Here is a 56,574-nt window from a genome sequence, read left to right on the forward strand (position 1 = left end):
CATGTGGATCGTCAATCTCGCCCTCAGGCGCCCGTACACGTTCATCGTGATGGCCATCATGATCGTGCTGGCCACCCCGCTTGCGCTGATGCGCACGCCCGTCGACGTGCTGCCGGCGGTCAACATCCCCGTCATCAGCGTGATCTGGAGTTACAGCGGGTTCTCGGCGACGGACATGACCAACCGGATCACGGCCGTTCATGAACGGAGCCTGACCACGACCGTCAACAACATCGAGCACATCGAGTCGACGTCGCTGCCCGGCATCGCGGTCGTGAAGGTGTTCCTGCAGCCCGGCGCGAACGTGCAGACGGCCATCGCGCAGACGGTGGCGTCCGCGCAGTCGATCGTCCGCCAGATGCCGCAGGGCGCGACGCCGCCGCTCGTGATCACCTATTCGGCGTCGAGCATCCCGGTGATCCAGCTCGGGCTGTCGAGCAAGACGCTCAGCGAACAGTCGCTCGCCGACATCGCGCTCAACTTCCTGCGCCCGCAACTGATCACGGTTCGCGGCGCCCAGATTCCGTTCCCGTACGGCGGCCGCACGCGCGTGGTCGCGATCGACCTCGATCCGCAGGCGCTGCTCGCGAAAGGCCTCACGCCCGCCGACATCGTCAATGCGATCAACGCGCAGAACCTCGTGCTGCCGACCGGCACCGCGAAGATGGGCCAGACCGAATACCGGATCGACACGAACGCGTCGGCCGACACGATCGCCGACATCAACGGCCTGCCGATCCAGACCGTCAACGGCGCGACGACCTACCTGCGCGAAGTCGCGTCGGTGCGCGACGGCTTCGCGCCGCAGACCAACGTCGTGCGCCAGAACGGCCAGCGCGGCGTGCTGATGTCGATCCTGAAGACCGGCGACGCGTCGACGCTGAAAGTCGTGTCGGACCTGAAGGCGCTGCTGCCGAAGGTGATCCCGACGCTGCCCGAAGGGCTCACGGTCACGCCGCTGTTCGACCAGTCGGTGTTCGTCGACGCCGCCGTGCAGGGGGTGATTCACGAAGCGCTGATCGCCGCCGTGCTGACCGCGATGATGATCCTGCTGTTCCTCGGCAACTGGCGCAGCACGCTGATCATCGCCATCTCGATTCCGCTGTCGATCTTCACGTCGCTGATCGCGCTGTCCGCGCTCGGCGAGACCATCAACATCATGACGCTCGGCGGGCTGGCGCTCGCGGTGGGGATTCTGGTCGACGATGCCACCGTCACGATCGAGAACATCGAGCGGCACCTGCATCTCGGCACCAACCTGCACGAGGCGATCCTCGAAGGCGCCGGCGAAATCGCGGTGCCCGCGTTCGTGTCGACGCTGTGCATCTGTATCGTGTTCGTGCCGATGTTCTTCCTGACCGGCGTCGCGCGCTACCTGTTCGTGCCGCTCGCCGAGGCGGTGGTATTCGCGATGCTCGCGTCGTACGTGCTGTCGCGCACGCTGGTGCCGACGCTCGCGATGCTGCTGTTCCGCCCGCAACAGGCGAGCACCGGCCCCGATCATTCGACGTCGCGTTTCGCACGCATCCATCATGCGTTCAACGACGCGTTCGAGCGGCTGCGCGCATGGTACATCGTGCTGCTGAGCATCCTGCTGGTGCGCCGCCGCTTCTACGCGATGTGCTTCCTCGGCTTCTGCGTGCTGTCGACCGGCCTCGTGTTCGTGCTCGGTCGCGACTTCTTCCCGAACGCCGATTCCGGCAACATCCGGATGCACATGCGCGCGCCGACCGGCTACCGGATCGAGGAAACCGCGCGCCTCGCCGACCAGGTCGAGCGCGTGATCCGCGAGGCCGTGCCGCCCGACGAGCTCGGCGCGATCGTCGACAACCTCGGGCTGCCGGTGAGCGGCATCAACCTGTCGTACAGCAACAGCGGCACGATCGGCACGCTCGACGGCGAACTGATGATCGCGCTGAAGCCCGGTCACCGCTCGACCCAGCACTACGTGCGGCTGCTGCGCACGCTGCTGCCGCAACGCTTCCCGGGCGTCGAATTCTTCTTCCAGCCGTCGGACATCATCACGCAGATCCTCAACTTCGGGCAACCGGCCGCGATCGACGTGCAGGTGCTCGGCAACGATCTCGCGAGTAACATGGCTATCGCGAGCAGCCTGATGAAGAAGATCAGGCAAATCCCCGGCGCCGTCGACGTGCACGTCCTGCAGCGCAACGACGAACCGACCCTGGTGGCCGACATGGACCGTACGCGCATGCAGCAACTCAGCCTCTCCGCGCAGAACGTCGCGCAGAACATGCTGATCTCGCTGTCCGGTAGTTCCCAGACGACCCCGTCGTTCTGGATCAACCCGCGCACGGGCGTCCAGTACCCGCTGCAGATCCAGACCCCGCAATACGACATCTCGTCGATCAACGACCTGCTCGCCACGCCGGTTTCCGCGAGCGGCCGCACGGGCACGCCGCTGCAACTGCTCGGCAATCTCGTGCGAATCCGTCCCTTCATCGGCCCTGCCGTGATCACGCACTACAACATCCGTCCGGCGATCGACCTCTACGTGAGCGTCGAGGGCCGCGATCTCGGCTCGGTCGCCGGCGAGATCGACCGGGTCGTGTCCGACGCACGCGCGACGCTGCCGCGCGGCACCGACCTGTCGGTGCGCGGCCAGGTCGAGACGATGCGCACGTCGTACCTCGGCCTCGGCGCGGGCGTCGCGATGGCGATCGTGCTCGTCTACCTGCTGATCGTCGTGAACTTCCAGTCGTGGCTCGACCCGCTGATCATCGTCAGCGCGATGCCGGCCGCGCTCGCCGGCATCGCGTGGATGCTGTTCATCACCGGCACGCATCTGAGCGTGCCGGCGCTGACCGGCGCGATCATGACGGTGGGCGTCGCGACCGCCAACAGTATTCTGGTGGTGTCGTTCGCGCGGCAGCGCCTCGCGGCCGGCGCGCCGCCGCTCACGGCCGCGCTGGAAGCCGGCGCGACGCGGATCCGGCCGGTGATGATGACGGCGCTCGCGATGATCATCGGGATGGTGCCGATGGCGCTCGGTCTCGGCGAAGGCGCCGAGCAGAACGCGCCGCTCGGCCGCGCGGTGATCGGCGGCCTGCTGTTCGCAACCGTTTCGACGCTGCTGTTCGTGCCGCTCGTGTTCGGCGGCGTGCATTCGCGGCTGGCCCGCCGGCGCGCGCGCCAGGCCGGACACTGACTTTCGCCTATAGACCGGTTAATTCATGGAAGAGAAACATCACAGCGCCGTCGGCATCCAGGTCGATGAACACGGCATGCACCTGCCGAGCCGCACGTCGGTATCGCGGCGCGGGCGGATCGTGCTGATCGTGATCGGCGCGCTGCTGGCCGCCGGCGCGGCGCGCACGATCGTCGTCAACGTCCTGAACCGCAACCAGCTCGACGCCGTTGCCGAGCAGAACACGCACCAGTACGTCAACGTCGTGCATCCGGTCGACGCGGCCACCGGCGGCAAGCTGACGCTGCCCGGCACGCTGCGCGGCTTCATCGAGGCGCCGATCTACGCGCGCGCGAGCGGCTACGTGCTGCGCTGGCAGGCCGATATCGGCGCGCACGTGAAGCAGGGGCAACTGCTCGCCGAACTCGACACGCCCGAGCTGAACCAGGAACTCGCGCAGGCCACCGCGCAGCGCCAGCAGGCGCAGGCCACGCTCGCGCTCGCGAAGACGTCGTTCGACCGCGCACAGCAGCTGCGGCAGCGCGATGCGGTGTCGCAGCAGGAACTCGACGACCGGCAAGGCGCATTCAACCAGGGCACCGCCAACCTCGCCGCGGCCGACGCGAACATGCGCCGGCTCACCGAGCTGAAGGGCTTCCAGCGCATCGTCGCGCCGATCGACGGGATCGTCACGCAGCGCAACGTCGACGTCGGCGATCTCGTGAATTCAGGCAACGCGGGCCGCTCGCTGTTCACCGTCGTGCAGGCCGACCGGCTGCGCCTGTACGTGCAGGTGCCGCAGGCGTATGCGCAGCAGGTGAAGGTCGGCCAGCACGTGAGCGTCGCGCAGGCCGAACTGGCCGGCCAGACCTTCGACGGCACGATCACGCGCACGTCGCAGGCGATCGACGTCGCGACGCGTTCGCTGCAGATCGAGATCACGCTGCCGAACCCGGACGGCCGGCTGCTGCCCGGCGCATACGTGCAGGCGACGCTGCCGATGACGCCGGTCGGCCGCCTGCAGATTCCGGCCAGCACGCTGCTGTTCCGCGCCGAAGGGCCGACGGTCGCGACCGTCGGCGCGAACGGCCACGTGCACCTGAAGGCCGTGTCGGTCGTGCGCACGATCGGCCAGACGCTCGAAGTCGACGGGCCGCTCACGCCGAACGACCGCCTCGTCGCGAACCCGAGCGACGCGCTCGCGGACGGCGACACGGTCGTCGTGCAGGCGCCGGCCGCGCAGCCGGCATCCGCGGCTGCGGGAGCGAAGTCGTGATCGCGATGCGCGCCCGCCTGCGCCCGACGGCGGTTGCGGCCGCGGCGACGGTCGCGCTCGCGGCCCTCGCCGGCTGCACCGTCGGCCCCGATTACCACCGCCCGGCCGTCGATACGCCGACCGCGTGGCGGCTCGACCCGGCCGATGCGTACTGGCACCCGGCCTCGCCGGCCCGCGCGCCGCTCGATCCGGCATGGTGGACCGCGTTCGGCGATGCGCAGCTCGATGCGCTGGAAGCCGACGCGCTGCGCAACAACCAGAACCTGAAGGCCGTCGCCGCACGCTACGACCAGGCGAAGGCCACACTCGCGTCGGTCGCGTCCGCGCAATATCCGGCCGTCGGTCTGAATGCGAGCGGCCAGCGCTTCAAGATCTCCGCCGACCGGCCGCAGACCAACTACGCGACGGTCAGCACGTCGACCGTGCAGAACGACATCCAGGTCGGCGCGAGCGTCAGCTACGAGCTCGACCTGTTCGGCCGCGTGCGGCGCAGCGTCGAATCCGCGCAGGCCAGCTCGGAGCAGGCACGCGACGATTTCGCGAACGCGCGCCTCGTGCTGACCGCCGATCTCGCGTCGAGCTACTTCGCGCTGCGCGAACTCGATACCGAGATCGACGTGGTCAAGCGCTCGATCGACCTGCAGCAGAAGGCGCTCGACTACGTGAGCGCGCGCCACGACCTCGGCGCGGTCTCGGGCCTCGACCTGCTGCAGCAACGCTCGCAGCTCGATGCGACGCGCACGCAGGCGCAGTTGCTGATCCAGCAGCGCGCGCAGGTGGAAACCGCGATCGCGACACTGGTCGGCACGCCGGCCCCCGCGTTCTCGCTGCCGCCGCGCGTGGTGCCGATCCATGCGCCCGAATTGCCGACCGGCATGCCGAGCGACCTGCTGCAGCGGCGGCCGGACGTCGCGTCCGCTGAACGCGCGATGGCCGCCGCGAACGCGCAGATCGGCGTCGCGCGCGCCGCGTATTTCCCGCGCATCGCGCTGTCGCCCGACATCGGCTGGGATGCGACGCGCTTCGCCGGCCTGTTCACCGTGCCGGCGCTGCTGTGGTCGGTGGGCGCGTCGGTCAGCCAGCCGCTGTTCGAAGGCGGCAAGCTGAAGGCCGGCGTCGACTTCGCGCAGGCCGGCTACGTGGCCGCGCAGGCCGATTACCGGCAGACCGTGCTCACCGCGTTCCAGGAGGTGCAGAATGCCGTAACGGGCCTGTCGGTGCTCGCGCAGGCCGCGCAGCAGGCGTCGGCCGCCGTCGACGATGCGCGCAAGCTCGTGTCGCTCGCGCAGGACCGCTACGCGGGTGGCCTGACGCCGTTCATCGACGTGCTGACCGCCGAGCAGCAGTTGCTGACGAGCGAACGCCAGGCCGTGCAGATCCAGGGCCAGCGCGCGGCGCTCGTCGTGTTTCTCGCGAAGGCGCTCGGCGGCGGCTGGGACGGCACCACCGCGCCAACCGCCGTCGCGGGAGCGTCCCCGCAGCACGACGCGGGCGCGGCCCCCTAACCCGGTTACGCGGACAAGCCTATGAAAGTCCTGATCGTCGAAGACGAACCGAAAGTCGTCGAATACCTGAAAAGCGGCCTGACCGAGGAAGGCTGGGTCGTCGATACCGCGCTCGACGGCGAGGACGGCGCGTGGAAGGCCGTCGAGTTCGACTACGACGTGGTCGTGCTCGACGTGATGCTGCCGAAGCTCGACGGCTTCGGCGTGCTGCGCGCGTTGCGCGCGCAGAAACAGACGCCCGTCATCATGCTGACCGCGCGCGACCGCGTCGACGACCGCGTGCGCGGGCTGCGCGGCGGCGCCGACGACTACCTGACCAAGCCGTTCTCGTTCCTCGAGCTGATCGAGCGGCTGCGCGCGCTGACGCGCCGCGCGCGCGTGCAGGAATCGACGCTGATCTCGATCGGCGACCTGCGCGTTGACCTGATCGGCCGCCGCGCGACCCGCGACGGCACGCGCCTCGACCTGACCGCGCAGGAATTCCAGCTGCTCGGCGTGCTCGCGCGGCGCAGCGGCGAGGTGCTGTCGAAGACGACGATCGCCGAACTCGTGTGGGACGTGAACTTCGACAGCAACGCGAACGTCGTCGAGACGGCGATCAAGCGGCTGCGCGCGAAGCTCGACGGCCCGTTCGCGGAAAAACTGCTGCACACGATCCGCGGCATGGGCTACGTGCTCGAGGCGCGCGAGGACGGCGACGGCGAGAGGCACCCATGAAACGCTCGATCACCCTGCGCCTTTCGGCGATGTTCGGCATCGTGTCGCTGCTCGTGTTCACGCTGGTCGGTTGCGGGTTGTTCGTGATGATGGAGCGCCAGTTGTTCGCCGAACTGCGCGCGACGATCGACACGCGCGCGAAGGTCGCGCAGATGATCGTGTCGCACGCGACGACGGCCGCGCGCGGCCGGCTGATGCAGGAAAAGCTCGCCGACCTCGAACCGCCCGACGGCTCGACGCGCTACCAGATCGAGAGCCCGGACGCCGACTTCCGCTTCGGTCGTCCGATCGACGGCGCGCCCGTCGGCAAACCGTTCGGCGCATTCCGGCAATACGCGCTCAACCACAGCAGCTACGACGTGATGACGAAGACCATCCCGATCGCGGGCAGCGGCGAGCGCCCCGATCTGAAGCTGATCGTCGCATCGTCGTGCGAGCGCACGCAGCGGATGCTGCGCCGTTTCGTGTGGACGCTCGCCGCGCTGATCGCGACGGCCACCGTCATCACGCTGCTGCTGAGCCGCGCGGTCGCGCGCTTCGGGCTCGCGCCGCTCGAACGGCTGTCGCAGGACGCGGCGGCCGTCAGCGCCACCAACCGCCGCCAGCGGCTGCAGACCGACGCGCTGCCGACCGAGCTGCGCGATCTCGCCGCCTCGTTCAACGGCGCGCTCGAACGCATCCAGCAGACCTACGCGCGGCTCGAAGCCTTCAACGCGGACGTTGCGCACGAACTGCGCACGCCGATCAGCATCCTGATCGGCCAGACCCAGGTCGCGCTGACGAGCCGCGACCGCTCGGTCGACCGGATGCGCCAGACGCTGCAGTCGAACCTCGAGGAGTTCGAACGGTTGCGCGTGATCATCAACGACATGCTGTTCCTGTCGCGCAGCGATCGCGGCGAGCGCGCGACCGACCTGAAGCACGTGTCGCTCGCCGACGAGGTGCGGCGCATGCTCGATTTTCTCGAAATTCCGCTCGACGAAGCGCAGTTGCGCGCCGAACTGCACGGCGACGCGCGCGCGGCCGTCGATCCGTCGCTGTTCCGCCGCGCGATGACCAACCTGCTGATCAACGCGATCCAGCATTCGGCGCCCGGCGCGACGCTGAACGTGACGATCACGCGCCGCGACACGCTCGTCGACGTGTCGGTCGCGAACCCCGGCGAGCCGATCGATCCCGTGCAGCGTTCGCACGTGTTCGAGCGCTTCTACCGGCTCGAGGAAGCGCGCGCGAACAGCAAGGAGAATCACGGGCTCGGGCTGTCGATCGTCAAGGCCGTCGCGGAAATGCATGGCGGCAGCGTGTTCGTCGCGTGCTCGGGCGGCACCAATACGTTCGGCTTCTCGGTGTCGGCGCAGCCGTTCACCGGCGCCCCGCTGCGCGCGGCCGACGCGACCGACCCGCATGCGCCGCACCCGGCGCGCCCGGCGCACGCATCGCGCGCGATGCACTGACGACGGCCGCGCCGCCGAGGGCAGTTTTCTTCAATACGGGCCCGCTCGGCTTCTTTAGTCTCGATGCGACTTTCACATTCGCATGGAGACTTCCGATGAGCATGCTGGTTTCGATGGCCGCGTTCGCGCTGGCGTCGTCGATCACCCCCGGTCCCGTCAACATCGTCGCGCTCAGTGCGGGCGCGCGCCACGGTCTCGGCGCAAGCCTGCGCTATGCGGCCGGCGCGACGCTCGGCTTCGTCGCCCTGTTCCTGCTGATCGGCCTCGGGCTGCACGCGGCGCTCGCGCGCTGGCCGATGCTGACCACGGCCACCCAATGGTCGGGAATCGCGTTCCTGCTCTACCTCGCATTGCGGCTCGCGCTCGACGACGGCCGGCTGTCGGCCGACCCCGCCGATCCGGACGCGCCGAGCGTCGCCGGCCCGTCGGCAGCGGCCGGCGCGGCGATGCAGTGGCTCAATCCGAAAGCGTGGCTTGCGTGCGTGGCCGCGATGGGCGCGTATGCGGCCGACGGCGACCGCACGCAGGTCTGGCAATTCGCCGCGCTGTATCTGGTGATCTGTTTTGCGTCGATCGCGTGCTGGGCGTATGCGGGCGCATCGCTGCGGCACCGGCTCGCGAACGCGCGGCGGATGCGGCTGTTCAACCGCGCGATGGCGTTGTTGCTCGCGGGCAGCGCGCTCTATCTGCTCGACCTCTAGCGCGGTCGTTCCGCGATACGCGCGTTACGCCGAATGGCGTATTCGACCGGCGTCGCGAGCCGATGGCGGCCTGCCGCCGTACGGCGCCGCAGCGATCCGGCGTTGCCCGCTCCGCCGCTCAGCTCGCGGCGCTTCGATATTGTCCCGGCGTCGCGGCTGCGATGCGGCGGAACGCGCGCTGGAAATGCGCCTGGTCGGCGAAGCCCGCATCGAGCGCGACGTCGGCGATCGGCCGGCCGCGGCGCAGCTCGGTGCGGCCGTACTGCACGCGACGATCGATCAGGAACGCATGCGGCGTCATGCCGTAACGGGCGTTGAACGCGCGGATCAGATAGGACGGCGACAGATCGGCGGCCGCGCAGATCGCATCGAGCGTGACGGCCTGCCGGCAATGCGCGGCGATGTAGTCGGCCGCGCGCGCGAGCTTCGCGTTGTCGGTGCCGCGCGCGGCATGCGCAGGCAGGTCGCGATCGAGCGCGCCGTGCAGTTGCGTGAAGAATTCGACCGCCGCGCTTTCCTTGCCGAGCGGATCGACGCCGGGCGACACGAGCGTGCGGTAGAACCCGCCGAATTGCGCGAACAGGTCGCGCCGTTGCGTCAACTTCGGCGAAAAACCATGAAAATCGCCATTCGGATCGCGCCCCAGCGAATGCTGCAGACGCGTGAGCCACGGCACGTCGACGTAGACCATCCGGTATGCCCACGCGTCGGGGCCGTACGGGTTGCATGCATGCACCTGTTCCGGATCGATGATCACGAGCACGCCGCGCCCGACGTGCTCTTTCGTCGGGCCGTTCAGGTAGGTGCTCGTGCCGCCGACGATCGCGCCGAGCGAAAACGTGTCGTGCGTGTGTTTCGCGTAGCAGATCGTCCGCCCGTCGTCGACGGTGCGCGCCTCGATGAACGGCAGCGCGGCGTCGCGCCAGAATGGCGACGGCACGGCGAGGGGGGTGGCGGAACGGCTCACGCGACAGGCTCCCGGATCGGATGGCGAACGCACACCGTACAAGACTGCGCGACGCGACGCAACCGCAAGCCGACGCGTCGCGGCCGGATCGCCTAAGCTTTGAATTCCGGCCGCCGCGGCGCACGCGGCGGGTTCCGTTCCCTCTTCAAACCGGTACGTTCATGCACATCGATCTGAAAGGCAAGACCGCGGTCGTCACCGCCTCCACCGCCGGCATCGGGCTGGCAATCGCCGAAGGGCTCGCGCACGCCGGCGCGCGCGTCGTGGTCAACGGCCGCAGCGACAAGTCGGTCGACGCCGCGCTCGCGCTGCTGCGCACCGCGGTGCCCGGCGCGGACGTCGACGGCGTCGCCGCCGACCTGTCCGGTGCCGACGGCGTCGCGCGCATCACGCAGCACACGCCGGAGGCCGACATCCTCGTCAACAATGCGGGCATCTACGGGCTGAAGGCGTTCTTCGACATCGACGACGGCGAATGGGAGCATTACTTCCAGACCAACGTGATGTCCGGCGTGCGTCTCGCGCGGCATTACCTGAAGGGGATGCTCGCGCGCAACACCGGCCGCATCGTGTTCATCTCGTCGGAATCGGGCCTGAACATCCCGGTCGACATGATTCACTACGGATTCACGAAAACCGCGCAACTGGCGATCTCGCGCGGCCTCGCGAAACTCGCGGCCGGCACGAACGTGACGGTCAATTCGGTGCTGCCGGGGCCGACGATGTCCGAAGGCGTGCGGGCGATGCTGAAGGCGACGGCCGACGAAACGGGCCGCAGCATCGACGATGTTGCCGTGGATTTCGTGCGCAGCGAGCGGGCAAGCTCGATCATCCAGCGGCCGGCGACGACGGAGGAAGTCGCGAACCTTGTCGTGTACGTGTGCTCGCCACAGGCATCGGCAACCACAGGCGCGGCGTTGCGCGTCGACGGCGGCGTGGTCGACACGATCGCGTAACGGCAAACCCGGCCGGCAAAACCGGGACGGCAGGCGCGGCGGACGGCCGCCGCGCTATCGGAAAGCGGCCTTGCCCGGCTGCAGCGCGCCCTTGCGGTCGGCGTCCATGCAGGTATCGAAGCCGCGTTGCGTGACGGCGCCGGCTTTGTCGAACACGACGAAGTAAGGCCGATGATCGTTGCCGTGCTCGATGACGTAGTTGTAGCAGACGCCGTTGCCGTTGCGGACCATCCACACGCTGCGCGGATTGCCGCCCGCGCGGACGACGTCGGTGCGCATCGCGCCATGCCGCGACGCGGCCCTCGCCAGCGGGGTACGCGAATACGAGAACGGCAGCCACGAATCGAACCACGCACAGCCGTGCAACATCAGGCAACTGGCCGCCAGGGACAGCGTCGCTGCGGGACGGGACATCGGAATCAATCGCATGCTTGGAGGAATCTGCTGCGCCGTGCCGGCGCGATCGAAAGCCCCATGCTACTAGACCTTGGGGTTCGGATCGAAAAGAAATGTTGAAATCGGTGTCCGGCGGCGCGGATCATGCACGCCGCGCGCAAACCGGATCGCGGTGACGCGCAGCGGCGCCGGACGGGCCGTCACCCGCCCTTGCCGGTGCGCCGTTCACCGTTCACCGTTCACCGTTCACCGTTCACCGTTCACCGTTACGCCGATGCGACGGACCGGCGCCGCGGCCGGCACCGTCATGCGACCCATTCGGCCCACAGCATCGTCAGCACCGTCATCAGCGCGGGGCCGACGAACAGCCCGATCAGGCCGAACGTCTCGGCGCCGCCGAGAATGCCGAACAGCACGAGCAGGAACGGCAGGCGCGTCGAGCTGCCGATCAGCACCGGCCGCACGAAATGCTCGGCGACGAACACGACCACGAAGCCGACCGCCAGCACCACGATCGCCCACACGGTCGCCCCCTGCACGAACAGCCACAGCGCCGCGCCGCAGAACACGATCGGCGCGCAGAACGGCAGCATCGCGGCAATGGCCGTCACGAGGCCGAGCAGCGCCGAGTGCGGGACGCCCGCGAGCGCATACGCAACGCCGAGAATGGCGCCCTCGCCCAGCCCGACGACGACCAGCCCCGTCACCGTGCCGTACACGGCCGCGACCATCCGTTCGATCAGATCCGCGCCGCCGCGCCCGAACGCACGCCGCGCGCCCTGCAGCAGCGCACCCGACAACTTGTGGCCGGCACGCAGGATCACGAACAGCGTAACCAGCATGAAGCCGAATTCGAACAACCCGTGCGCGAGCTTCGTGCCGAACTGCCGCCCGAAAGCGATGAATTTCGCGCCGCTCGCACCGTGCATCGCCGAGTCGGCATGCAGCGGATGACCGAGATTGGCCTGCCACCATTGGGTGATCTGCGCGGACCCGTAAGGCAGCCGCCCGACCACGTCCGGCAGCGGAATGCCGTTGTCCTGGATCGAGTGCAGCCACATGCGCAAGTCGTGCTCCTGCGCGAACGCCTGCCCCAGCGCGAGCGCCACCGGCAGCACGACGAGCAGCGAAATCCCGGCGGTGATCACCGTCGCGGTCAGGGTCGGCCGGTCGCGAAACCACCGGTCCGACTCGAAGCGTTTCAGCAACGGCCACAGCGCGATCGCGATCACGCATGCCCATGCAATGGCGGGAATGAAATCGCGGATCACCCACAGCGCGAGCATCAGCAACACCGCATACAGCACGGCGCGGGCAATCTGCTGCACGCGCGGGCGCACGGCGGCATCCTGGGAGGGCGGGACATGTGCGCGCATGGCACCTCTGTCGAAATGAAAAAATGGCGGTTCGCCCGGGCCGAAAACCCGGGCGAACCGCCATTCTATCCATCGTTGCCGCGACGGCACGCCGACGTCGCGCGCCACGTCGTCAACCGCGGGCCGCGGCGAACGCCGCGCCGTCGCGCGACCGGACGCGTGCTCAGGCCACCTTGTCGGCGACGCGATAGCGCTCCAGCCAGTGCGCATACGGCGCGGGCAGCGTCCACGACGGACGCTCGACGCCGAGCTGCTTGGCCGCGTAGTACGGCCAGTGCGGATCGGCAAGATGCGCGCGGCCGATCATCACGAGGTCGAGCTGCTGCTCGGCGACGACACGGTTCGCCAGTTGCGGCGTGTCGATGCCCCACGCCGACGACACCGGCAGGCCGGCTTCGCGGCGCACGCGTTCGGCGATCGGCGCGAGGAACGCCGGGCCCCACGGAATCTGCGCGTCGGGCGTCGAGAAGCCGACCGACACGCTCAGCATGTCGAGCCCTTCCTGCTTCATCCGCTGCGTGAGCGCGATCGATTCGGCGAGCGTCTCTTCGTCGCGGCCGTCGTATTCGATCACGCCGAGGCGCGCGGTCAGCGGCAGGTGCTCCGGCCATACCTGGCGCACCGCCTTCAGCGTATCGACGAGGAAGCGGCTGCGGTTTTCCGCCGAACCGCCGTATTCGTCGTCGCGCCGGTTCGAATGCACCGAGAAGAAGCTCTGGCCGAGATAGCCGTGCGCGAAGTGCAGTTCGAGCCATTCGAAGCCGAGGTCGCGTGCGCGCTTCGCGGATGCAACGAAATCGGCCTGCACGCGCGCGATGTCGTCGTGCGTCATCGCGCGCGGCGTCTTCGGCAGATGCGCGCCGAACGGAACGGCCGACGGGGCGATGGTCTGCCAGCCGCGCGGATCGCCGTCGGCGATGTGATCGTCGCCTTCCCACGGACGGTTCGCGCTCGCCTTGCGGCCCGCATGCGCGATCTGGATGCCGGGCACCGCGCCCGCCGCCTTGATTGCCGCGACCGACGGCGCGAACGCCTCGGCCTGCGCATCGGTCCACAGCCCGGCACAGCCCGGCGTGATACGGCCTTCCGGCGACACGGCCGTCGCCTCCGCGATCACGAGGCCCGCGCCGCCGCGTGCGATGCCGGCCAGATGCACGTGATGCCAGTCGTTGACGACGCCGTCTTCGGCGACGTACTGGCACATCGGCGGCACCGCGATGCGGTTGCGCAGCGTGACATCCTTGAGTTTGAACGGTTCGAACAGGGCAGACATCCACCACTCCTTTGCTTGGTTCTGCGAAACGGCTGGACGATCCACCGCACGGGGTGCGCGGCAGAACGATTCGGGCCGTCGTCGGGCCGGCTGTGCCCGGCGACGGAAACGGCGCGGCACCGGTCATGCCGGCGCCGGGCAAACTTTCATCGACGGCCGAGTTGCGCGAGCAGCGCCTCGGCCGCAGGCGCCGACGACGCGGGGTTCTGCCCCGTGATCAGCAGCCCGTCGGTGACGACGTGCGGCGCCCAGTCGGCGCTGCGCTCGAACTGCGCGCCGTTGGTCTTCAGCATGTCCTCGACGAGGAACGGCACCACTTCCGTCAGCTCGACGGCCGCCTCCTCGCTGTTGGTGAAGCCCGTCGCACGCTTGCCGCGCACGACCGACTCGCCGGTGTTCGGATCCTTCACGTGGCGCAGCACGCCCGGCGCGTGGCACACGGCCGCGACCGGCTTGCCGGCCGACAACGCGCGCTCGATCAGGCCGATCGAATGCAGATCCTCGGCGAGATCCCACAGCGGGCCGTGGCCGCCCGGATAGAACACCGCGTCGTAATCGTCGATCGACACGTCGGCCAGCTTGCGCGTCGCCGCGAGTTCGGCCCTGGCCGCCGTATCCGCGTCGAAACGGCGCGTGGCGTCGGTTTGCGCGGCCGGATCGCTGCTTTTCGGGTCGAGCGGCGGCTGGCCGCCCTTCGGCGACGCGAGCGTCAGTTCGACGCCGGCATCCTTGAACGCGTAATACGGCGCGGCCAGTTCCTCGAGCCAGAAGCCGGTCTTCTTGCCGGTGTCGCCGAGCGTGTCGTGCGAGGTCAGGACAACCAGAATCTTCATGATCGGACACTCCTTCGAAATGGGGGAACGGGGCCGCGTCGCGCGGCGGCCAGCATGGCGCACGCCGCGTGCCGCGAACGACGCGCGCCTGCCGGTTAGTCCGCTGGCGGGCGCCGACGTGCCGGTCGCGCATCGAAAATGTTCGTTGCCCGATGCTATTAGACCAGTCGTCTAGTCATAGCATCGAAAAAAACGACGACCTCTCCTGCACGAGCAGCATCGCAGCGCGATATGGCATTTTCGCGTCTGCGCGATGCGTCAGGAACGGCGTCGCATTCAGCAGGCTGGATGATAGCCCTGGATTAGACCGGTCGTCTAGCGATCCGGGCTTCGGCCCTGCCACCGTCATGGCTTTTGCAACGGAGCGCATCCGGCAACAGCCGTTGCCGATCGCGCCCCCTTTCCGCTCCGGTGCTGCGGCATTCGCGGGCTCGTTCAGCCGCGAACATATCGCCGATCTGCCGCGCGAGCACGGCTGCCCGCAGGGCTGGAAATCGTCATCGAGCGCGGTTCGGTCGACGGGTTCGCGAATGGCGGCCGCGTGGCGGTAACGGGCCTGATATTTCCGCCGTGCGATGCGGATCGTGGCGCCGTATTCGCCGAGCAGGGCCGCGTGACGTTTCCGGGGCCGACGGTGATGCAACTCGACGCGCGCCACACGGCGCCCGACGACTTCGCGCCAGCGATTCGACCGGCCGGCCGGGCTGCGCCGCTCGACGTCGCATCAAGCGGTGCAGCCCGGCCGGTTTCACGCTCAGAGCAAGCCCATCCCGCCCGACGCGATGATTTCCGCGCCGACGATGAACGCTGACTCGGGTGCGCTCAGGTGCAGCACCGTCGACGCGATTTCGTCCGGCGTGCCGAACCGGCCGATCGGCACGAGCCCCTTGATCTTTTCCGCGGTCTCGTCGAGCGTCGCCGCATCGAGCCCGAGCTTGCCGTACAACGGCGTCTCGACCGGCCCGGGGCTCACCACGTTCACGCGCGCGCCGTGCGGCAGCAATTCCGTCGACAGCGTCTTCGCGAACGAATTGACCGCCGCCTTGCTTGCCGCGTACACGGACGAACCCGGCATCCCGATGTGCGCGTTGATCGACCCGTTGATCACGATCGACGCGCCGCGGTTCAGCAGCGGGACGAGCGCCTGGATCTGGAAATACGCGCCCTTCACGTTCGTGTTGAACACGAGGTCCCACAACGCTTCGTCGATATCCGCGAACGGCGCGAGTTTCGCGACGCCCGCGTTGATGAACACGGCGTCGAGCCGCGCGCCGGATGCCGCGATCGCATCCGCCAGCGCCCGCGCCGACGCGACGCTGCCGGCCTCGTTGCGGATCGCGAGCGCGCCGTCGCCGAGCGTCTCGCGCGCGGCGGCGAGCGTCTGCTCGTCGCGACCGGTGATGATGACCTGCGCGCCTTCGGCCGCGAATGCCCGTGCGGCCGCCAGGCCGATGCCGCTGTTGCCGCCCGTGACGAGTACCGTTTTTCCTTCGAAGCGTTGCATGATGTTCTCCTGTGAACCGGTGAGTTGACCGTGAACACAGGATGCGCGCGGCGCCCGGGGTTGCCGTACGACGGGCGCGGCGGACACGTTCGAAATCTTCGAACATGTTTGCGGAGGCTCGCCCGGACGGCGCGCTCAACCCGCCACGTCGATCCCGTCGAGCAGCCGCTGCGCGAGCCGCGGTTCCCGCAATTGCTCGAGCCACCATTGCAGCGCGCGGCCGTCGCGATCGCCGCGCCACGCGACATACAACACGTTCGGTTCGCGCGGATCGGCCGTTTCCTTCTCCACCAGCTCGCCGCGCGCCAGCAGCGACGCGACCCGCCGGCGCGGCACCCAGCCGACGCCGAGCGCGTCGCGCTGCGCAAGGATCTTCGCGCGCATCGACGGCACCGCGAGCACCGCCTGCCCGCCGAGCAGCCCGTATGCCCGGCCGACCGAGCGCCGCGACGAATCGGCGACGACGACCGCGCGGTGCGCGCCGATCGCATCCCGCGTGAGCCGCTCGCTCGACGCCGCAAGCGGATGGCGCGGCGATACCGCGAACACCCACTCCATCGCGCCGAGCTCGAACCACTTGAAACCCGGGATTGCCGGCGGCTCGTTGGTCGCGCCGACGACCAGATCGGCGCGACCGTCGCGCAGCGCCTCCCAGGTGCCGCCGAGGACTTCGTGCGTGAAGCGCAGCGACACGCCCGAATCGAGCGTGTCGAACGCACGCACGACCGGCAGCAGCGTATCGAACTCCAGCACCTCGTCGCTGACGATCCACAGCCGGTCCTCCCAGCCGCTCGCGACCTGCCGCACGCGCTGCGTGAGCCGCGCGACGTGCAGCGCGAGGCGCGATGCCTCGTCGGTCAGCAACTGGCCGGCCGGCGTGAGCTGCAGCCGGTAGCCGCGCCGGTCGAACAACAGCGCGTCGAAGCGCGTTTCGAGCTGCCGCGCGGCGTGCGACACCGTCGACGGCGCCTTGCCGAGCCGCGCGGCCGCCCGCGACAGGCTGCCGGTTGCGCGGATCGCATCGAGCAGCGCGAGTTCGTCTTCGGACAACATGAGCGGCACTCCGGTCGGGGGGTGTCGTGGATCGTAAGGCAGCGGCGGGCGGCGGTCCAATCGAATGGCGCTGCGCCCGGTGTGCGGCGGATGCAGGCCAACCCTCCCGACGGGGGGCGATCCCTTCGGGCATCCGGACAGCCACGACCACAAGCACGCTCATTCCCCCGGACGCACGAAGCCGCACATGCCGCCCTTCCGAGCGCCAGTCCGGCCATGAACTTCCGGTATGCTGACAAACACCGAATTCCAGTATCCGAGGTAACCACTGCGATGGACATCGCGATCCGCATCGAAGGCCGCCACGACCTGACCGGGCAGATCTTCCGCCAACTGCGCACAGCGATCGTCGACGGGCGGCTCGAAGGCGGCACCCGCCTGCCGTCGACGCGCGACCTCGCGAAGCAGCTCGGCGTATCGCGCAAGACGACGCTCGATGCATTCGAGCGCCTCGTCGCCGAGGGCTACCTGAACACGCGCGCCGGCGACGGCACGTTCGTCACCGACGGCCTCGCGCGGGTGCCGCATGCGGCCGCCGCGGCAACGCCGTCGCTCGTCGAAGCCACGCCGCCGGTTCATGCCGTCGATGCGCGCGAACTGTGGGACGACCTGCCCGACGCGCTCGCGATGCCCACGCCGCAGGACTCGCCCGCCTTCGACTTTCGCGGCGGCGTGACCGACAAGACGCTGTTCCCGTTCGACGCGTGGCGCCGCTGCCTGCACCACGCGCTGCGCCAGCAGGCGCGCGGCCCCGGCCAGTATCACGACCCGGCCGGCGATCCGCAGTTGCGCGGCGCGATCGCGCGCTACGTCGGGTTCAGCCGCGCGGTCGCGTGCGGCTGGGACGACGTGCTCGTCACGCAGGGCGCGCAACAGGCGCTCGACCTGATCGCGCGCGTGGTCGTGCGGCCGGGCGACGTCGTCGCGGTCGAGAATCCCGGCTATCCGCCGGCACGCGCGGCGTTCGCGTCGCTCGGCGCGACGGTGATCGGCGTGCCGGTCGATGCGCACGGCATCGTCACCGAGCGGCTGCCCGACGACGCGCGCCTCGTCTACGTGACGCCGTCGCACCAGTTTCCGCTCGGCATGCCGATGACGCTGGACCGGCGCGTCGCGCTGCTCGAATGGGCGCAGCGCCGCCGCGCGGTGATCATCGAGGACGACTACGACGGCGAGTTCCGCTTCGAAGGCCGCCCGGTGGAATCGCTGAAAAGCCTCGACCGCACCGGCCTCGTCGCCTACGTCGGCACGTTCTCGAAAACGATCTTCCCGGAACTGCGGATCGGCTACGCGATACCGCCGCGCGCGCTGCGCGGCGCGCTGTCCAAGGCCAAGCAGATCGTCGACTGGCATACCTGCTCGCTGACGCAGGCCGCGCTCGCGCGCTTCATGCTCGAAGGCGACTTCGCCCGGCACCTGCGGCGCGTGCAGAAGCACTACGACGCGCGCCGCACGATGCTGATCGCGCACCTGCGCGGCGGCCTCGCGCCGTGGTTCGACGCGATCGCGCCGACCGCCGGCATTCACCTGGCCGCGCTGCTGAAACCCGGGCTCGACGAAACCGCGCTGGTGCGGGCCGCCCGCGCCGACGGCATCGGCCTGTACGGGATCTCGGCATTCCATGTCGGCGCGCCGGTCCGCGCGGGCTTGCTGTTCGGCTATGGCGGGATCGACGCGCTGCGTATCGACACGGCGCTCGCGAAGCTGGCCGCGCTGCTGGATTCGGGCGGCACCGGCCACACGCCACTGGTTACCTGAATTTTCCGGAAATTGGACATTCAAGCAAGCCAGTGAGCGGCATACAGTGGGTCCTGTCGCGCCGCCGTGCGCATCAACCACCCAGGACCCACCATGCAACCGCGCCTGAACTTCTACGCCGCCAGCCCGAACGCCATCAAGGTGATGCGCAACGCCGAGGAATTCCTCGCGAAGAGCACCATCGAAAAACCGCTCGCCGAACTCGTCCGGCTGCGCGCCTCGCAAATCAACGGCTGCGCGTTCTGCGTCGACATGCACACGACGGACGCGCGCAAGGGCGGCGAAACCGAGCGCCGCCTGGCGACCGTCGTCGTGTGGCGCGAAACGCCGTTCTTCACCGAGCGCGAACGCGCGGCGCTCGAATGGACCGAAGCGCTGACGCTGGTCGCCGACAACCACGTGCCCGATTCCGTCTGGGAAGCCGTGAAACCGCATTTCAGCGACGCGGAACTGTTCGAACTGTCGCTGCTGATCACGACGATCAACGCGTGGAACCGCTTCGCGATCGCGTTCCGCAAGATGCCCGAATAAGGAGACGACGATGATGCGTTCGACTCTCCGTCATACGTTTCTGTGCGCGTCGCTCGTGCTCGGCGCCGCGCTGCCGGCCGCCGTCCATGCGCACGACGCAGGCGACAACGTGCACGCGATCATGCGCCAGGCCGTGCCCGAAGCGCCCGGCAAGCTCGCGGTCGTCGCGACCGTCGACTATGCGCCCGGCCAGGCGTCGGAACCGCACCGGCACCTCGGCTCGGTGTTCGCCGTCGTGTCGAAAGGCGAAGTGCTGTCGCAGGTGAACGGCGGCCCGGTGCGCCGCTATCGCGCCGGCGAAGGCTGGTACGAGCCGCCCGGTTCGCGCCATCAGGTATCGCGCAATGCGAGCGCCACCGAACCCGCTCAACTCGTCGTGTTCGGGCTGACCGGCGAGCACGATCCGCTGACGTCGCCGATCGATCAGTGACGACGTTTCAGGCGCGCGTGCCGCAGCGCACGCGCGCCTGCTTCACGACCGGCCGCCCTGCCAGCGCCATGCCGGATCCGCGCCGATGCCTCACTGGTTTCGGCCATCTCCCCTCCGCCGCTTCCTCATTAACCGCTCCCTACACGCCGCCACCCGCGCACGGCCCTCCGTCGAGCCACCTCCGCGCACGTCCGCACCGCCATTCGGCGCACGCCTGATCTCGATCAACGCGGGCGAAAACCCTTCCTTGAAATTAACTAACTCATCAATTAGCGTCGATTTCATGAACGCGAAATCCACCGTCGCCAAGCCGCGCGGGCGCCGCCCGTCGGTGGAGGACTTCGACCTGCGCGGCCACATGCTCGACGTTGCGATCCAGCTGTTCGCCGAGCGCGGCATCGCCGCGACGACGGTAGCGCAGATCGCCGCGGCCGCCGGCGTCACGTCGGCGATGGTCCACTACTACTTCACGAGTCGCGAGCACCTGCTCGACGCGATCGTCGAGGAGCGGCTCGCGCAGGTCATCGCGTTCGTGTGGCGACCGACCGCGCCGGAGATCGACAACGATCCGTTCGCGCTCGTCGCCGAACTCGTCGACCGCTTCTTCGACGTCACGCATCGCATGCCGTGGCTGCCGTCGATCTGGCTGCGCGAGATCGTCCACGAAGGCGGCCTGCTGCGCGAGCGGATGGTCCGCCGCATTCCGCTCGAGCATGTCGGGCGTTTTGCCGAACGCATCCGCGCCGCGCAGCAGGCCGGCACGCTGAACCCGTCGCTCGAACCCGCATTCCTGTTCCATTCGATCATCGCGCTCGTGATGCTGCCGCTCGCGACCGCGAAGCTGTGGCAAAGCGCGCGCGGCCTGCCGCCGATCGATCGCGACGTACTGCATCGCCATGTCCACGCGCTGCTCGACTCCGGCATGCAGGCGCCCGCCACCGCGCCGGATGCGCGCTCGCGCACGCCACGGAGGCCGTCGTGAGCACCGCCCGCGCGCTGCCGCTCGCGCTGGCCGCTACCGCGCTGCTCGCCGGTTGCGGACGGCCGGCAGACACCGGCACGACCTACCAGGGCTATGTCGAAGGCGAATTCGTGTACCTGTCGTCGTCGCAAGCGGGCACGCTGACCCAGTTGTCGGTCGAGCGCGGCCAGGCCGTCGCGGCCGGTACGCCGGTGTTCGCGCTCGAAGCCGTCAGCGAAACGGCCGCGCTGCGGCAGGCGCAACATCAGCTCGCGGCCGCGCGCGCGCAGCTTGCCGATCTGCAGACCGGCAAGCGTCCTCCGGAGATCGCGGTCACGCGTGCCCAGCTCGCGCAGGCCACCGCACAAGCGGCGCGGGCCGCCGCGCAACGCGTGCGCGACGAACGCCAGTACGCGGCCGGCGGCCTGTCGCAGCAGCAGCTCGACGATACGCGCACCGCCGCGCAGACCACTGCCGCGCAGATGCGCGAGTTGCAGAACCAGGTCGAAGTCGCGCGGTTGCCGGGCCGCGAGCAGCAGGTCGCCGCCCAGGCCGCGCAGGTCGACGCCGCGCAGGCGGCCGTGACCGAAGCGCAATGGAAGCTCGATCAGAAGCGCGTCGCCGCGCCCGCCGCCGGGCGCGTGTACGACACGCTGTACCGCGTCGGCGAATGGGTGCAGGCCGGCAATCCGGTCGTGCAGATGCTGCCGCCGCAGAACCTGAAGGTGCGCTTCTTCGTGCCGGAGGCGGCCATTGCGTCGCTCGCCCCGGGGAAGACAGTCTCGGTCCACTGCGACGGCTGCCCGGCCGACTTGCCCGCGCGCATCACCTACGTGTCGAGCGAGGCCGAGTACACGCCGCCCGTGATCTACAGCAACGCGAGCCGGACCAAGCTCGTGTTCATGGTCGAGGCGCGCCCGGCGCTCGCCGACGCGCCGAAGCTGCATCCGGGCCAGCCCGTCGCCGTGAGGGTGCGATGAACGTGCCTTCCGCTCCGTACGCGATCGACGTCGACCGCCTGAACAAGCGATTTGGCGACAAGCACGTCGTGAAGGACGTATCGCTGCGCGTCGCGCGCGGCGAGATCTTCGGCTTTCTCGGACCGAACGGCAGCGGCAAGACCACGTCGATCCGGATGATGTGCGGCCTGCTCACGCCCGACTCGGGCAGCGGCACCTGCCTCGGCTACGACATCGTGCGCGACAGCGCGCAGATCAAGCGGCGCGTCGGCTACATGACGCAGCGCTTCTCGTACTGGGAAGACCTGTCGATTCGCGAGAACCTCGATTTCGTCGCACGCGTGTACGGGATGCCCGATCGCCGCGCGGCCGTCGCGCGCGCGCTCGACGGGCTCGGCCTCGCAAGCCGGGCGGACCAGCTCACGGGCGCGCTGTCCGGCGGCTGGAAACAGCGCCTCGCGCTCGCCGCGTGCATGCTGCACGAACCGGAACTGCTGCTGCTCGACGAACCGACCGCCGGCGTCGATCCCGCCGCGCGCCGCGACTTCTGGGAAGAACTGCACCGGCTGGCCGCACAAGGGATCTCGGTGCTCGTCAGCACGCACTACATGGACGAAGCCGAGCGCTGCCACAAGCTCGCGTACATCGCGTCCGGCGAACTGCTCGCGCAAGGCACGTCGACGGAAATCGTCGCGTCGCAGCACCTGTCGACCCGCACGATCACGGGCGGGCACCTGGCCGAACTGTCCGCGCAGCTGCGCACGATGCCGGGGGTCGACCAGACCGTCGTGTTCGGCTCCGCGCTGCACGTGAGCGGCCGCGATGGTGCGCTGCTCGACGCCACGCTCGCGCAGGTCGCGGCACAGGCCGCCGCGCAGGCGAACGGCCGCGCATCGCTGCAGGTCGCGCCGATCGACACCGGGCTCGAAGATGTCTTCATCTACATGATGGGCCGTGCATCCGGGCCGCCCGGCGGAGCATCGTCATGAACGCATGGACGGGCCTGCGCGAGTCGTTCTCGGTCGCGCGCTGGTGGAGCATCGTGATGAAGGAATTCCTGCAGCTGCGCCGCGATCGCGTGACGTTCGCGATGATCGTCGGCGTGCCGATCATCCAGCTCGCGCTGTTCGGCTTCGCGATCAACACCGATCCGAAGCATCTGCCGACCGCGGTGATCGTCGCCGATCCGGGCCCCTTCGCACGCAGCTTCATCGCCGCGATGCGCAATTCCGCGTATTTCGACATCGTCGCGGCGCTGCCCGACGAAGCGGCCGGCCGGCATGCGCTCGCGCGCGGCGACGTGCAGTTCGTGCTGAGCGTGCCGGCCGATTTCTCGAAACGGCTGCTGCGCGGCGAGCATCCGTCGCTGCTCGTCGAGGCGGACGCGACCGATCCCGTCGCGACCGCGTCGGCGATCAGCGCGCTGCCGGGCCTCGTGCAGCCCGTCGCGGACAAGGACCTGACGGGCCCCCTCGCGCGCCTGAACGGCCGCCCGCCCGCGTTCGACGTTGTGCTGCATCGCCTGTACAACCCCGAAGGCATCACGCAGTACAACGTCGTGCCCGGCCTGATGGGCGTGATCCTGACGATGACGATGGTGATGATGACGGGCCTCGCGATCACCCGCGAACGCGAGCGCGGCACGATGGAAAACCTGCTCGCGACACCCGTACGGCCGATCGAGGTGATGACGGGCAAGATCGTCCCGTACGTGTTCATCGGGCTGATCCAGGTGTCGATCATTCTCGCCGCCGCGCGGTACGTGTTCGAGGTGCCGTTCGTCGGCGGCGTATTCGCGATCTACCTGGCCGCGCTGCTCTTCATTGCCGCGAACCTGACGGTCGGCATCACGCTGTCGTCGCTCGCGCAGAACCAGTTGCAGGCGATGCAGCTCGCGGTGTTCTACTTCCTGCCGAACATCCTGCTGTCGGGCTTCATGTTCCCGTTCGCCGGGATGCCGAAGTGGGCGCAGTTCATCGGCAACCTGCTGCCGCTCACCTACTTCAACCGCCTGGTGCGCGGCATCCTGCTGAAAGGCAACGACTGGACCGACCTGTGGCCGTCCGTGTGGCCCGTCGCACTGTTCACCGTCGTCGTGATGGGTGTCGCGCTGCGCTTCTACCGGCGCACGCTCGATTAGGGGCCGCGCGATGAAACCGCCTTCGCGTCGCGCCTCCCTCGCTGCCCACGGCAGCGTGCTGGCCGCCGTCGCACTGCTCGCCGGATGCGCGGTCGGGCCGGATTTCCGCGCGCCGGACCCGCCGGCCACGCCACGGTACACGCACGATGCGGCGCCCACGACCACGGCCGCCGCCGGCGGCCCGGCCGGCGGCGCGCAGACGTTCGAGCCGTCCGCACACACGCTGCAACGCTGGTGGACGACGTTCGGCTCCGATCCGCTCGACCGCCTCGTCGATACCGCATGGCACAACAGCCCGACGCTCGCCGAGGCCCGCGCGCGGCTCGACGAAGCACGGCAGAACCATGCGGCCCAGGCCGGCGCGACGATGCTGCCGCGCGTCGACGCAAACCTGTCCGCCACGCGCGAGCAGGTCGACATCGCCTCGTTCGGGCTGCCCGCCAGCGTGCCGAATCCCGGGCCGTTCACGCTGTATGACGCGTCGGTGAACGTGTCGTACACACTCGACGTGTTCGGCGGCGACCGACGCGCGCTCGAAGCGCTGCGTGCCCAGGTCGACTATCAGGCGTACACGCTCGATGCCGCCCGCCTGACACTCGCGGGCAACGTCGTCGCGACCGCGATCCTGCGCGCATCGCTCGCGCAGCAGGTCGCGCTCACGCGGCAGCTCGTCGACGCGCAGGCGCGGCAATTGCGCATCGTCGAAGCGCGCTTCGCGGCGGGTGGCGTGTCGCGGGCCGACGTGCATGCCCAGCGTGCGCTGCTCGCGCAGACACAGGCATCGTTGCCGCCGCTCGCGGCGCGCTACGCGCAGGCCGGCCACCGCCTCGCGATCCTGCTGGGCGCGCCGCCGTCCGGCGCCGTGCTGCCCGACCTCGCGCTCGACGCACTCGCGCTGCCGCGCACGCTGCCGGTCGCGCTGCCGTCGACGCTCGCGCGCGAACGGCCCGACATCCGCGCGGCGGAGGCCGTGCTGCACCAGGCGAGCGCGAACGTCGGCGTGGCCACGGCGAACCTGTATCCGCGTTTTTCGATTTCGGCAGGGGTCGGGTCGGAGCGCACGCGCATCGTGGATATCGTGAGCGGGCTCAATGTGTGGAACGTCGGCCTGGGCCTGACGCAGCCGCTCTTTCACGGCGGCGAGCTGCGCGCGAGAAAACGCGCGGCCGAAGCGGCGTACGACGCCGCATTCGCGAGCTATCGGGAAACCGTGCTGCTGGCGCTTCAGCAGGTCGCCGACGCGATGCGCGCGGTCGAACACGATGCCGCCGAATTGCAGGCGAGGAACACCGCTGCGCAACAGGCAGCGGCGAGCAATGCGATTGCCGGCGACCGCTACGCGGCGGGCGGAATCAGCCGGGTCGACCTGCTCGACACGCAGCGGCAGGCACTGCAGACCGCGCTCGACCGGACACGCGCGCAAGCCGACCGGCTTGCCGATACGGCGGCGCTGTTCCAGGCGCTGGCGGGAACGTGGACGGATGATTCGCATCACTGATCGCCGGATGGCGCGAGCACGCGTCGTCGAACGCGCGTGACCGGCAACCGCACCCGTGCTACGCGGCCCGCACGACCGTACCCACGAAAAAACCGGCCCGAAGGCCGGTTTTTTCATACCGCATGCCGTGAGCGGCGCTCGCGCGCCGCGCGACATCAGAAGCGGTGGATCATGCCGACGCCGGCAGCGATCTGGTTCTGCTTCGAACCTGCGCCCACGCCGTCGCCGATCGACGTCGTCGCCGCAACGACGCCGAGCGTCGGGTTCCACGTGTTGCCGCTCGAGTGCTGGTAAGCCTCAAGCGCGTACAGACCCGTACGCTTGGACAGGCTGTAGTACTGCGACAGCGTGACCTGATGGTACTTGGCTGCGCTCGTGATGCCGTTCGACTGCGTTGCCGCCGTGTACGAGTAGCCTGCCGCGAAGTCCCACTGAGCCGACGCCTTCCAGTGCAGCACGGCGCCTGCCGTGTTGAAGATCGCGGTGTTGCGGAACGACGAACCGGTGCCCGGGGTGTACTTGACGTTCGAGTACGACGCCGAAATGTCCCATGCCGGCGTGAACTGATAGCCAGCCGTCACGGCAATGCGTTGCTGCGATTGCGCCGTCGCGTAGCCGTTGTTGATCGACGAGACAGCCGGTTGCGCGCCGTTGCCGCTGCTGTCGAGGCCGTTCTGGGTCGTCGAGTTCGCGCCCCACGCGCCGCCGCCGAGCGTCGAGTTGTTGATCTTCTGGTAGCCGACCGCGATGCCTGCCGGGCCGTTCAGGTACTGGATCGCCGCACTCCACGTCGAGCCGCGGTTCGTGCTGCCTGCAACGCCGCCGAACGAGTACGAACCGCCGACCGTGAAGCCGTAGAACTTCGGCGACATGTAGACGAGCGAGTTGTTCGCGCGGTAGCTGGTATCCAGCGAGTCGATATCGCCCGGGTGCGCGCCGTAGTAGCCGGTCAGCCAGGTCGTCGGGCTGTACGGCGACAGCAGCGTGTAGTACGCGGTGTACTGGCGGCCTGCCGTCAGCGTACCGTACGTCGGGTTGGTCATGCCGACCCATGCCTGACGCGTGAAGATGCCGCCCGACCATTGCGACGCGCCGTTATTCCCGTTGAAGCCGGCTTCCAGCTGGAAAATCGCCTTCGTGCCGCCGCCGAGGTCTTCGCTGCCCTTCAGGCCGAAGCGGCTGCCGGCCCAAATGCCGGTGGCCATCTGCACCTTCGAGTGACCGCCGGAGGTCGCGCCGGTTGCCGACGAGTTGTTCTGGTAAGCGATAGCGTTATCGACGATACCGTACAGGGTCACGCTGCTCTGGGCGTGGGCTGCGGTAGCGGCTGCGAGACCCACTGCCGTCATGGCGAAAGCGACGCGCTTTTTCATTGATTCTCCGTCCTCAAAGAATGATTTCTTTTCTGGTGTGGTTTTATGCACATGTGCGAGTACATGCCGGCGCAATTCTGACGGATTACCAATCGTTTCCCAATACGCACAGTCGGTCATCGTATGATCGACGCAACGCGCGGGTTCACCAAACAGTTACACAACACCTTGAAACGCTTATGCGGCGGGCCTCTCCGGCATTTGACGGTGAAAACCCTAGCTTTACATTTTGACGGGTGCCACGCGACCGTCCGATGTCGTCAGACGCCTTCCGGTGAAAACCATCTTACAAATGCGCAACTGCGGCTGACGCCGCGATTCACGCCGGCGGGCAGGATCGCTGACGTTCATGACACCCACATTTCGGAACGTGAAATCATGAAAACGTTTCAGCCGGCGCGGGAGATCGGGCGGGAGCGGCCCGGCGAACGCGGGCCGAAAGAGGATGCCGGCGCGGCGCGCCGGCGGCATTCAACGTGACGCGGATTGCGCGATCCGTGCGTCGACCGCATCGATCAGCGCGTTCATCCGCGCGCGGATCGCCGTGTTCGAACCGACGAGCGCGAGCGACGACGCCATGATCCGGTAGATCCGCTTTCTCGGCACCTTCGCCGGGCTGGCCGGATCGAGCCACGCATCGTGCGCGGCCAGCAGTTCGAGCGTTTCGAGGCCGATCATGATCGGCCACAGGCAGGCAAGCCGCAGCCGCACGAAGCGGCGCGGAATCGCGAGCGTATACAGGCACGCATCGCGATACTGCGCGAGCGTCACGCGCAGCAGGTCGAACAGCACGCCGCGCGCGCGCGCCGACGCGGCGGGCGACATCAGGCCGGCGACGCTCAACCCGTGCGCGGCCAGCACGTCGTCCGGCAGGTAGCAGCGGCCGATGCGCAAGTCCTTCGCGCAGTCGCGCAGGATGTTGGTCATCTGCAGCGCCTTGCCGAAACGGATGCCCTTCTCGCGCATGTCCGGCAAGTCCCAGCCGCGCGCGGCCTGCGTGTGCGCGCCGGTCATGTCGGTCCAGAATTCGCCGACGCAGCCGGCGACCAGATACGTGTAGCGGTCGAGCAGGTCGCGGGTGGGCAGCGACGCGACCTGCCCCGACTGCTCGTCGGGGAACGTGCGCAGATCGAACTCCATCCCCGACGTCAGCGTCGCGACGACCTTGCGGATCGAAGCGCTGTCCGCGGCCGGCTGCGCGCGCAGCAATCCGAGCATCGGCTGCATCGACCCGAGCAGCACGTGCTCGTGCGAATCCGTCTGCATCCGCGTCACGTCCTCGAGCGAGCGCGACAGCGCCACGCCGTCGCCGAGCCGCTCGACCTCGTCGCGCAACTCGGTGAGCAGCGCCGCGCGGCGATCGGGCGCGACGAGCGCCGTGTCGGCGATCGTGTCGGCCGCGCGCGCCAGCAGATAGGCCAGGCCGACCGGGTCGCGCATGCCGTCCGGCAGCACGCGCAGTGTCAGGTAGAAGGAGCGGGAAACGTTCTTCAGCAGGTCGCCGAGCAGGTAGGCGGGATCGGTATGAGTCGTCATGGATCGGTAAAAATCGGCCGGCGCGGGCCCCGAACGCCCGTGGGCGCCGGGCGCCCGCGCCGGCCCGCGAGTCGCCGCATCGTCGTGCGCGGGCGGAGGTCGGCCCGGCGCGGCGATGCAAAAGTCCCGCAAGTTTAGTGCATCCGGCCCGCCGCCTGCCCTGAGGCGGGCGGGAATGCGCCCGATTCGCCCGCCGTCGTCCGTCCATGCGATGCAGCACGCTGCGATGCGCTGCCGGATATGCGGCGACCGGGCGCGGCGAACGTCATGTCGCGCGCCGGTTGCCGCTCCGCACTCAGATCACGCCGAAGTGATGCGTGCCGTCCCGCTTCAACTGATCGACGAGCCCGTATTCCCAGTCGAGATACGCCTGCATCGCGGCCGCCGCGCTGTCGGTGCCTTCGTACGGGCGCCGGTAGCGGTCGACGCGCGGCGATGCCAGGCGCGTCTCGCCGTGTTCGAGCGGCAGCCCCGCGTCGATCCACGCGGCCGTGCCGCCCGTCAGCACCGCGATTTCAGCGGAAGCCGGCAGCAGCGCGCGCGCGTCGTCCGCCGCGAACCGCGCGAGCAGGCTCGAGCCGCACGTGAACACGTAGCGCTGCGCCGGCGGAATCGCGGCGAGCGCGTCGCGCAACTGCGCGCGCACGACGAACCATGCGCCGGGGATATGGCGCTTCACGTAGTTCGCGCTGGTCGTCACGTCGACGATCGCGATCTCGCCTTCGGCCCCCTCCTTCAGCCAGCCCGCGAGCGTCGCGGGCGACACCTCGGTGGCCCGCGGCGTCGCCGGCACGTCGCGCGGCGGCTGGCCGCGCTCGACGAACGCCGCCGTGCCGGCCGGTTCGACGACGCGCACGTCCCAGCCCATCTGCGCGAGCCACGATGCGCTCATGTCCGCGCGCACGCCGTCGTCGTCGGCAAGCACGATCCGCGCGCCGCGCACCGCCGCGTGGTGGTCGGTCTCCTGCACGAGCTGGCCGCCCGGCGTGCCGAGAAAGCCCGGCAGATGACCTGCCTCGTATTCCTCCGGCGTGCGCACGTCGAAGCGGTACAGCGTGCGGCCCGGCTCGTCGAGCGCGGCGACGTCCGCGAGCGCGATGCGCGGCACGCCGGCGCGTTCGGCCACCGCGCGCGCGGCGCGGCGGGCTTCGTCGCGCTGGGTGGCATCGATGTCGTCCGGAAAGCGTCGCGCGGCGCCGCGTTCGAGCGTCTGGCCGGCCAGCGTCCAGCCGATCGTGCCGTTGCGCAGCGCCGCGATCGAGTTCGGCAATCCCGCGTTGATCAGCGACTGCGTGCCGATGATGCTGCGCGTGCGGCCCGCGCAGTTCACCACGACCTGCGTCCGCGGGTCCGGCGCGAGCGCGCGCACGCGCAGCACCAGTTCCGCGCCCGGCACGCTCGTCGACGTCGGAATGTTCATCGTCTGGTATTCGTCGAAGCGGCGCGCATCGACGATCACGACGTCGGCCTTCGCGTCGATCAGCGCCTGCACTTCCTGCGCCGACAGCGACGGCGTGTGGCGCTCGGCCTCGACCCATTCGCCGAACGACTTGCTCGGCACGTTCACGTCGATGAACAGTTCGCCGCCCGCGGCGAGCCAGCCCGCGAGGCCGCCCTCGAGCACGCGCACGTCGGTATAGCCGAGCTGTACCAGCTTCGCGGCCGCGCGCGGCGCGAGATCCTCGCCGTCGGCTTCGCCGTAGACGACGATCGGCGTGTCGCGGCGCGGAATGCGCGTCCACGCGTCGAGTTCGAGCTTCGACAGTGGAAAGTTCGCGGCCCACAGCGGATGGCCCTGCGCGTACGGGTCTTCCTCGCGCACGTCGATCAGCGCGATCTCGTCGCGAGCCAGCAGGCGCGCGCGTACGTCCTGGTACGACGCGGCGAGAAAACGGAAAGTGGAATCAGCGGATTGCGTCACGATGTCTCTGTTGAATGCTGTTGAAGTCGGTGAAGAAAACGCACGAAAACGCACGAAAACGAACGAAAACGAACGAAAACGAACGAAAACGGATGAATCTTGCGGCTGCCGGCGCGCGCGTGCAACGGGCCGCTCACGCGCATCCGGCAGCACGCATGCGCGTCAGGCATTCGAATAGCCGGACACGAACGGCTTCACGGTGCCGTCGTCGAGGAACACCGCACGCTCGACCTTGCCGATGTTCGCACCGTACACATGGATGCTGATCGACACCTGGTCGGCGAACGCGTTGGTCACGCGATGCACGTCGCCGATGCGCGGCGACACGGCCTCGACCTCGCCGGGCCGGAGCCGCACCGCATCGCCCGCCGGCACCGGCTTGCCGGTCGCGTCGAACCGGTACGGCTGCGAAAACTCGCCGCCGCGCAGCATCCCGATCAGCCCCCACACCGTGTGGTTGTGGATCGGCGTCGTCTGGCCGGGCCCCCACACGAAGCTGACGACGGAGAACCGCTCGTCGGGATCGAGATGCAGCAGGTACTGGCGGTAGCGTTCAGGGTCCGGTTGCGCGAACGCGTCGGGCAGCCAGTCATCGTGCGCGACGAGCGCGCCGAGCAGCGCACCGCCCTCGTCGAGGATGCGCGCCTCGTTCGCGCCGGACGCGAGCAACGCGCCCAGCCCGTCGACGAACGGACGCAGCGGCGTCTGATGCAACGAAAGCGTACTCATCGGCTGCCTCCTCGAATATGATGCCGAATATGATGGATCGTCATGATGCACCTGAAAGACCATGCAGAACAAACATGAAAATTAGCGATATCGATGCTTTTGCAGCGGTCGTGCGCTGTCAGACCCTGAGCCAGGCCGCGGCCGAACTCGGCATGACGCAGCCCGCGATCACGCGGCGCGTGCAGAATCTCGAGGAAGCGCTCGGCGTGACGCTGCTCGACCGCAACACGAAGCCGCCGCGCCCGACCGACATCGGGCTGCAGGTGTTCGCGCAGTGCCGCACGATCCTGCGCGAAGTCGATGCGCTGCGCGAACTGACGGCCGGCCAGCGGCCGCCCGCCGGCGAGTTCCGCGTCGGCCTCACGCAGGGGCTCGGCGAGCTGATGCTGCCCGGCCTGATCGCGCAGCTCGCCGAGCCCTGGCCCGCGCTCGCGACGCAGGTCACGACCGCGTGGGGCGGCATGCTCGTCGAGCGCGTCGCGCGCCGCGAACTCGACGCGGCGCTGGTATTCCTCGCGCGCGAGATGGTGCTGCCGCCGCAGGTCGAAGGCGTTCGGCTGCTGGCCACGCGGCTCGTCGCGGTCGGCCGCAAGGGCGACTGGCCGCGCCGCAGCTACCGGCTCGCGGATTGCCATGCGCGCGGCTGGGTGCTCAATCCCGACGGCTGCGGCTTTCGTGCCGGCCTGCGCCGCGCGCTCGACGCGCAGGGGCTGCCGATGCCGGTCACGCTCGATACCTATGGCCGCGACCTGCAACTGCAGAGCGTCGCGAACGGGTTCGGCATCGGGCTGATGCCGCTGCCGCTCGTCGAAGGCAGCCCGCTGCGCGATGCGCTCGACATCGTGCCGCTCGCCGATTTCAAACCGCAGATCGACCTGTGGCTGCTGCACCGGCAGGACGCCGCGCGCTTCGCGGCGCCGCTCGCGGCCGTGGCCGCACATGCGCGCACGGCGTTCGCACTGCCCGCGGATGCGGCCGAACACGACGAAGCCGCCTGAGCCGAACCGGCGGTGCCGGCACGGCGTCGTCCGGGTTCCGCCGACTGCAACACCGCCCCGCTCACGCATCGTTTCGACCGGACGCAGGCGCGTGGCGGGACGACGCTTCGGCCTTAGCGTTCGTCGCTGCACGCCGCGCCGCCGCATCGAGCGCGGCGCGCCCCGCGGCAACCGCGATCGCATCATCCTGCGGCGTATGCACGCGGCTGCACAGCACGTCGCGATAGTGGCGTTCGAGCGGATTGTGGCGGCTCAGCCCGTGATTGCCCGACAGCTTCAACGCGTGCTCGACGACGCGGATCGCCTGTTCCGTCACGGTCCGCTTGACGAGTCCGCTCGTCGTCACCGACGGCGCGTCGCCCGCATCGGTGCGCGCGATGTGATCGTCGAGCAGCACGCGGTTCGCATGCAGCCAGCCTTCGATCTCGCCGACGGCTTCCTGCACGCGCGGCAGCGTCGCGAGCGGCGCACCGAGCCCGCTCGGCGCGCGGGTCGTCGCGAAATCGAGCAGCCAGTCGCGCGCCGCGCGCGCCACCGCGTCGTAAAGACTGCCGAGCAGCGCGACCATCCACGCCTGCTGGTCGGTCTGCGCGTCGGCATCCGCGTGACTCGCGGCCGACACGGCCCAGGCATCCGGCGCGCGCACGTCCACCGCATGATCGGCGGGGAGCGGCACGTCGTCGAACACCGCCTCGTGGCTGCCCGATGCGCGCAGGCCGAGGTGATCCCAGCTTTCGATCACGCGGATCCGCGCGTCGTCCGCGCCGCGCTCGCGCGGCACGAGGAACACGCCGACGCGCGGCTCGGGTTCGTCGGTGCGCGCCCACACGGCCAGCCAGCGCAGCGCCGGAATGCCGGTGCTGTACAGCTTGTGGCCGGACAACCGCCAGCCGTCGCCGTCGCGGCGCGCGATCGTTTCCGGCAAGCCGCCGCGCGATGGCGAGCCGAGCGCCGGCTCGACGCGCAATGCGTTGATCAGCGCGCCTTCGTCGACCGCGCTATCGAACACCGCCGCTCGCAGGCGCGCGGGCCAGCGGTTATCGGCCCGGCCGAGCGCGCGATGCTGCAGATACGTCATCGTCAGCACCAATGCGGTGGCGGGATCGGCACGCCCGACGGCAGCCACGATCCGGCTCGCCTGCGCGAGCGTCGCGCCGGCGCCGCCATGCTCGCGCGGCACGACCTGGGCGATCAGCCCGGCGCGATGCAGCCGCGCGAAGTTCTCGTGCGGGAAACGCCGTTCGGTGTCGTTGCGGGCCGCGTCCGCGGCGAGTTCGGACGAAAGACGTTCGAGCAGTGCGGCGACGCGCGCATCGTCGGCAGGCAGGTGGCGCAGCGACGACTGCTGCGAAGGTGGCGAGGAGGCAGCAAGGCTGGCGGACATCGGTACGGATTCCCTCGGTAACGGCGTAAGGCGTAATCGACTGGATTACGCAACGGCGGAGATCGACAGGCAGGTGGCGCGGCGGCGCTCGGCCGCGGGTTCTCTTCGACCCGGCGTCGCCGATGCCCCGGCGTTCGGAGGCGGATCGCGACGGACCGCGCACCTCGCGCGGCATGCCGATCCCGCGCCTACCCGCGCCGCGGCCTTCCGCGACACGCAGCCGCCACCCTCCCGATTCGATCGCGAACCCACAGCGTATGCGCAACGCGCAAGCGCCCAAACCATGCAAATCTGATATTCAAATCGGGATTGATTATTTCCATTTCGCATGATCGCGGCGGTAATCTGCGCTCCATTCCCGCCCCGGACAGCCGCCGCTGGCCGTGCCGGGCCGTCCCAGCACCGGAGACCCAGATGAGCGTCGAATTCATCGGCATGATCCAGAGCCAGAAGCAGTCGGAAATCCATCCGCCGTCCGGCCCTGTCGTCGACCCCGACTATGTCCGCACGTTCGCCCGCGCCCACGAAACGGCCGGTTTCGACCGGATCCTCGTTCCGCACCACTCGACCGGCCCGTCGGCCACGCTGACGATCGCGTTCGCGGCCGCCGCGACCGAGCGCATCCATTTCATGCTCGCGCATCGTCCGGGCTTCACCGCGCCGACGCTCGCCGCGCGGCAGATCGCGACGCTCGACCAGTTCAGCCGCGGCCGGCTCGCCGTGCACTTCATTTCCGGCGGCTCGGACAGCGAACAGCAGCGCGACGGCGATTTCCTCGATCACGACGCGCGCTATGCGCGCACCGACGAATATCTCGGCATCCTGCGGCGCATCTGGACCGAAACGAAGCCGTTCGATCACGACGGCGCGCATTACCGCTTCACGCAGGGCTTTTCGGACGTGAAGCCGTTCCAGCAACCGCACGTGCCGATCTACTTCGGCGGCGCGTCGGAAGCGGCGCTCGACGTGGCCGGCAAGCACGCGGACGTCTATGCGCTGTGGGGCGAATCGCTCGACCAGGTGCGCGACCTGACGACCCGCGTGCGCGCCGAAGCCGCGAAGCACGGCCGACAGGTGCGCTTCTCCGTGTCGTTCCGCCCGATTCTCGCGGCGACCGAAGACGAAGCGTGGGCGCGCGCGCATCGCATCCTCGACGAAACGCGCCGGCTGCGCGAAGCGGCCGGGCTCGGCGCGGGCGGCCCGCAGCAGAGCGAAGGCGCGCGCCGCCTGCTCGCCGCGGCCGATCGCGGCGCGCGCGTCGACAAGCGGCTGTGGACCGAGATCGCGAAGCTCACCGGCGCGCGCTCGAATTCGACCGCGCTGGTCGGCACGCCCGAACAGGTCGCCGATGCGCTGCTCGACTACTACGACCTCGGCGTGACGACGTTCCTGATCCGCGGCTTCGACCCGCTCGACGATGCGATCGACTTCGGCCGCGAGCTGATTCCGCGCGTGCGCAGCGCCGTCGCCGCACGCGACGCCGCGCGTCGCGCCGCCTGACGCAACCGGAGACGCCCGCCATGTCCGCCGTCCTGTCCTCTTCCCCGCCCGTGCGCACCGCGTCGGGCCTCGTGCTCGCCGACACGCCGCGCCAGCATTTCTGGTTCGAACCGTCCGCGCCGCGCGTCGACGTCGCCGCCGAGCGCCGCCATCGGCAGGAGCGGCTCGCGGCCGCATTCCGCCTGTTCGCACGCTTCGGCTTCGCATCGGGGCTCGCCGGCCACATCACCGCGCGCGATCCGGAATTGCCCGACCACTTCTGGGTGAATCCGCTCGGCGTGCATTTCTCGCAGATCAAGGTGTCGGACCTCCTGCTCGTCAATGCGCGCGGCGAAACCGCGATCGGCAACCGGCCGCTGAACAAGGCCGCGTTCGCGATCCATGCGGCGATCCACGACGCGCACCCGCACATCGTCGCGGCCGCGCACACGCATTCGACCTACGGCAAGGCGTGGTCGACGCTCGGCCGCACGCTCGACCCGCTGACGCAGGACGCATGCGTGTTCTACGAGGACCACGCGCTGTTCGACGACTTCACGGGGATGGTGGTCGATACGAGCGAAGGCGCGCGGATCGCCGACGCACTCGCAAAACCCGACGGCACGACGCACAAGGGCGCGATCCTGAAAAACCACGGCATCCTGACGGCCGGCCCGACCGTGGAAGCCGCCGCGTGGTGGTACATCGCGCTCGACAACGCCGCGCATACGCAGCTGCTCGCCGAAGCGGCCGGCACGCCGCAACCGATCGACCACGCCACCGCGCGGCACACGCATGGCCAGATCGGCGGCCCCGACGGCGCGCTGCATGCGTTCGACAGCCTGTTCGCGCGCGTCGTCGCCGACGAACCCGACCTGCTCGACTGACCACCCTCGCACGAAACCGGAACCGCAACCGGAGACCACACCATGACCGATACCCCCGCATCCGCGCCGCCCGGCGCGCACGACGACAAACGCCGCCGGCTGCTGCGCGCGGCTGGCGCGGCCGCGCTCGCCGCGCCGGCGATCACGCTCGGCCGCAAGGCGTGGTCCGCGCCGCCGCTGAAGAAGCTCACGTTCGCGTGGAACCAGAACGCGTTCTGCCTGACGCCGATCGTCGTCGCGCAAGAGAACGGCTTCTTCGAGAAGAACGGGCTGAAGGTCGAGCTGATCAACTACAGCGGGTCGACCGACCAGCTGCTCGAATCGATCGCAACCGGCAAGGCCGACGCGGCGGTCGGGATGATCCACCGCTGGCTCAAGCCGCTCGAAGCCGGTTTCGACGTGAAGATCATCGGCAGCTCGCACGGCGGCTGCGTGCGGCTGCTCGGTTCGAAGACGGCCGGCGTCACGACACTGCAGGCGCTGAAGGGCAAGACCGTCGGCGTCAGCGATCTCGCCGCGCCCGGCAAGCACTTCTTCTCGATCCTGCTCGCGAAGAACGGCATCGATCCCGAGCGCGACATCACGTGGCGGCAGTATCCGGCCGACCTGCTCGGCGTGGCGGTCGACAAGGGCGAGATCCAGGCGATCGCCGACGGCGACCCGAACCTCTATCTGCTCGAGAAACGCAGCAACGGCGCGTATGCGGAACTCGCGACGAACCTGTCCGGCGAATACGCGCGCAAGGTGTGCTGCGTGATCGGCGCGCGCGGCGACCTCGTGCGCAACGACCGGCCAGCCGCTGCCGCGCTCGCGCGCTCGATCGTGCAGGCCACCGAATACACGCACGACAACCCGAACGAAGCCGCGAAGGCGTTCGCGAAGTATTCGCCGAAGATCAACCCGGACGACCTGCGCAAGCTGTACGCGACGCTGACCTATACGCACCACCCGACCAACGTCGACCTGCAGCAGGAAATCGCGTTCTATGCGGACGATTTCCGCCGCATCAACGTGCTGAAGAAGAGTACGGACCCGCAGCGCTTCGCGCAGCAGGTCTATGCGAACGTGCTGGGGTGACGCGATGTCGACGATCGAACACGCCTCCACCACACGCTCCGCGTCGGCACCGGCCGGCGCCGCCACCGCTGCGCCGCCCCGTGCCGCGTGCACGGCCTGCGACGCGACGCTCGCGGCCGAAGCCCGCCGGGCGCGCACCTGGCCGACCGGCATCGTCGCGGCGCTCGCGTGGGCCGTGCTCGGCGCGCTCACGCGGCTGTGGCCGAACCGCGTCGTCGGCTTCACCGACTGGGCGTACACCGGCACGTTCGGCACCGCCGCGTGGGTGATCGCCGCGCTGCTGCTCGTCGCCGCGACGCTCGGCCATCGCGTGCCGGCCACGCGCGCACGGCTCGCCCGCGTGCGGCCGGCCGGCCCGTGGCTCGTCGCGCTGCCGCTCGTGCTCGCCGCGTGGGAAATCGTCACCGCGAAAACCGGCTGGCTGCCGACGCCGTTCTTCGCGCCGCCGCAGGCGCTGATCGAGGTGTACGTCGACGACTGGCCGCGCCTCGCCGGCAGCGCCGGCAATACGCTGAAGCTGCTCGCGCTCGGCTTTGCATATGGCGTCGCGGTCGGGTTCGCCGTCGGCGTGTCGATCGGCTGGTCGCGCCGCATCGGCTACTGGGTGCATCCGGTGCTGCGCGTGCTCGGCCCCGTGCCGGCCACCGCGCTGCTGCCGCTCACGTTCTACTTCTTCCCGACCAGCTATTCGGCCGCCGCGTTCCTGATCGCGCTGGCGACCGGCTTCCCGGTCGCGGTGCTGACGTGGTCGGGCGTCGCGAGCGTGAACCGGCAGTACTACGACGTCGCGCGCACGCTCGGTGCGAACGCGCGCTTCCTGGTGCTGCGCGTCGCGATTCCGGCCGCGCTGCCGCACGTGTTCGTCGGCATCTTCATGGGGCTGAGCGCGTCGTTCACGGTGCTGGTCGTCGCCGAGATGATGGGCGTCAAGTCGGGGCTCGGCTGGTACCTGAGCTGGGCGCAGGGCTGGGCATCGTACGTGAACATGTATGCGGCGCTGATCGTGATGGCGCTGCTGTTTTCCGGGTTGATCGCGCTGCTGTTCGCGGTGCGCGACCGTGTGCTCGCGTGGCAGAAAGGAACCGTCAAATGGTAAGCGCCGCCGTTCTCGAATCGTCCGTTTCAGCGTCGCCCGATGCGGCAGCGCCGCGCGGCGCGCGGATCGACATCCGTCACGTGAGCCACGCATTCGACGGCCCCGGCGGCCCGCTGCCGGTGCTCGACGACGTCACGCTGTCGGTCGCGGCCGGCGAATTCGTCGCGCTGCTCGGCCCGAGCGGCTGCGGGAAATCGACGCTGCTGCGGCTCGTCGCGGGCCTCGATGCCGCACGGCAAGGCACGATCGCGCAGGACGGCGCGCCGATCGAGCAGCCCGATCCGTCGCGCATCGTCGTGTTCCAGGATCCGACGCTGTACCCGTGGCGCCGCGTGCGCGCGAACGTCGCACTCGGCCTCGAAGCGCGCGGCGTGGCGCGCACCGCGCAGCATCGCGTCGACGATGCGCTCGCGCGCGTCGGGCTGCAGGAATTCTCGAACGTGTTTCCGCATCAGCTGTCGGGCGGGATGGCGCAGCGTGTCGCGCTCGCGCGTGCGCTCGTCAACGATCCGCGGCTGCTGATTCTCGACGAGCCGCTCGGCAAGCTGGATTCGCTGACGCGGCTCACGATGCAGGCCGAGCTGACCGCGCTGTGGCAACGCGACGGGTTCTCCGCGCTGCTCGTCACGCACGATGTCGAGGAAGCGCTGTTTCTCGCGCAACGCGTGATCGTGTTCGGGCCGCGTCCCGCACGGATCGTCGCGGAACTGCGCGTCGACCTGCCCTATCCGCGCCATCGCGGCGACTCGCGTCTTGCCGAACTGCGCCACGAAGCGCTGCGGCATCTCGGACTCGATGCGAGCTGGTAGATGCGCGGTGTCGTTCGCCGGCTGGCCGGTTCGCGGCGGCAAAGGCCGTGCCGATGAGCGCGCCGCCATTCGCCGACTGGGCGCTCGTCTTCCTGCAACTGCTGTATCGCGTGCAGACCGTGCTATCTCAGGCGCTGCATGCGGCCGGGCTGACCGGCGACGCCGACGGGCAAGCCGCGTGGCCGTGGGCGCACCGGATCGCGCTGGAAACGCTGCGCATCGACACGGGGCTCACGCGGCAGCTCGCGTTCGCCGTTGCGGCGACCGCGCTCGCCGTCGCGCTTGGGGGCGTCGCGATCGCGTCGCGCAGGTGGCGTGTGGCGTCGGCCATCGCCGCGCTGGCCGTCGCGTGGTTCGCGCCGTGGCCGCCGTCGTCGCTGTGGCTCGCACCCGCCGTGCCCACGAGCTTCCAGCGCAATCCCGCGCCCTTTTCCGTGGAACACGTGATGCACGGCGCACATCTGTATGCGCAACACTGCGCGGCCTGCCACGGCGCGGACGGCCGCGGCGAAGGACCGCTCGCGGCAACGCTCGCGCACTGGCCGCCGACCTTCGCCGGCACGCTGCTCGCGCGCCGGCTCGACGGCGAACTGTACTGGCGCGTGCGGCATGGCACGCACGACGGACACGGCGCGCCGTCGATGCCCGGCTTTGCCGCGACGCTCGACCCCGCCGACACCTGGGCCGTGCTCGATTACCTGAAAGCGCTGTCGGCCGGCAGCGGCGCGCAGGCCGAAGGTGCGTGGCCCGTGCCCGTCCCGCTGCCGGTGCTCGACGTGCGCTGCGGCAACGCCGCGCCGCAACCGCTCGACCGCTGGCGCGAAGGCCAGCGTGTGCGCATCGTCGCGCTCGCGCCGGGCGGCACGCCGCCGGCGGAAGACCCGCGCTGGCAGACGTTGCTCGTCACCGACGGCGCGACGCCCGCGCCATTGGCCGGCGGCTCGCGTGCGAGCTGCGTCGCGTCGACGCCCGGCGCATGGCAAGCGTTCGCGACGATCGCGGGCGTGGCGCCCGATACGCTAGGCGGCACGCAGTTGCTCGCCGACCGGCGCGGCTGGCTGCGCGCGCGTGCGTTGCCGGGCAGCGCGGGCTGGTCGGCCGACGACCTGCTGTGCCGCTCGGATGCGACCGCACGGCCGTCGACCGTCGCCACGAACGCCGATCCGCTGACTGCACTGCTGCTGCGCGTGGATGCCGAACCGGTGCGCGACGTGCAGGCCGGCCTTCCGCATTGAATCCCTGAACCGCTTCCGAATCATTTCCCTCACCGAACTTCACGATGAATCCGACCCGACGCCAGTTCCTCGCGCAAGCCAGCGCCCTCGCCACCGTCGCCCTGGCTCCGGCCGCCCTGCACGCGCAATCGGGCGCCCGGCCGCTGCTGCGCGCCGGCGACCAGAAAGGTGGACTGCGCGCGCTGCTCGAAGCGGCCGGCGAACTGAACGGTCTCGCCTACGACATCGCGTGGACCGAATTCCCGGCCGCCGCGCCGCTGGCCGAAGCGCTGAACGCGGCGGCCGTCGACTGCGGGCCGATCGGCGACGCGCCGGTGATCTTCGCGCTCGCATCCGGCGCACGCATCAAGGTAATCGGCGCGAACCGCTCCGACCCGTACGGCACCGCCGTGCTCGTGCGACCGGACGCAACGCTCAAAGGCGCGGCCGACCTCAAAGGCAAGCGCATCGGCACCACGCGCGGCTCGATCGGCCATTTCGTCACGCTGAAGGCGCTCGACGCGGCCGGGCTGCCGCCTGACGCGGTGTCGTTCCGCTTCCTGTCGCCGGCCGACACGATGCTTGCGCTCGCCACCGGATCGATCGACGCGTGGGCAACGTGGGAGCCGTACACCGCGCTCGCCGAAACGAGCGGCCGCGCGCGCGTGCTGGTCAACGGCCGCGGGCTGTGGTCGGGCCTCAGCTATGTCGCGGCAACCGACGCGGCGATCGCGTCGAAGCGCGACGTGCTGCGCGATTTCGTGCAACGCGTCGTGCGCGCGCAGGTGTGGTCGTACCGGCACGTCGACGCGTATTCCGCTGCGCTTGCCCGCATCATCGGCATTCCGCCGGCCGCCGCGAAGCTGCAGTTCGAGCGCCGCAACACGCGCTGGCAGGCGATCGACGCGACGGTGATCGCCGAGCAGCAGCGCACGGCAGACTTCTACCTGAAGGCCGGGCTGCTGCGCCAGCCGCTCGACGTGCGCGCGACGTTCGACCTCGGTTTTCCGCTGGCGTGAGCGGCCGCGCGGCGGTGCGCAACCGCCCGAACGGCTTTCGCCCGATCTGGCACAATCGCGATTCGACCCACCTCGCCTGTCCGCCAGCGTCATGCCAGCCATCTCCGAACTCTTCGTCTATCCGATCAAATCCTGCGCCGGCATCGCGCTGTCGCGCTCGCAGCTGCTCGAAACGGGCCTCGCCTACGATCGCCACTGGCTGATCACGACCCCGGACGGGATGATGATCACGCAACGCACGCACCCGCGCCTCGCGCTGATCCGCACCGCGCTCGAAAGCGATGCGCTGGTGCTGAACGCGCCGGGCATGCCGGAGATCCGCACGCCGCTCGACGGCGATGCGACGCCCGCGACGCCGAAGATGGCCGCGACCGTCTGGCGCGACACCGTCGACGCGATCGACACCGGCGCCGAAACGGCCGCGTGGCTCACCGAATTCCTCGGCGTGCCGCTGAAGCTCGCGCGCTTCGGCGCCGACGCACGCCGCGGCTGCAACCGCAAATGGACCGGCGACATCGATACGCACACGCAGTTCGCGGACGGCTATCCGCTGCTCGTGATCGGCCAGTCGTCGCTCGACGACCTGAACGCGAAGCTCGCCGCGAAAGGCGCGCCGGCGATTCCGATGAACCGTTTCCGTCCGAACATCGTCGTGTCGGATCTCGATGCATACGAAGAGGATTTCGTCGAACATCTCGACGCCGACGGCGCGACGCCCGTGCGGCTGCGCCTCGTGAAGCTGTGCACGCGCTGCCCGATGCCGACGATCGACCAGGCAACCGGCGCACCGAACCCGGCGTGGCCGCACGAGCCGACCGACACGATGCAGACCTATCGCGCGAACCCGAACTACGAAGACGCGCTGACGTTCGGCATCAACGCGATCGTCGTCGAAGGCGCGGGCGCATGGCTCGAGGTCGGGCAGGCAGTCGAGGCGGAGATCGGCTTCGGCGATTGAGCGGCGCTCATGGAACCGTATCGCCGTCGCCCGAATAGCCGGTAGACCGGTCGAACCTCGCGCCGACGATCACGTCCCGTTCCCCGCCCGCTCGCTGCGGCACGCGCGGCCGCAATGCGCGCCCCGTCGTAGCCGCTGAACGGATCGCCGAGGTCGACGCGCGCATCGGCGCGCGCGCCGGGCCGTCCGTCACGCGCCCTCCTGCGGCACACGCCCGTCGGCTTGCGCCAGCGGCAGCAAGATCGTCACGACCAGCCCGCCGCCCATCGCATCCGCCAGCGTCACGCTGCCCTGATGCACGCGCGCGATCTCCCGCACGATCGACAGCCCGAGGCCCGTGCCTTCGACCGTCTGCGTCTTGCTGCCTCGATGGAAGCGCTCGAACACCGCGTCGCGCTCGCCGGCCGGAATACCCGGCCCGTTGTCGATCACGTCGAGCCGCGCGTGCTCGCCGTCGCGCGACACACGCACCGTGATCACCGCGCGATCGCCCGAGTAGCGGATCGCGTTGTCGATCAGGTTGCCGATCATTTCACCGAGCAGGTCCGGCTGCCCGAGCACGTCGACATCGGCCTCGTGCTCGAACCCGAGATCGATGTCGCGCGCGCGGGCAACCGGCGACCAGTCGAGCGTCACGCTGCGTGCGAGCCGGTGCAGCGCGAGCCGCTGGTGCGCGACGGCCTGGCCGCTGTCCGACTCGAGCCGCGACAGCGACAGCAACTGCTGGACGATCTTCGCGGCCTGCCGCACCGCGCCGTTCACGCGCCGCAGATGCACGTTCACGCGCGGCTGCTCGTCGGGCCGCAACGCCAACTCGACGCCGGCCTGCACGGCCGCGAGCGGCGTTTTCAGCTGATGGGCCGCATCGGCGAAGAAACGCCGGCGCGCGACCTGCATCCGCTGCGTGCGGCCGATGTACTGGTTGATCGACTCGACGAGCGGCGCGAGCTCGCTCGGCATGCCGCCGGTGTCGAGCGGCGTCGGATCGGCGTCGCTGCGCGCGGCGACCGTCGCCGACAGCCGGTTCAGCGGCCGCAACCCGCGCCCGACGCCGAGCCACACGATCCCGAGCGCGAGCACGACGAGCAGCCCCTCCTGCAGCAGCGAGCCCATCAGGATCTCGCGCGCGAGCGCCTGGCGCGCCTCGATCGTCTCGCCGACCATCACCCAGACGATGCGCGTCTGCGCGGTCGGCACGTCGTGCACCGGCACGCGCAGCGCGGCCATGCGCAACTGCTCTCCGCGATAGACGACGTCGTAGTAGCGCGTCGCGAACAGCGCGCCGTCGCCCTGCGGCAGCGGCAGGTCCGGATAGCCGGTGATCGTGCGGCCGTTGTCTTCGCGGATCAGGTAGTAGATCTTGCCGCCGTCGCCCGACTCGAACATCTCGAGCGCGAGATACGGCAGGTCGACCTCGATCTCGCCCTCGTTGAGCCGCACGCCTTCGCGAATCGACTTCAGCGACGACGACAGCGTGCGGTCGAACGCGACGTGCGCGGCGCTCATCGCGCGCTGGTACGTGAGCCACGAGTCGAGCGCGAGCAGCCCGAGCAGCGGCAGCAGCAGCCACAGCGCGACCTGCGTGCGCAGGTTCGGACGACGCATCATGCGTGCCGCCGGGCCGCAGCGGCGACGGGCCGAGCGCGGGCGCGGAGGTGGTTCATTCCGCCGCCTTCGCTTCGAGCAGATACCCGAGCCCGCGCAGCGTGACGATCGCGATGCCGGTGTTCTCGAGCTTCTTGCGCAGCCGGTACACGTAGATCTCGATCGCATCCGCGTTGACCGACTCGTCGAGCCCGAAGATCTTTTCCGACAGCGTTTCCTTGTTGATCGCGCGGCCGTTGCGCAGGATCAGCACCTCCAGCACCGAGCGCTCGCGCGGCGTGAGCGACAAGGGTTCGCCGGCGAGGCGGAAACTGCGATCGACGCTGTCGTACGACAGCGTCCCGCATTCGACCTGCGAATGCTCGTGGCCGAGGCTGCGCCGGATCAGCGCGCGGGCGCGCGCCTCCAGCTCGGTCAATTCGAACGGTTTCGCGAGATAATCGTCGGCCCCGAGGTCGAGCCCCTTCACGCGGTCCTCGACCGAGCCGTGCGCGGTGAGGATCAGCACCGGCACCGGATTGCGGCGCGCGCGCAGCCGCCGCAGCACCTCGAGCCCGTCGAGCTTCGGCAGCCCGAGATCGAGGATCACCAGCGCGTAATCCTGCGTGCGCAGCACGTGATCCGCCGCCTCCCCGTCCGCCATGTGATCGACCGCGAAACGCGCGGCGCTCAGCGCGTCGTTCAGCGATTGCGCCAGGTTCGGGTTGTCTTCGACGAGCAGCACACGCATGGGAACCTCGGGAAATCCATGACTCAAAGGCCGCTATTGTGAACCGAAATGAAAGCGGGCTGAAAGTGCGTCGCAATTAACATCCGCAGCACTCGAACAACACACAGGTAACTGGAGGAAGACATGCCGTTTGCACCGAAGCACCTCGCCGCCGCGCTGGCGATCGTCCTGGGCACCGCCGCCGGTGGCGCCGCCGCGCAGGTTCCGGCCGGGTATCCGGGTAACTACCAGGGTGTGGTCGACGCCGCGAAGAAGGAAGGCAAGCTGATCGTCTACTCGACGACCGACACGGGCCTCGTCCGCCCGCTGATCAAGGACTTCGAAAGCCTGTACGGCGTGAAGGTCGAGTACAACGACATGAACAGCACCGAGCTGTACAACCGCTACATCAGCGAGAACGCGGCGAGCAGCACCAGCGCCGACGTGCTGTGGAGCTCGGCGATGGACCTGCAGGTCAAGCTCGTCAACGACGGGCTGATGGCGTCGTACGATTCGCCCGAAAGCCCGAACGTGCCGCAATGGGCGCAGTACCAGAAGCAGGCGTACGGCACGACGTTCGAGCCGCTCGCGATCGTCTACAACAAGCGCCTGATCCCCGAGAACGAAGTGCCGAAAACCCGCGCCGATCTCATCAAGCTGCTCGCCACGCAGGCCGACAAGTTCAAGGGCAAGGTCACGACCTACGACATCGAGAAGTCGGGCGTCGGCTTCAACTACCTGACGCAGGACGCGCACGTGAACGAGAAGGTCACGTGGGAGCTCGTGAAGGCGATCGGCGCGACCGGCCCGAAGCTGCAGTCGAGCACCGGCGCGATGATGGAGCGGATCTCGTCGGGCGAGAACCTGATCGGCTACAACATCATCGGCTCGTATGCCTATGCGAAGGCGAAGAAGGACAAGTCGATCGGCTACGTGTTTCCGAAGGACTACACGCAGGTCGTGAGCCGCCTCGCGACGATCTCGAAGAAGGCGAAGAACCCGAACGCCGCGAAGCTGTGGGTCGACTACCTGCTGTCGAAGCGCGGCCAGACGCTGATCGCGAACCAGGCGAACCTGTACGCGATCCGCACGGACGTGAGCGGCGAAACGTCGGCCGCGAGCCTCACGAAGGAACTCGGCGACTCGCTGAAGCCGATCCAGATCGGCACCGGCCTGCTCGTCTATCTCGACCAGTCGAAGCGCCTCGCGTTCCTGAAGCAATGGCAGCAGGCGATCAAGCGCTGACCGGTTGACCGGCTTCGGCCGGCCACGCGCCGCCGCCGCACTTCGCGCGCGGCGGCCTCTTCCCCTTACCGACTTCCTAGAGGCGGCCATCCGGATGGCCGCAGGGGTGAACTCATGCTTTCAACCAGCACACGGGCAACGGCGCCGGCCGCACCGCCCTCCACCGGCCACGGCGGCGCGATCCCCGCGCTGCCGGCCAACAGCCTGCAGCCGCTCGCCGGCATGCTGCGCTGGATCGTCGTCGCGGTGCTCACCATCGCGGTCGCGCTGCCGCTCGGCTTCATCCTGTTCCAGAGCTTCCTGTCCGCGCCGTTCTTCGACGCGAACAAGACGCTCGGCATCGAAGGCTTCCGCTTCATCTTCACCGACCCCGACTTCTGGTCGGCCGTGAAGAACTCGTTCATCATCGCCGGCGGGATGCTGTTCATCTCGATCCCGCTCGGCGGCATTCTCGCGTTCCTGATGGTGCGCACCGACCTGCCCGGCCGCCGCTGGCTCGAACCGCTGCTGCTCACGCCCGTGTTCGTGTCGCCGATGGTGCTCGCGTTCGGCTACGTGGTCGCGGCCGGCCCGGTCGGCTTCTACTCGGTGTGGTTCAAGGAACTGTTCGGGGTGCAGAACGTGCCCTGGAACGTGTATTCGATTTTCGCGATCACGGTGATCGTCGGCCTCACGCACGTGCCGCACGTGTATCTGTATTCGTCGGCCGCGCTGCGCAACCTCGGCTCGGACGTCGAGGAAGCCGCGCGCGTGACGGGCGCCCGCCCGTTCCGCGTCGCGCTCGACGTGAGCCTGCCGATGACGATGCCCGCGCTGCTGTTCGCCGGCGTGCTCGTGTTCTTCCTCGGCTTCGAGGTGTTCGGGCTGCCGCTCGTGCTCGGCGATCCGGAAGGCCACCTCGTGCTCGCGACCTACCTGTACAAGCTGACCAACAAGCTCGGCGTGCCGTCGTATCACCTGATGGCCGCGGTCGCGGTGTGCATCGTCGCGATCACGTTCCCGCTCGTGCTGCTGCAGCGCCGCCTGCTGAAGACGGCCAACCGCTTCGTCACCGTCAAGGGCAAGGCCGGCCGCGCGACGGTGCTGCCGCTCGGCGTCTGGCGCTGGGTCGCGCTCGCGATCGTCGCACTGTGGCTGATGCTGACCGTGATCGTGCCGATCTCCGGCATCGTGCTGCGCGCGTTCGTGACCAACTGGGGCGAAGGCGTCGCGCTCGCCGAAGTGCTGACGCTGTCGAACTTCACCGAGCTGTTCGAGCAGGACAACCTGGTGCGCGCGATCGTCAACACGCTCGGCATCGGCGTGATCGGCGGCGCGCTCGCGGTCGGCTTCTACTCGCTCGTCGCGTTCGCCGGCCACCGCCGCCACGACTGGGCGACCAAGCTGCTCGACTACCTCGTGCTGCTGCCGCGCGCGGTGCCGGGCCTGCTCGCCGGTCTCGCGTTCCTGTGGATCTTCCTGTTCGTCCCCGGCCTGCGCGAGCTGAAGAACTCGATGTGGAGCATCTGGATCGCGTACACGGTCGTGTGGCTCGCATACGGGATGCGGCTCATCCAGAGCGCGCTGCTGCAGGTCGGCCCCGAGCTCGAGGAAGCCGGCCGCAGCGTCGGCGCGACGCGCAGCCGCGTGTCGCTCGACGTCACGCTGCCGCTCGTGCGGTTCGGCCTGCTCGCCGCGTGGCTGCTGATCTTCATGATCTTCGAGCGCGAATACTCGACCGCCGTCTATCTGCTGTCGCCCGGCACCGAAGTGATCGGCGCGCTGCTCGTGTCGCTGTGGGCGACCGGCGCCGTCGACCAGGTCGCCGCGCTCTCTGTCATCAACATCGCGATGGTCGGCGCCGGTCTCGGCGTGGCCCTGCGTTTCGGAGTGAAACTTCATGGATAAGCTCATCGTCGACGACCTGCACCTCAGCTACGGCGCCAACCCGATCCTCAAGGGCGTGTCGTTCGAACTGAAGGCCGGCGAAGTCGTGTGCCTGCTCGGCGCGTCGGGCAGCGGCAAGACCACGCTGCTGCGCGCGGTGGCCGGCCTCGAACAGCCGTCTGACGGGCGCATCCAGCTCGACGAGCGCGTGTTCTTCGACGGCGCGCAGCGCGTCGACCTGCCCGTCGAACAGCGCTCGCTCGGCCTCGTGTTCCAGTCGTACGCGCTGTGGCCGCACCGCACCGTCGCCGACAACGTCGGTTACGGACTCAAGCTGCGCCGCGTCGCGCCGGCCGAACAGAAGCGCCGCGTGCAGACCGCGCTCGACCAGCTCGGCCTCGGCCATCTCGCCGAACGCTTTCCGCACCAGTTGTCGGGCGGCCAGCAGCAGCGCGTCGCGATCGCGCGCGCGCTCGTCTACAACCCGCCGGTGATCCTGCTCGACGAGCCGCTGTCGAACCTCGATGCGAAGCTGCGCGAGGAAGCGCGTGCGTGGCTGCGCGAGCTGATCGTGTCGCTCGGGCTGTCGGCGCTCTGCGTGACGCACGACCAGACCGAAGCGATGGCGATGTCCGATCGCATCCTGCTGCTGCGCAACGGCCGCATCGAACAGGAAGGCACGCCGGCCGAGCTGTACGGCGCGCCGCGCTCGCTGTACACCGCCGAATTCATGGGCAGCAACAACCGGATCGACGCGCGCGTCGCAGCCGTCGCCGGCGAGCGCGTGACCCTCGCCGGCGACGGCTGGGAGCTGCAGGCGCTCGCCCGCGACACCTTTGCGCCGGGCCAGGACGCGCAGGCCGTGATCCGTCTCGAGCGCGTGCAGGTCGCCGACGGCCCGGGCGCGAACCGGCTGCAGGCCGATCTCGTCACGTCGATGTATCTCGGCGACCGCTGGGAATACCTGTTCCATTGCGGCGAGATGCGCCTGCGCGCATTCGGCCACGTGCCGCGCGCGGCCGGCAAGCACTGGATCGAATTCCCGGCCAACGACTGCTGGGCGTTCGCGAAAGCGGGCTGACCCCGGCGCGGTGGCGCGCGCGCCGCCGCGCATGCATTCCAGCGCGCATCCCGTCCCGACACACGCGATCGGCGGACGCTTCCCTGCGTCCGCCGCGGACGGCTGCGCGCGGCGTACCCGTTTTACCCCGACCCACAAGAAACCAAGGAGACACCGTCAATGAAGTCACGCGCAGAACGTTCCCTTCGCACCGCCGTCCTGACCGGCTCGGCCGTCGCCGCCGGCCTCGCGGCAAGCGCCGCGCATGCGCAGTCGTCGGTCACGCTGTACGGGATCATGGATGCCGGCATCGAATACGCGAATCACGCGGCGCCCGACGGCGGCAATTCGTTCAAGCTGAAATCCGGCAACAAGAACACGTCGCGCTGGGGCCTGCGCGGCGTCGAGGATCTCGGCGGCGGGCTGAAGGCCGTGTTCCGCCTCGAAAGCGGGATCGACCTCGCGAACGGCACGTTCGACGACGGCGCCGATTCGATCTTCGCGCGCCGCGCGACGGTCGGCCTGAAAGGCAAATGGGGCGAGCTGTCGCTCGGCCGCAACTTCACCGTCACCTACGACTACATGCTGCCGTTCGACCCGATGGGTTATGCGCAGAACTACTCGTGGGCGACGTCGTCGATGGCGACCGGCGGCCGCAAGGACGGCCTCTTCACGCGCTCGTCGAACGCCGTGCGCTACGACGGCGAATTCGGCGGCTTCAAGTTCGGCGCGCTGTACGGCTTCGGCAACGTGCCCGGCAGCGTGAAGACCAGCTCGAAGTACGACTTCGCGCTCGGCTACGAGACGGGCCCGTTCGCCGCGGTCGTCACGTTCGACCGGCAGAACGGCGCGGCCGACAGCGTCACGCCGGCCGATACCGTCAACACTATCCAGGGCATCCATGCGGGCCTGAGCTACGACTTCGGCAACCTGAAGACAATGGCCGGCTATCGCAACTATCGGCGCACGTATCACACGAGCGCGGCGAATCAGTTGAGCGACATGTATTGGCTGGGCGGGTCGTACCGGTTCACGCCGACGTTCTCGCTGATCGCGGCCGTCTATCACCAGAACATCAAGGGCGGCAGCGATGCGGACCCGACGCTGGTGTCGGTGCGCGCGCAATATGCGTTGTCGAAGCGCACGGTGCTGTATGCGGCCGGCGCGTTCGCGATCGCGCAGCATGGGGAGAAGGTCGGCGTGTCGCGCGACTTTGACGGATACGGGACGACGCAGGTCGGCGTGACGGCCGGGATTCAGCAGCGGTTCTGAGTTTGACGCAACGGGCGGCGACGTGCGATTGCCGCCCTTCCGCCCTCCGCCGGCGGGCGGGGCGGCGCGGTCGAGGGCCGGTGAACGTTCACCACGCTCCCCCGCCGCGCATCGTAAACACCGGCCGCACCTGACTGTCTGCATCCGCCCAGTGCTCGTCGACAGCCGACAGCGGCACCGCACGCGTGTCGATCGCGAGGCCCGCCGCGTCGGCCGCGCCGAACACGCCGCGCACGGCGACCAGCAACCGCGGCAGCGACACGCTGCCGAGGCCGCTGCCCATCAGTTCGATCGCCGTCGCACGCAGGACGGCGCCCGGCAGCAGCACGTCCGCGCCGCCGATCGATCCGATCTGCACGAAACGCAACCGGCGGCCGGCGGGCGTCGCCTTTGCCGCGGCAATCAGCAACGCCTGTGCGCTGGCGCCCCACAGATAGTCGAGCACGACGTCGACGCCCGCACGAAAATGCGGTTCGAGCGCACGCGCCAGATGCGCGTCGTCCTGCCGCAGCGAAACGACCGCATCCGCGCCCGCGTGCTGCAATGCCTCCAGGGCGCCCGCATTGCGGCCTGTCGCGACGACCTTCGCGGCGCCGAGGTGCTTCGCGATCCGCACGGCGAGCCGTCCCGACGCGCCCGTCGCGCCGTTGACCAGCACCGTCTCGCCGGGAGCCAGGCGCGCACGCTCGGTCAGCGCCGCCCACGATGACATCGCGGGAATCGCGATCGCCGCGGCCGTGACGTCGTCGAGCGCGTCCGGCAGCGGCACGCAATGCGCGTCGGGTGCGATCGTACGCTCGGCCATCGCGCCGAACGGTGCGGGCGGGCCGAAAAAATAGACGCGTTGGCCGTCGCCGCGGCGGCCGACACCGTCGACACCCACGACGAACGGATAACGCCCGCCCGACGAATAATGGGTGCCCGACGCACGCGCCTGTGCGAGCCGGCTCAGCGCGGATGCCGTCACGTCGATCAGGCAATGATCCGGCATCGCGCGCGGCGATTCGAATTCCATATGGACGGGACGCTCGCCGGCCCCCTTCACGACTGCAGCTTTCATGGTGGCTCCTTCGACTCGGACGGTCGGCCTTTAGCGGGCATCGAGCCACGCGCGCAGCGCGGGATCGCGTACTTCCAGCACGTCGAACAGGCCGAGCGCCCGCAACGCGGGCAGCGCAGCGGCCGCATCGGCCTCGGCGCGCGCCCGTTCGGCGGACGCCGCGTTCGGATCGGTCAGCACGCGCGCGTTGACCAGGAACGCACCGACGGTACCTTTGCGGATCGTCGTTCCACCGACTTCGATCCGGTCGGCATGGTCGGGAAGCATCTGTTCGGCTCGCATGGTGTCGCACTCCGGTTGTCATCGATGGACGCAGTGTAGGCGCGCATCACCGGCCGATCTCCGGTATAACAGCCATTCGATACCGATATCCGGCCATGTCAGATCCCCTCCTGCCCGCCCGCTTCGTCGCATCCGACGACGGCCCGTTCGTCGTCGCGGCCGTCCTGTCGCAACGCGACCCGCGCGTGACCGCGCCGCACGCGCATGCGCGCGGCCAGTTGGTCGGCGCCTTGAGCGGGTTGCTCACGATCGGTCTCGACGATCAGGACTGGGTCGTGCCGGCGATCCACGCAATCTGGATTCCGCCGCATTGCCGGCATTCGCTGCGCTCGTTCGGGCCGATTTCAGGCTGGTCGGCGTTCGTCGCCGAGGCACGCTGCGCGACGCTGCCGGACACGCCGCGAGCGATCCGCACGACGCCGCTGCTGCACGCGGCCGTACAGCGCGCGGCAAGCTGGGGCGGTTCGGAACTCGATGCGGCTCGAACGCGGATCGCCGAGGTGATCCTCGATGAAATCGCCGTCGCGGAAGTCGAGTCGCTGGGGCTGGTGCGGCCGCGGGACCCGCGGCTCATGCGTATTGCCGACGCGCTGGCCACGAACCTCGCGGACAACCGGCGGCTGGAAGAATGGGCCGAATGGGCGGGCATCGGCGCACGGACGATGAGCCGCCGCTTCGTCGCCGAGACGGGGCTGACGTTCGCGCAGTGGCGTCAGCAGGCGAGGCTGCTGCGCGCGCTCGAGAGAATCGCGGACGGCGTGCCGGTCACGACGATCGCCCTCGATCTCGGCTACGACAACGTCAGTGCGTTCATCGACATGTTCCGGCGCGCGATGGGCACCACGCCGGGGAAATATCTGGCGCCTGCGAGAGGCGAAGCCGGGAATGGCGAAAGCCGGTCATAACCCGTTCGCGGCGGTCGCCTGTGGTTAATATATGAAGTAAACAATCGCACGCCAGCAACCTCGATTACCCTGAGACATGAAATTCATCACCGCCGGCTGTTAAGATTGATGCGTCCCCCGCCTACTTCCGACCCGATGAACCGTACGCTCGACCATCGTAATCTGGCCATGCTGCTGCTCGAGGCCCGCGAAACGCTGATGGGCCTGTTCCGCCCCATTCTCAAGGAATTTGCGCTGACCGAACAGCAATGGCGGATCATCCGCGTGCTCGACGGCGAACCGGCGCACGCGCTCGAAGCCGGCCAGATCGCGCGCCGCTGCTGCATCCTCAGCCCGAGCCTCACCGGCGTGCTGGAACGCATGGAACGGGACGGGCTGATTACCCGCACGCGCGCGCAGGAAGATCAGCGCCGGCTGCTGGTGAGCCTGACGCCGCAAAGCAGGAATCTGGTGACCGAAATCGGTCCGCGCATCGACGAGCAGTATCGGCAGCTCGAAGCGCGCTTCGGCTCGGACGGCCTCGACGACATCTATCGCGCGCTCGACCGGCTGATCGAGCTCGGCAACGCGCCCTAGGCGGCGCCGGACGGCGGCCAACCGGAACCGGCGGCGCCGGTTCGGGGCGCATGCCGGCCGTGCGCGTGACCTGACTCGCCCCGGCTCATTGCAGCGCGCCGCGCATCAGCTCGGTCACCGCGACGCCGCGTGACGTCCGCATGCACTCCTCGACGTAATCGATGAACGGCAACGGTTCGAAATCGATTTCGTCGCGCACGCGACGGTTGTCGAACACGCGATCGACCGTCGCGAATTCCGCGCAACGCTGCAGCGCCCGGCCGATCACGCGCTCGAGCGCCGGATCGGGCCGCCCCAGCACGTCACGCACCACGAGCGGCAACTCGGCCGGCGCACAGGCCGCGTAGCGCGGCGCGCCCGTCATGCCCGCCGCGTCGTCCATCGCGCGAACGATCTGCGCGACCTGCGGCGCCTCGTCGCCCGCCGACACGTGATACACGTCGTGCATCAGCGTCGGCTTCACGGCGAGCAGCATCGTCGCGCGCGCGACGTCGTCGACCGACACGATGTCGATGCGCGTCATCGGCCGGGCCGTGAAGCGGCGCGCCGCATGCGCGACACGGAACATCCAGAACGAATTCGGCGCGGGCCGCGTGCCGAGCACCGTGTGTCCGACGACGTGCGACGGACGCACGACGACGAGCGGCAGCCCGAGCTCGCGCAGGCGTTGCTCGGTTTGCGCCTTCGCATGCAGGTAGTCGGCCGCCAATACCGCGCCGGGCAGCGCTTCGTCGTCGGGCGCCGCGTCGGTCGCGACGTCCTCCTGCACGATCCCGCCACGGCCCGCATGCGCATAGGCCGTGCCGACGTACACGAAACGCCGCAGCCGCGGCGCGCGCGCGAAACGGGCGGCGAAGGACAGCGAATCGGCGATGTCCGTCTGCAGGTGCGCGCCGTCGGCCGGCGATGCATGGCCCGCGCAGTGAATCACGTGCGTCGTGCCGGCAAGACGCGACGCATCCGCGCCCTGCCACACGTCGCCGAGCGCGCCGACGATCACGTTCGCATCGCCCAGGCGCGACGCCCAGTACGGCGCGAGCCCCGCGCGCAGCGCCGCTTCACGCAGCCGCGCGACCGCATGGCCGCGGTTCTCCGCGCGCACGACGCACACGATACGGTCGAGCAACCCCGCGTTGACGAGCGCCGTCAGCACGGTACTGCCGATGAAGCCGGTGGCGCCGGTCAGCACCAGCCGGCTGACGTTGGCCGCCGCGACCGGTGCGCTGGCCGGCGACACGAGGCTGGTCCGCCAGTTGAGCGACAACGCGGTTTTCCAGATCAGCACGATAGTCTCCTTCGAAGGGTCGGCCGGACGGCAAAGCTGCCCCGCTCGGGGCCGCGCACTGCCGTGGGCCGGGCCAGGGCCGATGCTCGCCCCGGCCGTCCCGATCGGGCGTGTGGCCCGCGACCGCATCGATCGCGCCTCTGGCACGAGGCGGCGACAGCCCGCCACGGACGGGCGTCCATGGCGCAGATCGGGAAAGTCCCAGTGTGGGGCCCGAACGCATGCAAGTCTGTCCCGAAAGTTTCGTGAAAGTGTGTGGATTTGTGCGCGAATGTCTGAGTGTGTCGCGCGGGCCATGCCGTCACATCGACGAAACGTCCGATCCGGCGGCCGCCGGGCCGGGTTTGCGGCGCCGCCGGACCCGCCGCCACACCATCACGTCGGCCGCCATCGCGGCGCGACAGATCGACGCGCCCTTCGGCCGGTCATCGCATGTCGTGGTTGCTTCAGCGGCGGCTTGTCGCACGCCCGGCACGGTGCCGTCTGCGTTTGCGCGCAGCGACGGAATCGACCGGAATCGTCAGACGTCGTTTCATACGAAACGACAATAGACTTCATTCGGATTTATTGCGGATTATCGCTTGCGTTTCGTGACAGTCTATCTAGACTGTTCAAACCAAAACGGTCGAATGTGTCATTTTCTCAGGAGACGATCCAATGCGCCTCACCATTCGGATTAATGGCAGTGAATCGGCAACCCGACATGCATTCGCGGTGCTGTGGGTCGATACCGACGAGGGGCTGTGGTCGCGCGAAGCACATCAGGGCATCGACCTTCCGACCTGGGGCAAAGTCCGGGACGTGGAAGGCGCAATGGCGCTCTGCGCGGCCGACGGCGGCAGCGCCGTGTGCCAGTTGAAGGGCCTGTCGTTCGATGCGACACAGCGCGAACAGGGCCCCGCCGTACTCGCCGGCGAGCACCCGGACGGTGCATGGCGACTGCAGGCGGTCGATCATTGCAAGGTCGAACCCGAATACCACGAATTTATTTCCGTCGCGCGATAGGTATTCGCGACGGCAATCCTCAGCGGCTTTCGGGTTTATTCCAGTTTCAACGATATTCATTTCGATATTCAACAATAACAGCGCCTCGATTCGTGGCGCTTTTTTATTGCGGACTTCAAAAAAACAATCGGGGCCGGGTTAATTCACCCGCGCCGCCGGTATCCGCATCCGCCGTCCGTCATGATCCCGGGCCCGCGTCACGAACGGCGCTGTGCCGACTTGCCCCGCTCCTTCCCCCGTTTTGCCCTCATCGCCCGGTGAAACCGCCGTCTTTTCCCGCGCCGGCCCACACTTTCCCCACATGATGTTTACTCATTTATTACAATCGCATTATTCCGATTGACCCAGCCGCCGCCTGGCGGCCCGACCCGGCCCTTGCATGAGCGTAAAAAAGAAGACCCACCCCGCCGATCCGTACGCAGCCGCGACCAAACACCCGATGCTCGCGTCGCGCCTGCCGATGTGGCGCTCGAAGCTGGTCGTGATCCTGGTGTCGCTCGGTTTCGCCGCGCTCATCGGACGCGCCTTCTGGGTGCAGGTCGCGAACCAGGATTTCTATGTCGGGCAAGGCCAGAAGCGCTACCAGCGCACGATCGAGCTCGACGCGATGCGCGGCCGCATCGTCGACCGCAACGGCGCGATGCTCGCGGTCAGCCTGTCGACCTATGAAATCTGGGCGAACCCGAAACAGGTCGCCGAAACCGACTATCCGCAGATCTCGAAGCTGCTCGACATGCCGCTCGCTGAAGTGAAGCGCCGCCTGCGCAACGACCGTACGTTCGTGCTGCTCAAGCGGCAGATCGACGCCGAGACCGCGAGCCGGCTCGACAAGCTCGACATCGACGGCATCACGCAGATCGCCGATTCGAAGCGCTTTTATCCGGAAGGCGAATCGGCCGCGCACGTGGTCGGCTTCACGAACGTCGAGGACAAGGGCCAGGAAGGCGTCGAGCTCGCGGCGAATGCGCGGCTGTTGGGCACCGCCGGGCAGCGCGAGGTGATCCGCGACCGGCTCGGCCGCATCGTGTCGGACACGCGCCCGCTCGTGCCCGCGCAGCACGGCGCGACGATCGAACTGACGATCGACCGGCGCATCCAGCAGCTCGCGTTCAGCCAGTTGAAGGCCGCGGTGATCGAGAACAACGCGGTGGCCGGCAGCGTCGTGGTGCTCGACGCGCAGAACGGCGAAATCCTCGCGCTCGCGAACTACCCGACCTTCGACCCGAACGACCGCGCCCGGCTCACCGGCCAGCAACTGCGCAACCGCGCGGTGATCGACACGTTCGAGCCCGGCTCGACGATCAAGCCGCTCGTCGTCGCGCTGTCGATCGACGAACGCAAGGTCACGCCGAACACGATCATCAACACGTCGCCGGGCACCTACAAGATCGGCCCGGCCGTGATTCACGACACGTCGAACCACGGCGCGCTGACCGTCTCGCAGGCGTTGCAGAAGTCGAGCAACGTCGCGCTCGCGAAGCTCGCGCTGAACCTGCCCGCCGAAACCATCTGGAACAAGTATCAGGAATACGGGATCGGCCGCGCGCCGGAGCTGACGTTCCCGGGCGTCGCGTCGGGCCGCCTGCGCGGCTACAAGCGCTGGCGGCCGATCGAACAGGCGACGATGGCGTACGGCTACGGCCTGTCGATGTCGCTGCTGCAGATCGCGCAGACCTACACCGCGTACGCCGGCGACGGCACGCTGCACCCCGTGTCGCTGCTGAAGAACGGCACCGATCAGCAGTCGATCGACGCGCATCGCGGCCACCGCGTGACCTCGCCGCAAAC

At 69.0% G+C, this 56,574-nt stretch carries 50 protein-coding genes and 1 pseudogene (1 of these 51 cut by a window edge); 34 read left to right on the forward strand and 17 right to left on the reverse strand.

What is annotated here, in order from left to right; genetic code table 11:
* Position 1: 1 nt before the first annotated feature.
* From BME24068_RS11655 to BME24068_RS11680, 6 genes are all read left to right on the forward strand, one after another.
* Positions 2-3,169, forward strand: coding sequence for an efflux RND transporter permease subunit (locus BME24068_RS11655; protein ID WP_096498824.1), 3,168 nt, complete (start codon positions 2-4; stop codon positions 3,167-3,169).
* 25 nt (positions 3,170-3,194) lie between these two features.
* The gene (locus BME24068_RS11660) at positions 3,195-4,424 is read left to right on the forward strand and encodes an efflux RND transporter periplasmic adaptor subunit (protein WP_174926140.1); all 1,230 of its coding nucleotides are present in this window, start codon (positions 3,195-3,197) and stop codon (positions 4,422-4,424) included.
* Between the two features lie 5 nt (positions 4,425-4,429).
* Positions 4,430-5,929 carry an efflux transporter outer membrane subunit gene (locus tag BME24068_RS11665; RefSeq protein ID WP_174926220.1) on the forward strand — a complete coding sequence of 500 codons (1,500 nt, stop codon included), beginning with the start codon at positions 4,430-4,432 and terminating at the stop codon, positions 5,927-5,929.
* A gap of 21 nt (positions 5,930-5,950) precedes the next feature.
* Entirely contained in the window at positions 5,951-6,646 is a 696-nt protein-coding gene (locus tag BME24068_RS11670; protein ID WP_096498828.1) for a heavy metal response regulator transcription factor, read from the forward strand.
* The gene (locus BME24068_RS11675; protein ID WP_096498830.1) at positions 6,643-8,100 is read left to right on the forward strand and encodes a heavy metal sensor histidine kinase; all 1,458 of its coding nucleotides are present in this window, start codon (positions 6,643-6,645) and stop codon (positions 8,098-8,100) included. Before BME24068_RS11670 ends, BME24068_RS11675 begins: the two co-directional genes overlap by 4 nt.
* A 95-nt stretch (positions 8,101-8,195) precedes the next feature.
* Positions 8,196-8,801 (forward strand): LysE family translocator, encoded by a 606-nt coding sequence (locus tag BME24068_RS11680; RefSeq protein WP_174926141.1) that lies wholly within the window; start codon positions 8,196-8,198, stop codon positions 8,799-8,801.
* Between the two features lie 118 nt (positions 8,802-8,919).
* Here BME24068_RS11680 and BME24068_RS11685 read toward each other — a convergent pair whose 3' ends face one another.
* Positions 8,920-9,768 carry an AraC family transcriptional regulator gene (locus BME24068_RS11685; RefSeq protein WP_174926142.1) on the reverse strand — a complete coding sequence of 283 codons (849 nt, stop codon included), beginning with the start codon at positions 9,766-9,768 and terminating at the stop codon, positions 8,920-8,922.
* A 161-nt stretch (positions 9,769-9,929) separates the two neighbouring features.
* Here BME24068_RS11685 and BME24068_RS11690 point away from each other — a divergent pair, with 161 nt between their 5' ends.
* Complete coding sequence (locus BME24068_RS11690; RefSeq protein WP_096498836.1) at positions 9,930-10,724, forward strand: SDR family NAD(P)-dependent oxidoreductase; 795 nt, start codon at positions 9,930-9,932, stop codon at positions 10,722-10,724.
* Between the two features lie 54 nt (positions 10,725-10,778).
* Here the strand turns inward: BME24068_RS11690 and BME24068_RS11695 are convergent, their stop codons facing one another.
* The 4 genes from BME24068_RS11695 to BME24068_RS11710 form a co-directional block, all read right to left on the reverse strand.
* On the reverse strand, positions 10,779-11,153 hold the full coding sequence (locus BME24068_RS11695) for a hypothetical protein (RefSeq protein WP_174926143.1): 375 nt from the start codon (positions 11,151-11,153) through the stop codon (positions 10,779-10,781).
* 272 nt (positions 11,154-11,425) lie between these two features.
* The gene (locus BME24068_RS11700; protein WP_174926144.1) at positions 11,426-12,496 is read right to left on the reverse strand and encodes an AI-2E family transporter; all 1,071 of its coding nucleotides are present in this window, start codon (positions 12,494-12,496) and stop codon (positions 11,426-11,428) included.
* 163 nt (positions 12,497-12,659) lie between these two features.
* Positions 12,660-13,769 (reverse strand): NADH:flavin oxidoreductase/NADH oxidase, encoded by a 1,110-nt coding sequence (locus BME24068_RS11705; RefSeq protein ID WP_174926145.1) that lies wholly within the window; start codon positions 13,767-13,769, stop codon positions 12,660-12,662.
* A gap of 146 nt (positions 13,770-13,915) precedes the next feature.
* Positions 13,916-14,602, reverse strand: a complete 687-nt coding sequence (locus BME24068_RS11710; RefSeq protein ID WP_174926146.1) for a type 1 glutamine amidotransferase domain-containing protein — start codon at positions 14,600-14,602, stop codon at positions 13,916-13,918.
* Positions 14,603-15,006: 404 nt separating this feature from the next.
* Between BME24068_RS11710 and BME24068_RS34980 the strand changes: the two are divergent.
* Positions 15,007-15,248: pseudogene (locus BME24068_RS34980) on the forward strand (GH32 C-terminal domain-containing protein); the annotation flags it as partial.
* A 108-nt stretch (positions 15,249-15,356) separates the two neighbouring features.
* Here the strand turns inward: BME24068_RS34980 and BME24068_RS11720 are convergent.
* Together BME24068_RS11720 and BME24068_RS11725 are read right to left on the reverse strand one after the other, a co-directional pair.
* Positions 15,357-16,106 carry an SDR family oxidoreductase gene (locus BME24068_RS11720; RefSeq protein WP_174926147.1) on the reverse strand — a complete coding sequence of 250 codons (750 nt, stop codon included), beginning with the start codon at positions 16,104-16,106 and terminating at the stop codon, positions 15,357-15,359.
* Positions 16,107-16,241: 135 nt separating this feature from the next.
* Positions 16,242-17,159, reverse strand: a complete 918-nt coding sequence (locus BME24068_RS11725) for a LysR family transcriptional regulator (protein ID WP_174926148.1) — start codon at positions 17,157-17,159, stop codon at positions 16,242-16,244.
* A 273-nt stretch (positions 17,160-17,432) separates the two neighbouring features.
* On the opposite strand from BME24068_RS11725, the gene pdxR reads away from it, so the two are divergent.
* The 8 genes from pdxR to BME24068_RS11765 all read left to right on the forward strand — a co-directional run bounded on the left by pdxR (position 17,433) and on the right by BME24068_RS11765 (position 25,436).
* Positions 17,433-18,917 carry a MocR-like pyridoxine biosynthesis transcription factor PdxR gene (gene pdxR / locus BME24068_RS11730; RefSeq protein ID WP_174926149.1) on the forward strand — a complete coding sequence of 495 codons (1,485 nt, stop codon included), beginning with the start codon at positions 17,433-17,435 and terminating at the stop codon, positions 18,915-18,917.
* A 93-nt stretch (positions 18,918-19,010) separates the two neighbouring features.
* Positions 19,011-19,448, forward strand: coding sequence for a carboxymuconolactone decarboxylase family protein (locus tag BME24068_RS11735; RefSeq protein WP_096498852.1), 438 nt, complete (start codon positions 19,011-19,013; stop codon positions 19,446-19,448).
* Positions 19,449-19,458: 10 nt separating this feature from the next.
* Positions 19,459-19,878 (forward strand): cupin domain-containing protein, encoded by a 420-nt coding sequence (locus BME24068_RS11740; protein WP_174926150.1) that lies wholly within the window; start codon positions 19,459-19,461, stop codon positions 19,876-19,878.
* 283 nt (positions 19,879-20,161) lie between these two features.
* A complete protein-coding gene (locus BME24068_RS11745) occupies positions 20,162-20,860 on the forward strand; it encodes a TetR/AcrR family transcriptional regulator (protein ID WP_174926221.1) in 699 nt (232 codons plus the stop codon).
* Positions 20,857-21,819: an HlyD family secretion protein gene (locus BME24068_RS11750; RefSeq protein WP_174926151.1), complete on the forward strand. Its 963-nt coding sequence runs from the start codon at positions 20,857-20,859 to the stop codon at positions 21,817-21,819. The genes BME24068_RS11745 and BME24068_RS11750 overlap by 4 nt, the downstream gene beginning before the upstream one ends.
* Positions 21,816-22,787 (forward strand): ABC transporter ATP-binding protein, encoded by a 972-nt coding sequence (locus BME24068_RS11755; RefSeq protein WP_174926152.1) that lies wholly within the window; start codon positions 21,816-21,818, stop codon positions 22,785-22,787. Before BME24068_RS11750 ends, BME24068_RS11755 begins: the two co-directional genes overlap by 4 nt.
* The gene (locus BME24068_RS11760) at positions 22,784-23,938 is read left to right on the forward strand and encodes an ABC transporter permease (RefSeq protein ID WP_174926153.1); all 1,155 of its coding nucleotides are present in this window, start codon (positions 22,784-22,786) and stop codon (positions 23,936-23,938) included. The genes BME24068_RS11755 and BME24068_RS11760 overlap by 4 nt, the downstream gene beginning before the upstream one ends.
* Positions 23,939-23,948: 10 nt before the next feature.
* Complete coding sequence (locus BME24068_RS11765) at positions 23,949-25,436, forward strand: efflux transporter outer membrane subunit (protein WP_174926154.1); 1,488 nt, start codon at positions 23,949-23,951, stop codon at positions 25,434-25,436.
* 155 nt (positions 25,437-25,591) lie between these two features.
* Here the strand turns inward: BME24068_RS11765 and BME24068_RS11770 are convergent, their stop codons facing one another.
* Positions 25,592-26,809 (reverse strand): porin, encoded by a 1,218-nt coding sequence (locus tag BME24068_RS11770; protein ID WP_096498866.1) that lies wholly within the window; start codon positions 26,807-26,809, stop codon positions 25,592-25,594.
* 123 nt (positions 26,810-26,932) lie between these two features.
* Between BME24068_RS11770 and BME24068_RS11775 the strand changes: the two genes are divergently transcribed.
* Positions 26,933-27,289 carry a hypothetical protein gene (locus BME24068_RS11775; RefSeq protein ID WP_174926155.1) on the forward strand — a complete coding sequence of 119 codons (357 nt, stop codon included), beginning with the start codon at positions 26,933-26,935 and terminating at the stop codon, positions 27,287-27,289.
* On the opposite strand, the gene BME24068_RS11780 is transcribed toward BME24068_RS11775, so the two are convergent.
* The 3 genes from BME24068_RS11780 to BME24068_RS11790 form a co-directional block, all read right to left on the reverse strand.
* A complete protein-coding gene (locus BME24068_RS11780) occupies positions 27,281-28,345 on the reverse strand; it encodes a phytoene/squalene synthase family protein (RefSeq protein ID WP_174926156.1) in 1,065 nt (354 codons plus the stop codon). The genes BME24068_RS11775 and BME24068_RS11780 overlap by 9 nt on opposite strands.
* Positions 28,346-28,640: 295 nt before the next feature.
* Positions 28,641-30,266, reverse strand: coding sequence for a rhodanese-related sulfurtransferase (locus BME24068_RS11785; RefSeq protein WP_174926157.1), 1,626 nt, complete (start codon positions 30,264-30,266; stop codon positions 28,641-28,643).
* Positions 30,267-30,428: 162 nt separating this feature from the next.
* The gene (locus BME24068_RS11790; protein WP_174926158.1) at positions 30,429-30,995 is read right to left on the reverse strand and encodes a cysteine dioxygenase family protein; all 567 of its coding nucleotides are present in this window, start codon (positions 30,993-30,995) and stop codon (positions 30,429-30,431) included.
* 74 nt (positions 30,996-31,069) lie between these two features.
* Here BME24068_RS11790 and BME24068_RS11795 point away from each other — a divergent pair, with 74 nt between their 5' ends.
* Complete coding sequence (locus BME24068_RS11795; protein WP_096498874.1) at positions 31,070-31,993, forward strand: LysR family transcriptional regulator; 924 nt, start codon at positions 31,070-31,072, stop codon at positions 31,991-31,993.
* A 61-nt stretch (positions 31,994-32,054) separates the two neighbouring features.
* Here BME24068_RS11795 and BME24068_RS11800 read toward each other — a convergent pair whose 3' ends face one another.
* Positions 32,055-33,377, reverse strand: coding sequence for an acyl-CoA dehydrogenase family protein (locus tag BME24068_RS11800; RefSeq protein WP_096498876.1), 1,323 nt, complete (start codon positions 33,375-33,377; stop codon positions 32,055-32,057).
* Positions 33,378-33,791: 414 nt separating this feature from the next.
* Here BME24068_RS11800 and BME24068_RS11805 point away from each other — a divergent pair, with 414 nt between their 5' ends.
* From BME24068_RS11805 to BME24068_RS11840, 8 genes are all read left to right on the forward strand, one after another.
* A complete protein-coding gene (locus BME24068_RS11805) occupies positions 33,792-34,877 on the forward strand; it encodes an LLM class flavin-dependent oxidoreductase (protein ID WP_174926159.1) in 1,086 nt (361 codons plus the stop codon).
* A gap of 20 nt (positions 34,878-34,897) precedes the next feature.
* Positions 34,898-35,743: a class II aldolase/adducin family protein gene (locus tag BME24068_RS11810; protein WP_174926160.1), complete on the forward strand. Its 846-nt coding sequence runs from the start codon at positions 34,898-34,900 to the stop codon at positions 35,741-35,743.
* A 42-nt stretch (positions 35,744-35,785) separates the two neighbouring features.
* Positions 35,786-36,820, forward strand: coding sequence for an ABC transporter substrate-binding protein (locus BME24068_RS11815; RefSeq protein ID WP_174926161.1), 1,035 nt, complete (start codon positions 35,786-35,788; stop codon positions 36,818-36,820).
* Between the two features lie 4 nt (positions 36,821-36,824).
* Positions 36,825-37,916, forward strand: a complete 1,092-nt coding sequence (locus BME24068_RS11820) for an ABC transporter permease (RefSeq protein ID WP_174926162.1) — start codon at positions 36,825-36,827, stop codon at positions 37,914-37,916.
* Positions 37,910-38,725: an ABC transporter ATP-binding protein gene (locus BME24068_RS11825; protein WP_174926163.1), complete on the forward strand. Its 816-nt coding sequence runs from the start codon at positions 37,910-37,912 to the stop codon at positions 38,723-38,725. The genes BME24068_RS11820 and BME24068_RS11825 overlap by 7 nt, the downstream gene beginning before the upstream one ends.
* Before the next feature lie 53 nt (positions 38,726-38,778).
* The gene (locus tag BME24068_RS11830) at positions 38,779-39,960 is read left to right on the forward strand and encodes a c-type cytochrome (protein WP_096498889.1); all 1,182 of its coding nucleotides are present in this window, start codon (positions 38,779-38,781) and stop codon (positions 39,958-39,960) included.
* Between the two features lie 44 nt (positions 39,961-40,004).
* Positions 40,005-40,958, forward strand: coding sequence for an ABC transporter substrate-binding protein (locus BME24068_RS11835; RefSeq protein ID WP_174926164.1), 954 nt, complete (start codon positions 40,005-40,007; stop codon positions 40,956-40,958).
* A 91-nt stretch (positions 40,959-41,049) separates the two neighbouring features.
* On the forward strand, positions 41,050-41,916 hold the full coding sequence (locus BME24068_RS11840; RefSeq protein ID WP_096498893.1) for an MOSC domain-containing protein: 867 nt from the start codon (positions 41,050-41,052) through the stop codon (positions 41,914-41,916).
* 189 nt (positions 41,917-42,105) lie between these two features.
* Here BME24068_RS11840 and BME24068_RS11845 read toward each other — a convergent pair whose 3' ends face one another.
* Positions 42,106-43,521, reverse strand: coding sequence for a sensor histidine kinase (locus BME24068_RS11845; protein WP_174926222.1), 1,416 nt, complete (start codon positions 43,519-43,521; stop codon positions 42,106-42,108).
* A 55-nt stretch (positions 43,522-43,576) separates the two neighbouring features.
* Positions 43,577-44,251 carry a response regulator gene (locus tag BME24068_RS11850; RefSeq protein ID WP_096498895.1) on the reverse strand — a complete coding sequence of 225 codons (675 nt, stop codon included), beginning with the start codon at positions 44,249-44,251 and terminating at the stop codon, positions 43,577-43,579.
* Positions 44,252-44,374: 123 nt separating this feature from the next.
* Here BME24068_RS11850 and BME24068_RS11855 point away from each other — a divergent pair, with 123 nt between their 5' ends.
* From BME24068_RS11855 to BME24068_RS11870, 4 genes are all read left to right on the forward strand, one after another.
* Positions 44,375-45,475, forward strand: a complete 1,101-nt coding sequence (locus tag BME24068_RS11855; RefSeq protein WP_096498897.1) for an ABC transporter substrate-binding protein — start codon at positions 44,375-44,377, stop codon at positions 45,473-45,475.
* Positions 45,476-45,589: 114 nt separating this feature from the next.
* Complete coding sequence (locus BME24068_RS11860) at positions 45,590-47,362, forward strand: ABC transporter permease (RefSeq protein WP_096498899.1); 1,773 nt, start codon at positions 45,590-45,592, stop codon at positions 47,360-47,362.
* Complete coding sequence (locus tag BME24068_RS11865; protein WP_174926165.1) at positions 47,355-48,422, forward strand: ABC transporter ATP-binding protein; 1,068 nt, start codon at positions 47,355-47,357, stop codon at positions 48,420-48,422. Before BME24068_RS11860 ends, BME24068_RS11865 begins: the two co-directional genes overlap by 8 nt.
* A gap of 159 nt (positions 48,423-48,581) precedes the next feature.
* Positions 48,582-49,673 (forward strand): porin, encoded by a 1,092-nt coding sequence (locus BME24068_RS11870; protein WP_174926166.1) that lies wholly within the window; start codon positions 48,582-48,584, stop codon positions 49,671-49,673.
* 88 nt (positions 49,674-49,761) lie between these two features.
* On the opposite strand, the gene BME24068_RS11875 is transcribed toward BME24068_RS11870, so the two are convergent.
* Positions 49,762-50,733, reverse strand: a complete 972-nt coding sequence (locus BME24068_RS11875; protein WP_174926167.1) for a quinone oxidoreductase family protein — start codon at positions 50,731-50,733, stop codon at positions 49,762-49,764.
* A 30-nt stretch (positions 50,734-50,763) separates the two neighbouring features.
* Positions 50,764-51,015 (reverse strand): hypothetical protein, encoded by a 252-nt coding sequence (locus BME24068_RS11880; RefSeq protein WP_174926168.1) that lies wholly within the window; start codon positions 51,013-51,015, stop codon positions 50,764-50,766.
* A gap of 95 nt (positions 51,016-51,110) precedes the next feature.
* Here BME24068_RS11880 and BME24068_RS11885 point away from each other — a divergent pair, with 95 nt between their 5' ends.
* Both BME24068_RS11885 and hpaR read left to right on the forward strand, forming a co-directional pair.
* A complete protein-coding gene (locus BME24068_RS11885; RefSeq protein WP_096498909.1) occupies positions 51,111-51,920 on the forward strand; it encodes an AraC family transcriptional regulator in 810 nt (269 codons plus the stop codon).
* A 135-nt stretch (positions 51,921-52,055) separates the two neighbouring features.
* Positions 52,056-52,496, forward strand: a complete 441-nt coding sequence (hpaR, locus tag BME24068_RS11890; protein WP_174926169.1) for a homoprotocatechuate degradation operon regulator HpaR — start codon at positions 52,056-52,058, stop codon at positions 52,494-52,496.
* A gap of 85 nt (positions 52,497-52,581) precedes the next feature.
* Here hpaR and BME24068_RS11895 read toward each other — a convergent pair whose 3' ends face one another.
* Positions 52,582-53,781, reverse strand: coding sequence for an SDR family oxidoreductase (locus BME24068_RS11895; protein ID WP_174926170.1), 1,200 nt, complete (start codon positions 53,779-53,781; stop codon positions 52,582-52,584).
* Positions 53,782-54,438: 657 nt separating this feature from the next.
* Between BME24068_RS11895 and BME24068_RS11900 the strand changes: the two genes are divergently transcribed.
* Both BME24068_RS11900 and BME24068_RS11905 read left to right on the forward strand, forming a co-directional pair.
* On the forward strand, positions 54,439-54,786 hold the full coding sequence (locus BME24068_RS11900) for a DUF3564 family protein (RefSeq protein WP_096498916.1): 348 nt from the start codon (positions 54,439-54,441) through the stop codon (positions 54,784-54,786).
* A gap of 379 nt (positions 54,787-55,165) precedes the next feature.
* Positions 55,166-56,574, forward strand: partial view of a peptidoglycan D,D-transpeptidase FtsI family protein gene (locus BME24068_RS11905; RefSeq protein ID WP_174926171.1) — the 5' portion only. 487 nt of this gene lie beyond the right edge of the window; 1,409 of the gene's 1,896 nt are visible here — the first part of the coding sequence; its start codon is at positions 55,166-55,168; its stop codon lies off the right edge, out of view.

This window comes from Burkholderia anthina (genome assembly GCF_902498995.1).
Classification (GTDB): Bacteria; Pseudomonadota; Gammaproteobacteria; order Burkholderiales; family Burkholderiaceae; genus Burkholderia; species Burkholderia anthina.

What these genes read in the sequence shown, in the direction of transcription:
- BME24068_RS11875 (WP_174926167.1), bottom strand. Translation starts at nt 50,733, where the DNA reads ATGAAAGCTGCAGTCGTGAAGGGGGCCGGCGAGCGTCCCGTCCATATG.
- BME24068_RS11680 (WP_174926141.1), top strand. Translation starts at nt 8,196, where the DNA reads ATGAGCATGCTGGTTTCGATGGCCGCGTTCGCGCTGGCGTCGTCGATC.
- BME24068_RS11865 (WP_174926165.1), top strand. Translation starts at nt 47,355, where the DNA reads ATGGATAAGCTCATCGTCGACGACCTGCACCTCAGCTACGGCGCCAAC.
- BME24068_RS11760 (WP_174926153.1), top strand. Translation starts at nt 22,784, where the DNA reads ATGAACGCATGGACGGGCCTGCGCGAGTCGTTCTCGGTCGCGCGCTGG.
- BME24068_RS11780 (WP_174926156.1), bottom strand. Translation starts at nt 28,345, where the DNA reads ATGACGACTCATACCGATCCCGCCTACCTGCTCGGCGACCTGCTGAAG.
- BME24068_RS11675 (WP_096498830.1), top strand. Translation starts at nt 6,643, where the DNA reads ATGAAACGCTCGATCACCCTGCGCCTTTCGGCGATGTTCGGCATCGTG.
- BME24068_RS11855 (WP_096498897.1), top strand. Translation starts at nt 44,375, where the DNA reads ATGCCGTTTGCACCGAAGCACCTCGCCGCCGCGCTGGCGATCGTCCTG.
- BME24068_RS11810 (WP_174926160.1), top strand. Translation starts at nt 34,898, where the DNA reads ATGTCCGCCGTCCTGTCCTCTTCCCCGCCCGTGCGCACCGCGTCGGGC.
- BME24068_RS11870 (WP_174926166.1), top strand. Translation starts at nt 48,582, where the DNA reads ATGAAGTCACGCGCAGAACGTTCCCTTCGCACCGCCGTCCTGACCGGC.
- pdxR (WP_174926149.1), top strand. Translation starts at nt 17,433, where the DNA reads ATGGACATCGCGATCCGCATCGAAGGCCGCCACGACCTGACCGGGCAG.
- BME24068_RS11735 (WP_096498852.1), top strand. Translation starts at nt 19,011, where the DNA reads ATGCAACCGCGCCTGAACTTCTACGCCGCCAGCCCGAACGCCATCAAG.
- BME24068_RS11765 (WP_174926154.1), top strand. Translation starts at nt 23,949, where the DNA reads ATGAAACCGCCTTCGCGTCGCGCCTCCCTCGCTGCCCACGGCAGCGTG.
- BME24068_RS11670 (WP_096498828.1), top strand. Translation starts at nt 5,951, where the DNA reads ATGAAAGTCCTGATCGTCGAAGACGAACCGAAAGTCGTCGAATACCTG.
- BME24068_RS11835 (WP_174926164.1), top strand. Translation starts at nt 40,005, where the DNA reads ATGAATCCGACCCGACGCCAGTTCCTCGCGCAAGCCAGCGCCCTCGCC.
- BME24068_RS11845 (WP_174926222.1), bottom strand. Translation starts at nt 43,521, where the DNA reads ATGCGTCGTCCGAACCTGCGCACGCAGGTCGCGCTGTGGCTGCTGCTG.
- BME24068_RS11725 (WP_174926148.1), bottom strand. Translation starts at nt 17,159, where the DNA reads ATGTTGTCCGAAGACGAACTCGCGCTGCTCGATGCGATCCGCGCAACC.
- BME24068_RS11820 (WP_174926162.1), top strand. Translation starts at nt 36,825, where the DNA reads ATGTCGACGATCGAACACGCCTCCACCACACGCTCCGCGTCGGCACCG.
- BME24068_RS11770 (WP_096498866.1), bottom strand. Translation starts at nt 26,809, where the DNA reads ATGAAAAAGCGCGTCGCTTTCGCCATGACGGCAGTGGGTCTCGCAGCC.
- BME24068_RS11840 (WP_096498893.1), top strand. Translation starts at nt 41,050, where the DNA reads ATGCCAGCCATCTCCGAACTCTTCGTCTATCCGATCAAATCCTGCGCC.
- BME24068_RS11740 (WP_174926150.1), top strand. Translation starts at nt 19,459, where the DNA reads ATGATGCGTTCGACTCTCCGTCATACGTTTCTGTGCGCGTCGCTCGTG.
- BME24068_RS11755 (WP_174926152.1), top strand. Translation starts at nt 21,816, where the DNA reads ATGAACGTGCCTTCCGCTCCGTACGCGATCGACGTCGACCGCCTGAAC.
- BME24068_RS11710 (WP_174926146.1), bottom strand. Translation starts at nt 14,602, where the DNA reads ATGAAGATTCTGGTTGTCCTGACCTCGCACGACACGCTCGGCGACACC.
- BME24068_RS11815 (WP_174926161.1), top strand. Translation starts at nt 35,786, where the DNA reads ATGACCGATACCCCCGCATCCGCGCCGCCCGGCGCGCACGACGACAAA.
- BME24068_RS11775 (WP_174926155.1), top strand. Translation starts at nt 26,933, where the DNA reads ATGATCGACGCAACGCGCGGGTTCACCAAACAGTTACACAACACCTTG.
- BME24068_RS11880 (WP_174926168.1), bottom strand. Translation starts at nt 51,015, where the DNA reads ATGCGAGCCGAACAGATGCTTCCCGACCATGCCGACCGGATCGAAGTC.
- BME24068_RS11700 (WP_174926144.1), bottom strand. Translation starts at nt 12,496, where the DNA reads ATGCGCGCACATGTCCCGCCCTCCCAGGATGCCGCCGTGCGCCCGCGC.
- BME24068_RS11665 (WP_174926220.1), top strand. Translation starts at nt 4,430, where the DNA reads ATGCGCGCCCGCCTGCGCCCGACGGCGGTTGCGGCCGCGGCGACGGTC.
- BME24068_RS11660 (WP_174926140.1), top strand. Translation starts at nt 3,195, where the DNA reads ATGGAAGAGAAACATCACAGCGCCGTCGGCATCCAGGTCGATGAACAC.
- BME24068_RS11655 (WP_096498824.1), top strand. Translation starts at nt 2, where the DNA reads ATGTGGATCGTCAATCTCGCCCTCAGGCGCCCGTACACGTTCATCGTG.
- hpaR (WP_174926169.1), top strand. Translation starts at nt 52,056, where the DNA reads ATGAACCGTACGCTCGACCATCGTAATCTGGCCATGCTGCTGCTCGAG.
- BME24068_RS11695 (WP_174926143.1), bottom strand. Translation starts at nt 11,153, where the DNA reads ATGCGATTGATTCCGATGTCCCGTCCCGCAGCGACGCTGTCCCTGGCG.
- BME24068_RS11885 (WP_096498909.1), top strand. Translation starts at nt 51,111, where the DNA reads ATGTCAGATCCCCTCCTGCCCGCCCGCTTCGTCGCATCCGACGACGGC.
- BME24068_RS11795 (WP_096498874.1), top strand. Translation starts at nt 31,070, where the DNA reads ATGAAAATTAGCGATATCGATGCTTTTGCAGCGGTCGTGCGCTGTCAG.
- BME24068_RS11690 (WP_096498836.1), top strand. Translation starts at nt 9,930, where the DNA reads ATGCACATCGATCTGAAAGGCAAGACCGCGGTCGTCACCGCCTCCACC.
- BME24068_RS11850 (WP_096498895.1), bottom strand. Translation starts at nt 44,251, where the DNA reads ATGCGTGTGCTGCTCGTCGAAGACAACCCGAACCTGGCGCAATCGCTG.
- BME24068_RS11800 (WP_096498876.1), bottom strand. Translation starts at nt 33,377, where the DNA reads ATGTCCGCCAGCCTTGCTGCCTCCTCGCCACCTTCGCAGCAGTCGTCG.
- BME24068_RS11900 (WP_096498916.1), top strand. Translation starts at nt 54,439, where the DNA reads ATGCGCCTCACCATTCGGATTAATGGCAGTGAATCGGCAACCCGACAT.
- BME24068_RS11745 (WP_174926221.1), top strand. Translation starts at nt 20,162, where the DNA reads ATGAACGCGAAATCCACCGTCGCCAAGCCGCGCGGGCGCCGCCCGTCG.
- BME24068_RS11825 (WP_174926163.1), top strand. Translation starts at nt 37,910, where the DNA reads ATGGTAAGCGCCGCCGTTCTCGAATCGTCCGTTTCAGCGTCGCCCGAT.
- BME24068_RS11860 (WP_096498899.1), top strand. Translation starts at nt 45,590, where the DNA reads ATGCTTTCAACCAGCACACGGGCAACGGCGCCGGCCGCACCGCCCTCC.
- BME24068_RS11790 (WP_174926158.1), bottom strand. Translation starts at nt 30,995, where the DNA reads ATGAGTACGCTTTCGTTGCATCAGACGCCGCTGCGTCCGTTCGTCGAC.
- BME24068_RS11705 (WP_174926145.1), bottom strand. Translation starts at nt 13,769, where the DNA reads ATGTCTGCCCTGTTCGAACCGTTCAAACTCAAGGATGTCACGCTGCGC.
- BME24068_RS11830 (WP_096498889.1), top strand. Translation starts at nt 38,779, where the DNA reads ATGAGCGCGCCGCCATTCGCCGACTGGGCGCTCGTCTTCCTGCAACTG.
- BME24068_RS11805 (WP_174926159.1), top strand. Translation starts at nt 33,792, where the DNA reads ATGAGCGTCGAATTCATCGGCATGATCCAGAGCCAGAAGCAGTCGGAA.
- BME24068_RS11720 (WP_174926147.1), bottom strand. Translation starts at nt 16,106, where the DNA reads ATGCAACGCTTCGAAGGAAAAACGGTACTCGTCACGGGCGGCAACAGC.